This is a genomic window from Flavobacterium sp. LC2016-01, from assembly GCF_009711135.1.
Lineage (GTDB): Bacteria > Bacteroidota > Bacteroidia > Flavobacteriales > Flavobacteriaceae > Flavobacterium.
This window is the reverse complement of record NZ_WMIC01000010.1, coordinates 1-57,671: the sequence shown is the minus strand read 5'-3', so window position 1 is coordinate 57,671 and position 57,671 is coordinate 1. Positions and strand designations below refer to the sequence as shown.

Annotated in this window: 45 protein-coding genes (1 of these 45 running past the window's edge); 19 read left to right on the top strand and 26 right to left on the bottom strand. The window is 33.1% G+C overall.

What is annotated here, in order from left to right:
- The 4 genes from GKZ88_RS18820 to GKZ88_RS18805 all read right to left on the bottom strand — a co-directional run.
- Positions 1-343: the 5' portion of an aldo/keto reductase gene (locus tag GKZ88_RS18820; RefSeq protein WP_155103860.1), read on the bottom strand. The gene continues 605 nt to the left of window position 1, outside the view; the window shows 343 of its 948 coding nt (coding positions 1-343); it begins with the start codon at positions 341-343; its stop codon lies off the left edge, out of view.
- Positions 344-510: 167 nt separating this feature from the next.
- On the bottom strand, positions 511-1,416 hold the full coding sequence (locus GKZ88_RS18815; RefSeq protein ID WP_155103859.1) for a DMT family transporter: 906 nt from the start codon (positions 1,414-1,416) through the stop codon (positions 511-513).
- Positions 1,413-2,054: an NAD(P)H-dependent oxidoreductase gene (locus GKZ88_RS18810; protein WP_155103858.1), complete on the bottom strand. Its 642-nt coding sequence runs from the start codon at positions 2,052-2,054 to the stop codon at positions 1,413-1,415. The genes GKZ88_RS18815 and GKZ88_RS18810 overlap by 4 nt, the downstream gene beginning before the upstream one ends.
- Before the next feature lie 124 nt (positions 2,055-2,178).
- Positions 2,179-2,721, bottom strand: a complete 543-nt coding sequence (locus GKZ88_RS18805; RefSeq protein ID WP_155103857.1) for a TIGR00730 family Rossman fold protein — start codon at positions 2,719-2,721, stop codon at positions 2,179-2,181.
- 215 nt (positions 2,722-2,936) lie between these two features.
- Between GKZ88_RS18805 and GKZ88_RS18800 the strand changes: the two genes are divergently transcribed.
- The 4 genes from GKZ88_RS18800 to GKZ88_RS18785 all read left to right on the top strand — a co-directional run bounded on the left by GKZ88_RS18800 (position 2,937) and on the right by GKZ88_RS18785 (position 6,000).
- Complete coding sequence (locus GKZ88_RS18800) at positions 2,937-3,377, top strand: DoxX family protein (RefSeq protein ID WP_155103856.1); 441 nt, start codon at positions 2,937-2,939, stop codon at positions 3,375-3,377.
- A 102-nt stretch (positions 3,378-3,479) separates the two neighbouring features.
- Positions 3,480-3,941: a MarR family transcriptional regulator gene (locus tag GKZ88_RS18795; protein ID WP_155103855.1), complete on the top strand. Its 462-nt coding sequence runs from the start codon at positions 3,480-3,482 to the stop codon at positions 3,939-3,941.
- Between the two features lie 9 nt (positions 3,942-3,950).
- The gene (locus GKZ88_RS18790) at positions 3,951-4,385 is read left to right on the top strand and encodes a carboxymuconolactone decarboxylase family protein (protein WP_155103854.1); all 435 of its coding nucleotides are present in this window, start codon (positions 3,951-3,953) and stop codon (positions 4,383-4,385) included.
- Between the two features lie 151 nt (positions 4,386-4,536).
- Entirely contained in the window at positions 4,537-6,000 is a 1,464-nt protein-coding gene (locus GKZ88_RS18785) for a PLP-dependent aminotransferase family protein (protein ID WP_196216498.1), read from the top strand.
- Positions 6,001-6,008: 8 nt separating this feature from the next.
- On the opposite strand, the gene GKZ88_RS18780 is transcribed toward GKZ88_RS18785, so the two are convergent.
- Positions 6,009-6,644: a hypothetical protein gene (locus GKZ88_RS18780; RefSeq protein WP_155103852.1), complete on the bottom strand. Its 636-nt coding sequence runs from the start codon at positions 6,642-6,644 to the stop codon at positions 6,009-6,011.
- A 329-nt stretch (positions 6,645-6,973) separates the two neighbouring features.
- On the opposite strand from GKZ88_RS18780, the gene GKZ88_RS18775 reads away from it, so the two are divergent.
- The gene (locus GKZ88_RS18775; protein ID WP_155103851.1) at positions 6,974-7,564 is read left to right on the top strand and encodes a hypothetical protein; all 591 of its coding nucleotides are present in this window, start codon (positions 6,974-6,976) and stop codon (positions 7,562-7,564) included.
- A 60-nt stretch (positions 7,565-7,624) separates the two neighbouring features.
- Here GKZ88_RS18775 and ppk1 read toward each other — a convergent pair whose 3' ends face one another.
- Positions 7,625-9,643, bottom strand: coding sequence for a polyphosphate kinase 1 (gene ppk1 / locus GKZ88_RS18770; RefSeq protein ID WP_155103850.1), 2,019 nt, complete (start codon positions 9,641-9,643; stop codon positions 7,625-7,627).
- Between the two features lie 1,098 nt (positions 9,644-10,741).
- Here ppk1 and GKZ88_RS18765 point away from each other — a divergent pair.
- From GKZ88_RS18765 to GKZ88_RS18755, 3 genes are all read left to right on the top strand, one after another.
- Entirely contained in the window at positions 10,742-11,533 is a 792-nt protein-coding gene (locus tag GKZ88_RS18765) for a polysaccharide lyase (protein ID WP_155103849.1), read from the top strand.
- Positions 11,534-12,320: 787 nt separating this feature from the next.
- A complete protein-coding gene (locus GKZ88_RS18760; RefSeq protein ID WP_155103848.1) occupies positions 12,321-12,698 on the top strand; it encodes a hypothetical protein in 378 nt (125 codons plus the stop codon).
- A gap of 75 nt (positions 12,699-12,773) precedes the next feature.
- A complete protein-coding gene (locus GKZ88_RS18755; protein ID WP_155103847.1) occupies positions 12,774-14,054 on the top strand; it encodes a hypothetical protein in 1,281 nt (426 codons plus the stop codon).
- Positions 14,055-14,229: 175 nt separating this feature from the next.
- Here GKZ88_RS18755 and GKZ88_RS18750 read toward each other — a convergent pair whose 3' ends face one another.
- From GKZ88_RS18750 to GKZ88_RS18740, 3 genes are all read right to left on the bottom strand, one after another.
- Positions 14,230-15,306: an exopolyphosphatase gene (locus GKZ88_RS18750; protein WP_155103846.1), complete on the bottom strand. Its 1,077-nt coding sequence runs from the start codon at positions 15,304-15,306 to the stop codon at positions 14,230-14,232.
- Between the two features lie 90 nt (positions 15,307-15,396).
- A complete protein-coding gene (locus GKZ88_RS18745) occupies positions 15,397-16,665 on the bottom strand; it encodes an MFS transporter (protein WP_155103845.1) in 1,269 nt (422 codons plus the stop codon).
- Between the two features lie 315 nt (positions 16,666-16,980).
- Positions 16,981-17,967 (bottom strand): BstXI family restriction endonuclease, encoded by a 987-nt coding sequence (locus tag GKZ88_RS18740; protein ID WP_155103844.1) that lies wholly within the window; start codon positions 17,965-17,967, stop codon positions 16,981-16,983.
- Between the two features lie 691 nt (positions 17,968-18,658).
- Here GKZ88_RS18740 and GKZ88_RS18735 point away from each other — a divergent pair.
- A complete protein-coding gene (locus GKZ88_RS18735; protein ID WP_155103843.1) occupies positions 18,659-19,561 on the top strand; it encodes an AraC family transcriptional regulator in 903 nt (300 codons plus the stop codon).
- Between the two features lie 68 nt (positions 19,562-19,629).
- On the opposite strand, the gene GKZ88_RS18730 is transcribed toward GKZ88_RS18735, so the two are convergent.
- From GKZ88_RS18730 to GKZ88_RS18690, 9 genes are all read right to left on the bottom strand, one after another.
- Entirely contained in the window at positions 19,630-20,118 is a 489-nt protein-coding gene (locus GKZ88_RS18730) for a CHRD domain-containing protein (protein ID WP_155103842.1), read from the bottom strand.
- Between the two features lie 57 nt (positions 20,119-20,175).
- Positions 20,176-20,721, bottom strand: coding sequence for a YceI family protein (locus tag GKZ88_RS18725; RefSeq protein ID WP_347343899.1), 546 nt, complete (start codon positions 20,719-20,721; stop codon positions 20,176-20,178).
- 6 nt (positions 20,722-20,727) lie between these two features.
- Positions 20,728-21,072 (bottom strand): hypothetical protein, encoded by a 345-nt coding sequence (locus GKZ88_RS18720; RefSeq protein ID WP_155103841.1) that lies wholly within the window; start codon positions 21,070-21,072, stop codon positions 20,728-20,730.
- 17 nt (positions 21,073-21,089) lie between these two features.
- The gene (locus GKZ88_RS18715; RefSeq protein WP_155103840.1) at positions 21,090-21,953 is read right to left on the bottom strand and encodes a DUF5777 family beta-barrel protein; all 864 of its coding nucleotides are present in this window, start codon (positions 21,951-21,953) and stop codon (positions 21,090-21,092) included.
- A gap of 4 nt (positions 21,954-21,957) precedes the next feature.
- Positions 21,958-22,353 carry a hypothetical protein gene (locus GKZ88_RS18710; protein ID WP_155103839.1) on the bottom strand — a complete coding sequence of 132 codons (396 nt, stop codon included), beginning with the start codon at positions 22,351-22,353 and terminating at the stop codon, positions 21,958-21,960.
- Positions 22,354-22,407: 54 nt separating this feature from the next.
- A complete protein-coding gene (locus tag GKZ88_RS18705; protein WP_155103838.1) occupies positions 22,408-23,316 on the bottom strand; it encodes a hypothetical protein in 909 nt (302 codons plus the stop codon).
- Between the two features lie 311 nt (positions 23,317-23,627).
- Positions 23,628-26,135, bottom strand: a complete 2,508-nt coding sequence (locus tag GKZ88_RS18700) for a TonB-dependent receptor (protein ID WP_230392552.1) — start codon at positions 26,133-26,135, stop codon at positions 23,628-23,630.
- A gap of 27 nt (positions 26,136-26,162) precedes the next feature.
- Positions 26,163-27,062, bottom strand: coding sequence for a FecR domain-containing protein (locus GKZ88_RS18695; protein ID WP_155103836.1), 900 nt, complete (start codon positions 27,060-27,062; stop codon positions 26,163-26,165).
- A gap of 50 nt (positions 27,063-27,112) precedes the next feature.
- Positions 27,113-27,628, bottom strand: a complete 516-nt coding sequence (locus GKZ88_RS18690) for a sigma-70 family RNA polymerase sigma factor (protein WP_155103835.1) — start codon at positions 27,626-27,628, stop codon at positions 27,113-27,115.
- A gap of 263 nt (positions 27,629-27,891) precedes the next feature.
- Between GKZ88_RS18690 and GKZ88_RS18685 the strand changes: the two genes are divergently transcribed.
- On the top strand, positions 27,892-28,845 hold the full coding sequence (locus tag GKZ88_RS18685; RefSeq protein WP_230392551.1) for a hypothetical protein: 954 nt from the start codon (positions 27,892-27,894) through the stop codon (positions 28,843-28,845).
- Positions 28,846-29,658: 813 nt separating this feature from the next.
- Complete coding sequence (locus GKZ88_RS18680; RefSeq protein ID WP_155103833.1) at positions 29,659-30,870, top strand: porin; 1,212 nt, start codon at positions 29,659-29,661, stop codon at positions 30,868-30,870.
- Between the two features lie 133 nt (positions 30,871-31,003).
- On the opposite strand, the gene GKZ88_RS18675 is transcribed toward GKZ88_RS18680, so the two are convergent.
- The 7 genes from GKZ88_RS18675 to GKZ88_RS18645 form a co-directional block, all read right to left on the bottom strand.
- Positions 31,004-31,252 (bottom strand): hypothetical protein, encoded by a 249-nt coding sequence (locus GKZ88_RS18675; protein ID WP_155103832.1) that lies wholly within the window; start codon positions 31,250-31,252, stop codon positions 31,004-31,006.
- A 460-nt stretch (positions 31,253-31,712) separates the two neighbouring features.
- Positions 31,713-32,735, bottom strand: coding sequence for an LLM class flavin-dependent oxidoreductase (locus GKZ88_RS18670; RefSeq protein ID WP_155103831.1), 1,023 nt, complete (start codon positions 32,733-32,735; stop codon positions 31,713-31,715).
- A 379-nt stretch (positions 32,736-33,114) separates the two neighbouring features.
- A complete protein-coding gene (locus tag GKZ88_RS18665) occupies positions 33,115-35,127 on the bottom strand; it encodes a RagB/SusD family nutrient uptake outer membrane protein (protein ID WP_155103830.1) in 2,013 nt (670 codons plus the stop codon).
- Between the two features lie 13 nt (positions 35,128-35,140).
- Positions 35,141-38,527: a SusC/RagA family TonB-linked outer membrane protein gene (locus GKZ88_RS18660; protein WP_155103829.1), complete on the bottom strand. Its 3,387-nt coding sequence runs from the start codon at positions 38,525-38,527 to the stop codon at positions 35,141-35,143.
- Positions 38,528-39,000: 473 nt separating this feature from the next.
- Positions 39,001-40,431 (bottom strand): SusD/RagB family nutrient-binding outer membrane lipoprotein, encoded by a 1,431-nt coding sequence (locus tag GKZ88_RS18655; RefSeq protein WP_155103828.1) that lies wholly within the window; start codon positions 40,429-40,431, stop codon positions 39,001-39,003.
- Between the two features lie 12 nt (positions 40,432-40,443).
- Positions 40,444-43,623 carry a SusC/RagA family TonB-linked outer membrane protein gene (locus tag GKZ88_RS18650; RefSeq protein ID WP_155103827.1) on the bottom strand — a complete coding sequence of 1,060 codons (3,180 nt, stop codon included), beginning with the start codon at positions 43,621-43,623 and terminating at the stop codon, positions 40,444-40,446.
- A 754-nt stretch (positions 43,624-44,377) separates the two neighbouring features.
- Positions 44,378-47,068 (bottom strand): glycoside hydrolase family 2 TIM barrel-domain containing protein, encoded by a 2,691-nt coding sequence (locus tag GKZ88_RS18645; RefSeq protein WP_155103826.1) that lies wholly within the window; start codon positions 47,066-47,068, stop codon positions 44,378-44,380.
- Positions 47,069-47,623: 555 nt separating this feature from the next.
- On the opposite strand from GKZ88_RS18645, the gene GKZ88_RS18640 reads away from it, so the two are divergent.
- Positions 47,624-48,382, top strand: coding sequence for an alpha/beta hydrolase (locus GKZ88_RS18640; RefSeq protein ID WP_155103825.1), 759 nt, complete (start codon positions 47,624-47,626; stop codon positions 48,380-48,382).
- Here GKZ88_RS18640 and GKZ88_RS18635 read toward each other — a convergent pair.
- Entirely contained in the window at positions 48,379-50,352 is a 1,974-nt protein-coding gene (locus tag GKZ88_RS18635; RefSeq protein ID WP_155103824.1) for a sigma 54-interacting response regulator, read from the bottom strand. The two genes, GKZ88_RS18640 and GKZ88_RS18635, sit on opposite strands and share 4 nt — an antisense overlap.
- Before the next feature lie 205 nt (positions 50,353-50,557).
- On the opposite strand from GKZ88_RS18635, the gene GKZ88_RS18630 reads away from it, so the two are divergent.
- From GKZ88_RS18630 to GKZ88_RS18600, 7 genes are all read left to right on the top strand, one after another.
- Positions 50,558-52,993 (top strand): sensor histidine kinase, encoded by a 2,436-nt coding sequence (locus GKZ88_RS18630; protein WP_155103823.1) that lies wholly within the window; start codon positions 50,558-50,560, stop codon positions 52,991-52,993.
- A 184-nt stretch (positions 52,994-53,177) separates the two neighbouring features.
- On the top strand, positions 53,178-53,921 hold the full coding sequence (locus GKZ88_RS18625) for a hypothetical protein (RefSeq protein ID WP_155103822.1): 744 nt from the start codon (positions 53,178-53,180) through the stop codon (positions 53,919-53,921).
- Positions 53,922-53,944: 23 nt separating this feature from the next.
- A complete protein-coding gene (locus GKZ88_RS18620) occupies positions 53,945-54,982 on the top strand; it encodes an alpha/beta hydrolase (RefSeq protein ID WP_230392550.1) in 1,038 nt (345 codons plus the stop codon).
- Positions 54,983-55,004: 22 nt separating this feature from the next.
- Positions 55,005-55,619 carry an isochorismatase family cysteine hydrolase gene (locus tag GKZ88_RS18615; RefSeq protein ID WP_155103821.1) on the top strand — a complete coding sequence of 205 codons (615 nt, stop codon included), beginning with the start codon at positions 55,005-55,007 and terminating at the stop codon, positions 55,617-55,619.
- Positions 55,616-56,146, top strand: a complete 531-nt coding sequence (locus GKZ88_RS18610) for a hypothetical protein (RefSeq protein WP_155103820.1) — start codon at positions 55,616-55,618, stop codon at positions 56,144-56,146. The genes GKZ88_RS18615 and GKZ88_RS18610 overlap by 4 nt, the downstream gene beginning before the upstream one ends.
- An 85-nt stretch (positions 56,147-56,231) precedes the next feature.
- Positions 56,232-56,771, top strand: a complete 540-nt coding sequence (locus GKZ88_RS18605) for a hydrolase (RefSeq protein WP_155103819.1) — start codon at positions 56,232-56,234, stop codon at positions 56,769-56,771.
- Between the two features lie 2 nt (positions 56,772-56,773).
- On the top strand, positions 56,774-57,544 hold the full coding sequence (locus GKZ88_RS18600; protein WP_155103818.1) for an alpha/beta hydrolase: 771 nt from the start codon (positions 56,774-56,776) through the stop codon (positions 57,542-57,544).
- Positions 57,545-57,671: the final 127 nt, after the last annotated feature.

Below are 57,671 nucleotides of genomic sequence, written 5' to 3'. Positions count from 1 at the left end.
CCTTTCTATTGATTCCACTCTGTTTTATTCCTTTGCCTACCGCTTCTTCATTTCCATACACTTTGGCGGTATCAATAAGGCGGTAGCCGACTGATAGGGCACTGGCTACAGATTGCTGGCATACTTCCCCTTTAAGCCCGTAGGTTCCAAATCCAAGCATGGGCATTTTTATGCCGTTATTCAGCTTAACATTTGTAATCTGAGTACCCTCTTTATCTATATCCATTATTGTATTGCCAAATAATTTAGGCATGCCAAAAAGGCCCAAGTAAATTCCCGCAGCGGCTGTGCTTTGTAAAAATCTGCGTCGGTTTATTTCATTTTTTTGGTTTTGAGAATCCATTTTGTTTGTGTATTAGTCAATTCGTATCAGCTAATAAAAGTATATATTATATTTTAAACAGAATGCTAAATTTTCTAATACAAATAATTATTATAAGAGATTAAGAAAGAATTAGCCTATTTTGAAGAGGAAAATTCTATTTTATAAGTCCTAAAAGTAAGCCGATTTTATGTATTCCTATTTTTCAACATTGCAGCGACCAGCACGAGACACACGCCAATCCATTGGCTAAAAGAAACATATTCATCAAGCAGAAAATGTGCAAATAAAATGGATACAGGAATTTCTAATGATGTAAAAATTGCTCCTAAGCCTATCCCTATTAAAGGCATTCCTTTACTGAAAAATATGGGCGGAAGAATGGTTCCGAATAATGCTATTAAAATTCCCCAGTTAAAAAATATCTCAAAAGAAAATCCATTTACAAGTGAAACACAAAAGGTCAAAAGTACCGTTATAAGTCCGCCGCTAACCATTAAAAAACTTCTTTTCAGTGTTGGAAAACCTACTTCAATATGGTTTGATGAATACATGGTAGCGGTGTATGATATTGCGGCCAGAATTCCCCAGCCAACTCCTTTCCAATTAATTTGATTATATTGATGCAAGACATCTGTTGCCAATATGGTTCCGAAAATTATGATACAAACTGCGGTTATTTTATATATTTCAGGTCTTTTTCTTTTTTGCAGCATCTCTAAAACAAGACTCATCCAAACTGCTTGTATGAGAAGAACTATACCCAAACTGACAGGTATATACCTGACCGCCATGTAATAAAAGATGCTTGTAAAACCAAGTGAAGTTCCAGAAATAATCAGTTTTATATAGCTCTTTCTGCTTTTATTCACTGCTTTTTCATTTACAAAAAGTGTTGCTTTTTTTGAAAAAACAGTAAGAATCAGCAAGACAATAAACCCTATTGAAAATTGTGAAATGGTAACCTCAGCTGTTCCATAGCCATCTTGGTATGCCAATTTTACAAAAGTTCCAAGCATTCCATAACAGCAAGCTGCCATGATTATGAACAAGCTTCCTTTCCAAATATCGCTGTTATGTTTTTGTGCGCTCATAAAACCTCTTTTTCTATTAAGCTTTTTATCGTTTTATGTGCAGTTTCCAGACTTTTTGCAAAAGCTTCCTGATCGCGTGATTCTCCATTAACTGCAATAGTATGAATATTGTCAATGCCAATCAGTTTAAACACTTCCTGTAAATAGGCGCTTTGAAAATTCATGTGTGCATTGGGTTCGCCTTTCTCGTAACCTATTCCGCCTCTTGTCAATAACAGAAAAATGGTTTTATTTTCAAGCAGGCCTAAATAAGGATTCTCAGTATTATCAGAATCAAACTTCCATGTTTCATTTATTCTAATAATTTGATCAATGTAGCCCTTTAATACTGCTGGAATGGACCAATTATACATTGGTGTGCCGAGTACAATACAATCTGCTTCTTTTAATTCCTGAATATAAAAATCACTTAGTTTTAAAGCTTGATTATCAATCTCATCTCTCACTTCTTTTTTCTTTGAAGCTGCTTGAATCCAGCTTTCATTAACAAATGGAATGTCGGAGTTGCTCAAATCTCTAAATTTAAAAACTGCTTCTCCTTGTATTTCATTCCATAGATTTACAAATGTTTCTGTCAGGGCTCTGCTTTTTGACTGAGCCGTTCTGGCACTTGCAGTGATAATCAATATCTTTTTCATAATTAGTATTATTTTGAAACAAAATTAGAGCGCAAATTCATCTGCATCAGATACCAATTTCAATAATCAATAGGATCCAGAAGTAATAAATATTGAAGAAGATATCATTCAGATTTACAAAATCTTATCCTTCTAAAAATATATCCATGCAGGCTTCTACCGAATCACAAACAAAAAACATAGACTCTTTTTTTGACTTTAAAAAATCGAAATTTTCGAGATTTTCAATCATTATTAACAAGGGGGCGTAAAAGTTTTTAATGTTCAATAAAACAATCTTTTTTTGATGGAGCCCTAACTGAAACCAGGTAAGCATTTCAAACAATTCTTCTAATGTCCCTAATCCACCCGGCAACACAATAAATCCATCTGCAAGCAAGTTCATTTTTGCTTTACGCTGATGCATATCATCTACCAAAATAAGTTCTGTTAGATTTTGATGAGCCACTTCTTTCTTCTGAAGAAACTGCGGTAAAACGCCAATAACTTCTCCATTATTTTCAAGCACTCCATCAGCCACTGCTCCCATTAATCCAGTACTTGATCCACCATATACCAGTCCAAAATCTTTTTGGCTTAATAATTTCCCTAAGCTGCATGCTGTCTCCTTAAAAATGAATTCGTTTCCAAAACCAGACCCACAAAAAACGGCTATTCTCTTTTTCATAATCTCTTTTTTATGTATCAAAATAACAGCAAACAATTTTCTGTATAAAGTCCCAAGTTTACAATAATAGAAGACCCAACAAGAAAACAAACATACCACGAACCAGAACAATCAATTTAAATTCATTGCCCAACTGGGTCCTATGTTTTAGTAAATCTGGGGCAATATTAAAGTACAGATGCGATCTACCTTTGCCTAAACAAATAATAGAAATTATGGAAGATCAATTTAAAACACCTCAGCTGCTTTTAAGATTAGCACTGGGTATTACATTCTTAACTCCTGTTTCAGACAGACTAGGAATTTTAGGTGCGCCAGGTACTGGCAATATCGAATGGGGAAACTGGCAAAACTTCATCGATTATACGGCTACGATTATGCCAATTTTTGAAAGACCAATGGTTAATTTTATGGGAGGCGCCGCTACTGTAGCCGAATTATTTATTGGTATTTTTCTAATAATTGGTTTTAAGACAAAATGGGCTGCCAGAGGTGCATCTCTAATAACCCTGACATTTATCATTTTTATGACATTATCGGTGGGAATTCAAAAACCTATTAATTATGGTGTTTTTACCGCAAGTGCCGCAGGTTTATTATTATCCTTTATTCCAAGCTATAAATGGAGCTTAGATAATGTATTAAAACTTAAATAATTGTTCTTTAATCCGAAGAAAATAAAAAGCTGTCAATTGATTGAATAAAAACTAAAAAAATCAATCACTTTTTACAAATTAAAGTACATAAATATTGCTGTCATGAAAACACAAGAGCCTATAAAATCTCAAAGCAAATCATCAGTAAATCAAAAGGTTTTGCTAAATATTACACATACAAAAAATCTTTTAAAGGATGGCTTGAGCGAAATATTAAAGCATTATAATCTCTCTCATGAGCAGTTCAATATTTTACAATTATTAAGGGATTTAAATGGTAAACCGGCAAATATGTTCACTATTCAAGAGAGAATGCGAGAAAAAAACAGCAATGCTACAAGACTGGTAGACAAGTTGCTTCTCAAAAATCTAGTTCTTAGAAAAGTATGCGATGAAAACCGCAGAAAAATAGAAATCTTTATTACTAAAAAAGGACTTACTGCTCTTAAAAATACTGAATATAAAGTACTTCATTACGAAATGAAATTTGCAGAGAATATGACCTTAACTGAGATTACACAACTTAATCGTTTACTCGAAAAATATAGAAATATTAATAATTAAATATAAAAAATGAAAACACGTATTAAAATCGATAAAATAGAACCTGCAGGATATAATGCAATTCTTGGACTTGAAAAATTTATTGAAAGCACTTCATTAACCAAAACTCACAAAGATTTGATTAAAATTCGTGCTTCACAAATCAACGGCTGTGCATTTTGTATCGACATGCACGCAAAAGAAGCACGCAAAAGTGGAGAAACGGAACAGCGTATTTATGCACTTAATGCATGGCGAGATACTCCTTTTTTTACCAATGAAGAACGCGCAATCCTTGCACTGACTGAAGAAGTTACACTTATCAGCGGACATGTAAAAGACGAAACATATCAAGCTGCAACTGAAGTATTAGAAGAACAATATCTTGCTCAGGTGATTTTGGCAATAATAACCATAAACGCCTGGAACAGAATAGGTATTACAACGAAGCTTATCCCAGCGTAAATAGTAAAACAAACTCCATTTAAGTAGCTGCCTCAAATTTATTGTTGGCAGCTTTTCTTTTAAAATACACTGGGTTATTTATTTATAATAATGAAGAATGCTTTAAATTTACTCTAATTCGAAAAACATGTCTCACGCAAAACAGTATAGAATGTTACCATACAAATCTCTGATACAGCTAAATAGAGACTCAAATATTGCATTATATGTTCAGTTGTGCAATAATTTTATTCAGTTGATTACTAACGGAACGCTCAAACCTTCAGATATTCTGCCAAGTACAAGAGTGCTTTCTGAATTGATAGGAATTAGTCGGAATACCGTGAAAATTGCATACGAAGAACTTATGAGCCAGGGCTGGGCAGAATCTGTGGAACGCAAAGGAATTTTTGTTCTCTCTAAACTTCCTGAACTTTCGCATAAAAAAATATATCAGCAAGTTCCAAATTCTGTAGAGAAAACATCTTCTTTTATCTGGAACAATCCTTTTAATACCAAAAACATTATCGAAGATTACCAAAAATCAATTTTAAGAATCGATGATGGTTTTCCTGATGTGCGTTTGACGCCTGTAGATCTTTTGATGCGCGAATACAGAAGTATTTCGAGAAAATTTTATGGAAAAAACTTTCTAAAATATGGACATCCAAAAGGTTCTGGAAGCCTTCGTTCCGCTTTATGCCGATATCTTTCTGAAACTAGAGGACTTGCCGTTGATCCTGAAAATATACTGATCACTAAAGGAAGTCAGATGGGAATCTATCTTTCAACCCAATTGCTGCTTACTTCCTCTGATAAAATTGCTGTAGGGCTATCAAACTATCGTTCAGCCGATGAGATTTTTAAATATAGCGGCGCTGAACTTTTACGAATACCAGTAGATGAAAATGGCATGGACATTGATTTTTTGGCTGAAGTCGTAACCCGTCAGAAAATTAAAGCAGTCTACATCATACCGCATCACCATTTTCCAACGACCGTTACGATGAGTATGGAAAGAAGATTAAAACTTCTTAAACTTGCCGAAGAACATCATTTTGCCATTATAGAAGATGACTACGATTTTGATTTTCATTACAATAACAAACCTTATATTCCGCTTGCAAGTATTGACCATCATAACAATGTTATTTACATTGGCTCGATAACCAAAACTTTTGCTCCCGCACTCCGAATCGGGTTTTTAATTGCTAATCCGGAATTTGTGAATGCATGTGCTTCTCTTAGACAGCTAATCGATAAACAAGGTGATTCCTTGCTGGAAGAAGCATTTTCTTCTTTGTATGATAATGGTGAAATGGAAAGGCATTTTCGTAAATCAATAAAAATATACAAACAGAGAAGAGATCTTTTTTGTGAGATACTGGCAACCAATTTTAATGATGTCATTACTTTTAAAGTTCCTGAAGGCGGACTTGCAGTATGGTCATTATTTGATAAAGAAATTCAACTTTGTGAATTGGCAACAAAAGGAGAAAAAAAAGGACTGAAAATTTCTGATGGCACATTTTATAATGACGACATTTATTTCCCTAACGGTTTAAGATTAGGTTTTGCCTCCATTAACGAATCAGAAATTGAGCAATCGCTTTCCATTCTCCGACAAATCATTTAAAGGCTTTTCTACATTGGCACAGCAACACCCAGCATGCATCTGCTTACTTTTTCTTCATGATCGTAAGCAGGCATAACCCATAATGTCAACTTTAGTTTTGAAATAGTGTACCTAAAATTGGGGCCCAATCCGTGATAACGCCAATCCATAAGCCCTAAACTAATTTTCTCTGAAAACTGGTGAAAAACGTTTACTTTATACAAATAATTATCAGGCCCATTCCCTATTTCAATTAATGCAAGAAACGAAGTATCTCCTTCTTTTAGCCAGATACTGGAAGAATATCTCGGAACTCGCTGTCCTTGCTCAATTCCTGCACTTACATAAAAAATTGCATTTTTATTTAACGAATAAGATAAACCAATTAAAGCCTGAGCCCATTTTTCTCTTGTAAGTCCAAAAAAGGTCAATGCAAAATGATCGTTTATTTTTTTACTTCCGAAATAATCGATTATCGGTTCAACTGATCCGTCTTTATTGAATTTTGAATAGTATTCAAGCTGTGCATTTGCATTTTTTGGAAGCATAATAAAAAACACGATCCAAACCCATTTTTTAACATCTTTAACGATATGCGTTTTCTCCTTAGATGGGATTTTTTTATCTAAATTTTGGCACAACAATCCTTTCACTAAATCCTTCATTTTCTTTAATACTATTTATTTTGAAAACAAAAGTAATGTGCCTTTTTACTAGATTACGGCTCCAGATTTAAGAAAGAATACAATCCAGGTTAATGAGGATAAATAGTCTGAGTTCATAGTTAAAAGTAGATACAGAAGCACAAGATGCTTGATTTTAAAATACAAAAACCACGTTGATATAATGAGCCTCAACAATATTTGTCTCATTTTTTTTTAACAAATAAAGTTTTAAACATCTCTATATCAATTTTTTATTTAACTTTAGATCCCCCCTAATCTTCAGCTTTGATTTCTAATCTGAGCGCTCTAACCATCTAAAATACTAAGATATGAAGTGGTTTGTTAATTTAGGAATGCAATTTAAAAGTAGATTTTCAAAGTCAAATCCTGCTCAAGATTTAATAGATCTAGAAAAAGGAAAGCAGCTGTATTTGGCAAGTAAATTTCATGATGCTGTATTACATCTTGATGTTGCTGCAAACTCTGGATTTAATATTGCGGTATATGAACTGCGGGCAAAATGTTTTCAAAAATTAGATTATCACTATAAAGCAATTGAAGATTTTGACAAAGTAATTGAAGATAATCCACTGAAATTTTTAAACTATTACAGTCGTGCTATTTCAAAAAATGCAATATTCGATTTGCAGGGCCAAATTGAAGATCTTCATAATTGTATTTACTACTACAAGAAAAATAAAAATATAGAAAGCGCTATTTTAAAAAATCTTGAAAGAGATTTGTTAACAGCAGAAAATTATGTTGAAGGGATAAAAAATAATATTGCCTCTATTCATAATGTTTCTTACGCTGAAATAAAGAATCATATTAATGAATGTCTTCTTCAGATAAGAAGAATTAAACTTCGAGCCAGAAGATTTAAATCACAAAGAAGCACTGAAATCCTTTTAGAAAATTAAAAAAACCTGACTTCTTAGCCAGGCTTTTGTTCCTATAAAATTAAAAGAAATAATAAACCATTATTCATTATTGGCTTCAGCAATCCAATTATAGATTTCGGTCTGTGCACGTCTTGGCACATCTAAACTTTGAATATCCATTTCGTTGTTTCCTTCGCTGTTTATGATTCTCCTTTTTGTATTATCTTCCAGCTGCAATTGAATTATAGTATTTATTTCTGCAATGTGTTTTTCATCATTTATTGGAAAAGCAACCTCTATTCTCCTATTTAAATTCCGATTTAGCATATCGGCAGATGACAAATAAATTTTTTCTTGACCATTATTTGCAAATTTGTAAATTCTCGAATGTTCTAAAAACATATCTACGATGCGATAGATTTCGATGTTTTCTGATACATCTTTAATTCCTGGCAATAATGTGCAGATACCGCGTACTATCATTATTACATCCACACCTGCTTTGCTGGCTTCAATAAATTTATCAATAATGTCATTCTCATCAACGCCATTTACTTTTAAAAAGATATAAGCTTCTTTGCCTTCTTTTTTATTTTCTATTTCGGTATTTATTAATTCTATTAATTTATCCTTCATATTAAATCCTGCGGCCAAAATATGTTTTGGCGGTGCAGTTTTCTTCTTGGACTTTAAAAATGCAAAGACTGTTTTTAAATCATCTGCGTATTTTTTTTCTGCAGAAAAGAATCCAAAATCAGAATAAATATTTGCTGTACTTTCATTAAAATTTCCGGTGGACAAATAACTGTAGTGTTTTTTGTTTCCGTATTTATCTTTCATAGTCACCAAAGCCACTTTTGCATGAACCTTTAGATTCGGCATGCTTTGAATGATTTTTATTCCGGCATTTTTCATTTCCCGCGACCAGAATAAATTATTGTATTCATCAAATCGCGCTTTGACTTCAACAAAAACAGTTACTTTTTTTCCATTTTTTGCAGCACTTATCAATGCATTTGCAATTAAGGAATCTGATGAAATACGATATAAAGTAATTTTTATCTCGAGAACGTTTCGATTAATTGCAGCCTGATTAAAAAACTGAAGCACATAATAATATGATTGATACGGAAAGTGCAGCAATTGATTTTGCTTATTAATAATTTCAAAAATGGATTTGCTGCTTTCAAAAGGCAGATGTTTGAGACCCGGATATTTTACTCCCTGAAGATTAGGTTTCAACGGATTTGGAAACTTGAATAAATCATACAGATTATGATGGCTTCCTCCTTTTATCATTTCCTCTTTTTTAAGTCGGAAAGCTTTTTTGCATATTGAAATTGTTTCAGCATCCATATTTGAATCGTATAAAAATCTTGTAGATGAACCGCGTTTTCGTTCTTCAATTTTGGCTTCAATCTTCGCTATTAAATCTCCTGAGTTCTCATCTTCTATCAAATAATTTTCATCACGATTTAATTTAATCGCATTACAAGAAATCACTTTTTCAGCAGGAAATATCAGAGGCAGACATTTCTTTATTATAGTATCAATTGAAATAATATAATGTGTATCTCCCTGAGTTTGCAATTGTTTATAGCGATCCAGTTTATCCGAAGGAATATTTAAATATGCATAATTATCATTACCTGCGTTATCTTTTAATTTTACCAAGAAATATAAACTGCGGTTATTTAAGAAATAAGTTTTAGGTTGATTTATTGAAATATAAATCACCTGAATATAAGACAAAATAATGCTTTTAAAATAATATTCAATCTCGTGCAGATGCTCTTCTATAAGTTCTTGATTTTCATAATACACTATATTATTAGCTTCTAATTGAGGCAGTATTGAACTGTTCCAAATTATTCCGAATCTATTTTGCTGCTGATTTACTTCTGTTAAAATTTTATCTAGTAAATCTTTATTCTTTTTTGAATTTTTAATCAGCAGTTTTCTGATTTTCACTCTGAAAAACTCATCCAAATTAGAAGAATGAATGGCTAAAAATTTAATTCTTTCATATAGAGAATTATTTGAATCATCAGCCTCATCCAAAATACAGTTATTGAAAGAAAGCCATGAAATTTCTGAAGGTATAAGGTAGTTTTGCACGTTTAATTAAATACGATTAGTAAACAATAAATTGATTTCTGCTTTTATGACATTTGTAAATTACAGCATAATTATCTTTAAATATAGATACAAACAAGCTGTTTACCATAATTTAATCCAATCGTAACATTTTTGTAATCAACATCGTATTCCTGCAAAAGGCATGCATTTATTCCAAAAAAAAAGCAAGGTTCGGCTATTTAACTATGATCCAGATGCTATTATACTCTTATATTTTTCAATCTCATCTTTTTTAAGCGTTCCAACTATAAATCTTTTATATTTACCCAATAAATAATATATCAGCATTTTTATGGCCCTAAATCTGCTCTTTCAAATTTTAACTTCATGGTTAATTGCCTATTGTGCGCTCAGCCTGTTCTATAAGACAGTCTCAGCAACATATAGCGAAATTTATCGTGAACCCACTTTTCTTACATCGATACTGACCGGAGTTGATTTAAATTTTCACCCAACAGCAAAATTCATTGTCAGCGGTATACTTAATCACAGCATCGGAATATGTTTTGCTGGAATTTACTACTTGATATGGTATTATGAATTTGCAGATATTTCATTCACGACAAGTTTAATAATAGGATTCATCAGCGCTTTATTGCGAATTATAAGCTGGACTCTTCTGCTTATCGTTATACCGTCATCATGGCTGATTAATTTTAAGGGATATTATCTGCAGCTTGTATTTTTGCACAGTATATTTACCTTTATAGTTGCAATTCTGTACAAACTATTTTAGATATCTCAATTCGGACTAAACCTCACCAATCCGAAGATAACACACAATCATTTTTAGACACATCAAGTTAATTTATTGATTACCTGATTATTGCAAAATAATTTAGCATTTTTACTCATAAAGACATTTTTAAATCTCTTCAGATAGGTGCAAAACGTGAAGCTGGATTTTTATGTACCTAAAATCGTACTTTTCACCTCCCTTTGTAACTTGTTATTAATCAACTTTGTAAGACAATTACTAAATACATTGAAACCACTTTTGAGAAACAGAAAATCTTTCTATCTCATTATCAATGATGTAATTACTATCTATCATTTATTAACCTTAATGTTTCAAAAATGAAAAAACTATTAAAATTAACAAGTTTGCTGTTCATTACAGCATTAGTGTTTCAATCCTGTGAAAAGGAACAAGATTTAAATGTGCCACAAAGCACTAACAAAGACGTGTCGCAAAGCGTTAACACCGATGCGCAGCAAAACACAAAAAAAGAAGCGGTCGCTGCTGCTGCTTTAGCAGGAAGTGCAGGAGCCAGAACAATCACTTTGTCAACCAATACACTATCTTGTCCTGGCGGTTTGTGTACATCCTATGGCGTTTGGTCAACGGGCGTTTATACGGTTTGGTTTCAAATGAAATTTAATTCCGGGTTCTATTGGAGCAGAGGCGGTAAATGCGGTTACGGTATTCTAATTGGTGATCAAAATACAGGTGGCGATCCTGGATGGGATGGTAATGGCGGCAGTGCCCGATTTATGTGGTACTGTCCAAATGGATCAAACACGGCCAAAGGAAGCGGTGCTTATCTTCAGCCTTATGTTTACTATAGAGATCAGCCTGGACAATTTGGTAACGATTTTGGAAAAAAGTACTATATTCAGGAAGGTGTTACATATAACTGTCAAATATCTGTTAAGTTAAATACTGGATCAAATACAGACGGATATGTCAAATATTATGTAAATGGCACGGAGATATTGAATCAAAAGATTCGCTGGGTGACCAATGACTCTAAACGAAATGTAAATGCCGTAAGTCTGCATACGTTCCGTGGAGGCAGCCAAGAATATTGGAAAGCTCCGGTTACGAGTTCTATCTATTATCCTAGTGCGTCTTGGGATGCGCTTTAGAACAATTTAACCCAGATAAATAAAAATCATAACTCCGATGCTGCTTATTATAAACTAATAACAGGATCGGAGTTTTTCTATTTGTACAAATCTGCTTTCCAAATTTGCCTTAAATATGGCAGAACTCGAAAGTTAATCCATAAAAAATAACCTTATTAATCTTTTAAAATTAGAATCAAACAAAATTAAAACCGAAAGAAATCAATCATTTTTAATGGCAATTTTATGATAGTAAATTTCATTTTTTTTTCTTCTGATTTCAAAAAAAGAACAAAACCAGTAAAAAGCCGCTATTTCCTCTTACGTAAAAATACTTGTTTAGTAAACTTATTTTTAATTCTTCCTACAATTTAAATTGACAAAAAAGTTTTTTTATTAATCCAACACCATTAAAAGGCTAAGAATTTAATTTAAAAACCACAATCCCCACAAAAACAAAACCTTACAAAAAACAAGGCAAATAAAATCAAAATTCAACCACCATCAGATGGTAGAAAAAATAAACACTAAATCATTAATTACCAATTACTTAAGTTGCAAAATCAAAAAATCTGAATATTTCAAAAAACAACCACTAAATGGTTACAAATAAATAAAACATAAATACCTCATTGTCAGTATTTTCTTTTAAAACATTCTAAAAAAAAAGTACTAACTCTAAAAAAAGCAAGAAAAAAGAAGAAATCAATTTAAAGAAAAAAGATCGCCAGATATTTTTAAAAATATATTTGTAAAGTCAACAAGCAGTTGAAAAAACAAATTATAAACTAATTAAATATAACCAATTATGTCAGACTTTTTAAAACAATTCGGAAGTGATCTAGAAAAAAATGTACCAGGTTTCATTGCAGTTTCAATTGCAGAAATTCAAACAGGAATGTCTTACTTTTCACTTTCAACAGTACCAGATTTTGATCCTGAATTAGCATCTGCTTTTAACCTTGAAGTTGTAAAAGCAAAAATGAATGCCGTTAGTGCTTTAGGGCTGAAAAATCAGATTGTTTCAGACATCATGATTACTTTAACCTCCCAAATTCATATTATCGATGTTTCTGAGAATAACTTATATATGATCTATCTCGCAGTTGACTCGACAAAAGCAAACTTAGGAATGACCAAAGCAACTCTTAATAAGTATAAAAAAGAAATTGCTTCTAAATTATAATGATTTGAAATTGTGAAATGGCTGACTTTTTAAAGGTTGGCCTTTTTTTTTAGAATAATTTAAAAAAAGAAAATTATGAAAAAGAAATTAATGTTACTTGTATTTTTTACTTTCACAATATTCATAAAAGCACAAAACACTAAAGGTATTAGTGGCGATACCAATTGGTTGAATATGTGGACCAATTTTAATCCCAAAACTACCAACTATAATGAAGCCTCAATGATTATAAACGGTGTGATTACCGCGAACATGACATTAAAAAAAGAAAATGTCTATATATTAGTTGGTACCGTTTATGTTGCTCCTAATGTAACGCTGACAATCGAACCGGGCACACTCATAAGATGTGATACTAGTACCTTGACCACATTAGTTATTACAAAAGACGGCAAAATTAATGCTGAAGGCACTGAAACTGACCCTATCGTTTTTACCTCCAATAAAGGCTCAGGAGACCGAAATCCTGGAGACTGGGGAGGTATTATTCTTTTAGGAGATGCACCAATCAACAAAACCGGCGGAGTTGGTACTTTAGAATTTGATCTTGATCCTCAGAAAGCGATGTACGGAGGAAATAATAAAGACAGTGATTCTGGAGTTTTAAAATATGTCAGGATTGAATTTTCAGGAAGAAGAACCGCTGCTAATAAACCGATAAATGGACTATCACTGGCCGGGGTCGGAAGCAAAACAAGATTAGAATATATACAGGTTACTTCATGTGATGATGATTCTTTTCAGTTTTATGGAGGATATGTAAACGCCAATAATTTAATATCTATGCGCTCTGCAGATGATGACTTTGATTTTACCCAAGGCGTCCAATGTAATCTCTCCAACAGTATCGCTATTAGAAGCCCGTTCTTGTCTGACAGTTACGGGTCTCGTTGTTTTGAAATGGAAACGGTCGACACCAGAAAAGGAGAAGTTTTAGACAGCAAAAAAGAAATGACCCGAGTAAATGCAACAAATATCACGATGATGCATACCGAGGATATTGGCTCCGAAACTGAAGGTCTTAAACACGAAGCAATATTAATTCGGGAAAACACTTTTTTGACATTAACCAATTCCGTAATATCAGGATTTAGCCATCTCATTATATTTTCAGATACAGTTACAATCTCCGATGAATATTTAGAGAAAATAACTTTAAAAGATTTGCTTATTAATGATACTAAGATTATTGGAACAACTCAAAATACTGCTACCAACAACTTCATCAATAATTGGTATCAAGGAAAACAATTCGGAATCGAGTTTATAAAGCTTAAAAATGATGAATTATTTGCCAGTTCATCCATGCGAAAAAAGCCTGATTTTAGAATTAAAAACCAAAATTTGACTAACTAAAAAGCAATAAAAAAACCAGTAATCATTAGACTACTGGTTTTTTTTATTATTTCACTTCTCAATATAATTGGAAAACTAATATCCGGTGTTTGAATTATCAATTAAAATGTAAAAAATAAAACTTCAAAATCACTCCTTTTTAGCCTATTTAAAGAACATTCTTAAAAAAGTCATCTTATTGAATATTCTTTGCTCTTCTTGCACCATCTGCAATATAAGAAAGCAGCCAAGCCATTTGTCCCTGTTTTGTGAAATAGATGTTTTTCGATTTAACATCAGGAATTTTTTCTAATAAAGTCAGCAATATTGAATTTGCTGCAATCAAGTATTTTTGAGAGTAGGTTTTCAATACTTTTTCAATATCCTTATTTTGGAGCGCTAATGCTTCAAATTTTGCATAGTCGGTTTTAATCATATTATTATAATCTACAACTTCTTTAATTTCAAATGGGCTGAAATTTTCAATTGCTCCTTTTCCCTTATAAAGTGTGTAAAATGCCCAAACAGCGCCCCCAGACATATATACATTTTTTTTGCTGGAAATTTTTGGACTTTGCATATATAAATGATCTGTCTGCTCTCTTAATTCAGGTAATGCATTAATCAGCAATTCATTAAATTCATCAACTGAATTGGTTTTGGTATTTTTGTTTATTTTCTCTGTAAAGGTTACTGTTCCTAAATCTAATGTCATGGGATAAAACCTCAAAATATCCTCTTCGCTGAATTCCTCCACAAAACCGCCCTTAGTATTTCCTCCGCCAATATCAAGAATAACTGAGTCAGAATACTCTTTTGGCGGAATGCATCCTTTTAATAATAATTTTGCTTCTGTATCAGAAGTAATTATAGCTACATTAATATTGGTAAAAACATATAGCCTTTGAAGCAGTATGTCTACATTTTTAGCCATTCCTACGCCAGAAGACACAACTATAAAGATCTTTTTTTCTTCAATTTTGTATTCCTTAAGCAGTTTGGTATAATTTTTTACCGCGACATTAAAGGCCGCATCAATATCACTTTCAGCTAATTTTCCGTCTATGGCGATCCCTTTTGCAATAGCCACATTTTCTGTCCAAAAATCAACTACTTCATATTTTCCCTTTTTAATGTTTTGGACATTAATTATCGACATTTTTACTCCCTTGCTTCCTATTTCGATTCCGGCATAAAGTTCTTGTGAAATTAAATACGAGGGAATTAAAAAAATAAAGATAATTATGATTTTTAATGCAATATTTTTTTTCATCTTAAATGGTATTTTTAATAATAGGAACAGCTCATTTTACTCAAACCTTGAAAAGGAATTATAGGTCCATTTTTGCCTCGAAGCACATCATTATTTCTTGCTTTTATCAACAAAAATGGATTGCACTATTTTTATCTTAGTATCTATTGTTTCTTTTTCAACTGTTTTTACCAGCCAATAACAAAGAGAAATAGCCAATAAACCAATTAAACTCATAAATATGAAATCTGCCCTGTAACTCGCATACGCGACAATTTCCATTCCTGTCTTAGCACTTAGTATATGTGCAAGACTGAAACTCATTGTAAAAACAGACATGTACCTGCCCTCTTGATTGTTGTGTGATCGGGTCATGGCAAATGAATTTGCAAAAGGAAAAGTTAACATTACCCCAAGAGTCATAAAAAACATCATTATATACAATATGCCGTACCATTTGTCATTCAATAACAGCAGAATATAACTAAGCACCATAAACGATAAACCAACCATTATAACACTTAGCTTATTAATTCTGTTTTTTTCAACATAATTGACAATCGGCAATTCAAACAGCAATGTTAAGATACCGCTAAAGCTTAAAATCAGACCGCTGTTTACTTCTGATAAATTAAATTGTTCTCTGTGGTACAATGTCAATGTTGTAAATACTTGAAAATACATAATCCCTGTAATCAGCGAAATGAACATATGCGTTAAAAAAGCCTTATCCTTTAATATCGCATATTTGTCTACACCAATATTGTTTTTTTTAAGTTTAAAAGGCAGTTTTCTTTCTTTAACTAAAATAACAAAAACCAAAACTGCCAATATACAAGTGATAGAATCTACATAAAACAGATATTTATACCCTACTAACGTAATGATAACACCGCCTAAAGGTGGCCCAAATAGAAAGCCCAGACTTGTTGCTGATCTTACTAAAGCCAGAGCCCTCGTTTTGTTTTCTTTTCGAGTATAGGTATTTAAGGATACCAGCATTGCAGGCCTGAACATATCTGCTATAGTTGTTAAAAGCAAAATTGAAAGACAAAATCCTTCAAATGATGTTATATACTGCAGCATAAAAAAGATTATTCCGCTTCCAAAAAGACTTCCAATCATTACTTTGTAAAATCCAATTTTATCAGACAATATACCGCTCAACCAGGTGCCTATAAAAGAACCAACCCCAAAACAAACCATAACCCAGCCAATCTGATGATATTCAAAATGCAGGTTCTCTCGCATGTATTTTGAGAGAAACGGAATTACCATTGTTCCTGTTCTGTTTATAAAGGTTATCAATGTCAAAATCCAAATTTCTTTTGGGAAACCGCTATAATTTTCTATGTATTTTTTTCTTAAGTCGCTAATCATTTTTTTTTCTTTTTTGGGTGAGGTTTTTTCTTTTTTTTTTTGGAGCCACTTTTAAATAAATAAAAAGCACTGCTTTTTAAAATCGTTATTTGAGTTTTTCAATTTATAATCTCAAATAATTGATTTAAAAAGAGTTCCAGTCTAAATGCAAAAAAGCGTAATAATTAAGAATTACTGCTAATGAGTAAAACTTGCTTTTAAACACAAATAGTTTTCTATCTAAATTGTGGATTTAATGTCTTAGGGAATTATTCGGTTTTTAAAAGGTGTATTCTTATTCAGAATAACCATCTAAACCTATCCTTTCTTACAATCTTAATTAGATGAATCCTTGTTAAAAATGATGGTACTTACTACCACTTCTTTCATCCATTTAATTGTTTCGATCACTCCTGTTTCTTTACAAATCATGTTACAGTTTTGATGTCCCCAAGCTAAATTATAGGGCGAATGATTGAATTCACCAGTTTTCAACTGATTAATATAAAAAAGGTTTATCTGACTTATATCCTTATCAATATCTGCTGACTTCTCACTAGATTCAAAAAAGTTAATCAGAAAAGCTCCTGCACTTAATTTTTTTAAACAAAGGGGGCAAATCGTGTTGTTTGCATTATTAATAATTCGGGTCTTATAAAGTCGGTCAGTATTCGCTAATTTTTGATTGTTACAAGCTGTTGTTATAGCTGTAATACGATGTTCGATCTCACTTTCAGTCATGCCTGCGTTGAGTGCTACTTCTTTAGAATCATAGCAAAGCCAGAATAAATATTCTAATTGCAAGTGGCAGGATTTTATCGTAAATAAAGAAGCATATTCTGCTACTCTGATTCCGGCGCCTTTACAGCTGCTGGTATTAAATCCAAGAACAATTTTCTCTTCGTCTTTTGAACCTGACGATAATATTCTTGCAACAAAATGACCATCTATTGGAGTTGCTCTTTTTTCAGCGACGGACAGCTTGTTTTTATACGGATTAAATTTATCCCATTGTGCCCTTGTTTCGTATAGCAAAATAGCATTGACACCAAGTTTTAACTTCTTGGCTTTCATTACAATTAATGCATCAGGATTTGTATAATAATCCTCGGGACTTAGGACAACAATAAACCCGCTTTCAAATTTTTGAGAAGTTAAAACAGAAATATCAAATAAATGAATGGATTCAAAAGGTATCAAAACGGTGCCATTTCTATTGGCCCTATTTTGAAAAATCACATCATCATTTGCACTTCGGGTTTGTCCGGTTTTGTAGATTTTACTTTGCAGTAAAGGAGGTAGTTTAGGTAGTCTTTTTGCCATAGGTTAGTTAAGTTGGTGGTTTGATTTATTGTAGATTTGGCAGCAATATCTTCTTTACATTCTTTAATCTTAAATATTCACAGTAAAATGGTATTCATTTTTTTGATTAACTTTTAAAATTCTTTTCTCATTTCATAGTTCTTTTTTTTAATCCTATCTGATATTTTTGTAACTTTCTAAAAACAAATTAATTAAAAAATTAACATAGTCTTATTCCCATAAAAATAGGTTAATTTTAATGAAATATTCAAGTTTTATAAAATTTTAAAAACTTAAACACTTGTTAAGATATAAACAAATCTATTTGATTCAATTTTCAAAATAAATGGACTATATAACTATTATGATGGACTATATTACTATTATCTCTTTTCGCTCTTTTCAAGAATGCTTTTATACGCCTATTAAATTATAGCAAAAAATTTGCTTCGTTCTTATAATGGACTATCTCATTATTTTGTAAAAGCAAAAAAAGAAACGTGTAAATTTTCTTGCAAAACTTATTGATTACAATTTCAAGAAAAAAAATCTCAATTATCTCTAAATCGACAGTGAAAAGAATATTTTTTTAAACTAAAACCATTAAAATTATAATTTACAGGTAAATCAAAAATCATTTTAAAATTCCAAGAGAAGAAAAATAAAATTGTATTTTAGCAGTAATTGCTTTTTTTGGTCATAATAAATTATCATGGAAAGTTTTAAACAACAAGATGGTTTTCAGAAGGAAAAATTAATATCACTGCCTAATAATATTTGGCAAAAGGCAATTAAAGAAAATCCTGTATTAAGCCATTTGTATATAACTCATATCGGATATTTCCCTAAGGCTACTTATTATTACAGGGAGCGAAAAAAAGGCTGTGCAGATAATATCTTAATTTACTGTGTACGTGGAAAAGGGTGGTATTCTTTAAATAACAAACGTTTTGAGGTTAGGCCGAATCAATTTTTCATAATTCCTGCAACACAGGAACACATAATTTATGGAGCAGATGAAAATGATCCCTGGACAATTTATTGGGTACATTTTGGCGGTCGTGAAATAGACCTTTTTAATAAAAGTTTCAATATAGGCTTATTTGATGGTCCGAGACAAATTGCCTATAATGAAAAAGGAATAGAACTATGGGATAGCATGTACCAAAACCTTGAAATGGGTTATGGCAAAGAAAACATTACCAAGGCAAATTTATGTTTATATCATTTCGTTTCTTCGTTTTTGTATCCTGATGTCAATGTCAATGAAAAAAAGCAGGACGAAAAAGATTTGATAAGCAGTACAATCGTCTATATGAGAAAAAATCTTAACGGAAAAATCACTTTAGAAGATTTAGCCGTAGTAAACAATCTGTCTCCTTCACATTTTTCACTACTTTTCAAAAAAAGTACCGGTATGGCTCCACTGGATTATTTTATCCATTTAAAATTGCAACACGCGTGCTTGTTGTTAATAACCTCTGAGGTTAAAGTAAAAATTATTGCTGCTGATTTAGGATACGATGACCCTTACTATTTTTCTCGACTCTTTAAAAAACATATGAAAGTTTCTCCATTGCAATATCGTTTTTCACCGCAATCAAAGTCATCATAATATAAAAAAAAGAAAGCTTTTCTATTTAGATTAGAAAAGCTTTCTTTTTTAAGGAGTTATAAACGGTTTTAGTAACCTCCGCCTCCTCCACTGCCTCCACCGCTTCCATTCGGATTATCGGTAATGAGCTGTCCTCTAATTTCTCCCGCTGTAAAAGCTTCAGTATGCAGATTTACATAATAATTATTTGCCAGAAGATCTGTCTCTTGTTCTGCTGTTAACGCAGCGCTTGTGTAACTAAAAGGTGATGTAATATTAGTGAAAGGAAACACGATTGGGCCACTAGTACCTACAGCACCTTTGTGTATATGCCCCATAGTTGGTGTTAATCCTGTATAAGTTACATTGAGTGTAAAGATTTTCGTGGTTTTGTTGTAACTCAATGTTGCAGTTCCTGTTGCAGTTGAAGCATTTGCGGGTACTTCACTGGTACCATTCAAAGTTGCATTGAAGGTAACAATAACAGGCGCTGGGGGTGTGGGATCGTCATCATTACTGGAGCAGGAAGCTCCAATAAATAACAACAAAATTGCCGAGAAATTTAATAGCGATTTCATAATTATGTTTTTTAGATTAATAAAAAAGATTAAAAAACTATCGATTATATAGTTTTGCTATTTTTCATCAAGAACTAGATCCAAACTAACTTGAACATCTTCAGACACTTTGCTTTTTACAATGCTTGGTATTTTGATATTAAAATCTTGATTCTTAACTGTAAAATTTCCAGATATATATACTTTACGATCTTTAAGTTCTGCGTTTACTTTTGTTTTAATTTTTTTTGTAACACCGTGTATGGTCAAATCTCCTTCTAAATCGTATTTTTTAGAAGAAGCCAATTTCGAAGCATCAAAATTTAAGATTTTCCCTTTGAAGGTTGCTTTTGGATATACAGAAGACTCCATATAATTTTCATTAAAATGCTCTTCCATTAAAGGAATTTTAAATTTGAATGCTTTTACCAAAGCTAAAACAGCAAACTCACCATTCGATTCATCAAGAATTGCAGAAACCGAATTATTTACGGCGGCAACAGGATCAAAAGAAGGTACAGAGGCTTCAAATTTTATTTGTCCGGTTCGGGTCATCATCTTTTGGGCAAAAATTATATTTCCCAAAAAAAGGAATACTATTATAAGTGCTATTTTTTTCATCATCTTGGCTTATTCTTTAATAAATCCGTTAGTTACCCAAAGTTTTATCATATCAATATCGGTTTGAGGCAGACTTCCTCCCTGAGGCATTCTTTCTCCACAGGAATTAGATTCAATCAGACAAACCAAATTGGCATTAAGACAAGCATTTTTCACACCTTCATAGGTTTCTAAATTAGGATATTGATTTGCCCCATAATGACAGCTAAGACAATTATGTTCAACAATATGTTCAATATTAGCCTCATAAGTAGGATTTCCGGCCGGTCTGCTTATTTCACTATAGGTGTTTGATTCACAAGAAACAATAAACACACTTGGCACTGCCATTAAAAATATTTTTATTTTTTTCATTGCATATTGTATTAATTTTAAAAAACCCTATATAAATTAAATCCAAAATAAATACCTCCGCCATTCCATTTTCCAGTCGCATTAGAAAACACATAGACATCATTCATAGTCTGGCAATTTGAGAATACCATCTGAAAAATATGTCCGCCGGTATCAATATCCAATCCTACCGAAAGTAAATTATGATACACATCATTTTCTGGTGCATCTATTCGGGGCGCATATTCAAGATTCATACTTAATCTTTTTGTGAATTTGTATCTTCCGCCAAGTCCCAGAACAAATTGATCTTTTCTCTCCGTTGTTTCATCATACAAATTTTTATGAATGTAAATGGGCGCCATTTCAAGTGTAATCTTATCCGAAAACTTTCTTGAAATTAACAATTGTGTTGTATACGCTAAACGATTATTAAACTCCAAATATGGGTATTGATCTGTACTCAAATTTGTGTTGATATCCATAGTATTATACCCTACAATAGAAACAGGAAAACCATTTTCTTCCTGATTTTTTAGCCTGTATTTTGCGGTCAGTTCATAAATCTTATTATTCGTTTGTCTTGATGCTCCAACCGACAACCAATTTGTCAATCCGTAAATTGCTCCTAATTTGGTATACGCGTCATCTAATCCAAAAAAATTATCAAATCCTTGAGTTAAATCACCAAAACGATGAGAAATTAATACATACCACTCACCTTTGGCGGTTAATTTTGTCGACTGCATATTGCAAATCTGGAGCCCTTTGAAACCTAACGTTTCGGCCTGTTTTTCTTTGGATTTTATAGTATCCAATTCCTTTAGCAAATCATCTTGTGCTGAAGCATGGCCTATAACCGAAAGAAAAAATGCTAAGGATAAAAATAATTTTATGTTCATTTAATTAATTTTTGATTATAAAACATTGGTCTAATTTTAACTCATCCATCAAATCATCATACCCCACAATTCTACCTTTTACAGTCACTATTTGTTCTTTTTTTATTGATAAATCCTGATCTTTAAAGCTGCAGATAATCGCATTATCGAGAATTACTTCTTTACCATTAATGGCAGTAATTTTCCCTTTTATTGCTACAGCATTCTCCAAATATTTTTTATTTGCAGCTTCAATATCTGCAAGAAATTCAGCTGTTATGGATTCAGAAGTAACTGTGAAATTTGTTTCTTCTGTTGCTAAATTTCTGGCGCCGCCGTGCATTATATAGTTATAAGAAAAGAAACCTATTAGCGCAAATACGGCCAGTGTCAAAATAATTAGTATGACTTTTTTATTCATTTTTCTGTGCTTTTTAATATCAGGATTTATCAATTTTTATACTCAATACTCAGTTTATATTGCGAGCGGTATATCTTTTACTGGTACTGGCCAAACTCCAGGACTAGGGAAACTGATTCCTTTATTAGCACCACGTACGCTTGCGTCTTGCCCGAAATAGTACAAAGGCCAGCCATTATAAACTAACTGTGATTTGCCAAATACGGTAATAACACTAAATTTTGATTTGTCCAGATTAGAAGGAACAACAATTTTATCTGTTTCATAAATTGGCCAAACTCCATTGTTTGAAAAATCAGCAGCCGTAAAATTGTTTTTCTTGAAATTGTCATTTTTAAAGGTGTACAAGGTCAGTCCTTTGGCATCTGTAAAATAAGTAGTTACGCCATCGCCAACTGTATAATCTGATTTGTAGTTTTTACCATCATGACCTTTTAACTGGCTTCTTACAATCATAATTGAATAATCTGGTTTTGCAATAAACCAAGTACCGTCTATCCCATCACCTGTGGTTTTGCCTGCAGCTTCTGGTGTATTCACTCCAGCACCGCCATATCCATCGCCTGCTGAGAGTGGCGCATAATAGTACAACGGCCATCCTTTATATGTTAATTGTTTTTTATTCGATGCAGTGGTTATAGATCCAAAATCTGCTAATGTTAACCCTGCCCCTAATTTATCTGCAGTCAAATTATCTACAAAAAAAACAGGCCACAAAGCTTCACATCCTCCTGTGCAAGATGATTGTCCGTTTGCATCAGTTGCGAAAAAATATAAAGATCGTCCAGATTTATCTGAAAGATAAGAACCTAATGTAGCGCTGTTAGAAAGCGAAATTTCCATTTTTGTTTCTTGAACAGGCGGAGGTGTCGTTGTATCATTACCATTGTCGCTGCTGCAGCCAAAGAAAAATAGTGCTGCTGAAAGAGCAGCCAAACCGAATGTAATTTGTTTTAATTTCATAGTTTTTTAATTAAATTGATGTTAAAAGATGGGATTGTTTACATAAACTGTAAAGCATTTAATAATCAAGAAATCATGCTTTTTTTTAATGAGCAATTCGTTCCATAACTTATCAGCTGTTATTATGAACTGTCATATAAAAAATAGGTAGGATAGTAAACTATCGAGTTGCTTAAAAGTGTCATTTTATTCTTTTAATAAGATTCAATAGTAAAACAGTCTTAACGCAGATTACCCTACCTAAGAAAATTATTTTTTGAAAAAAAAATTAAATGAAGAACAAGAGTTAATGCAACTCTTGTAAAAAAGAATTAAAATGAAACTCTAAAACTCAAGTTTGGAGTTCGCTGTAATGCAAATGTTTCAACCTCTTCTATAGAATTTGTTAAAGAACTTATTCTATAATATTCGCTGATTTCATTTTTCTTGTTTAGGATATTTAAGATCGATATACCTAATTTAAATTGAATGCCTTTTTCAGTTTCCCACTTATAAGTCGAAGAAAGATTCACTTGTGAAAAAATATTTAAGTTGGTATCATTTGGTTTATTGTAAACCAGTACAGGATTTGAAGCATCAATTTGAGAAGTATTAGGCAACGTATTTGGTCTGCCCGAAGATAATTTTGTTCCCAAAGCAATTTTGAAATTATTTTTCTCATACATTCCTGCCCACGATACCGTATGCATCAGCTCAAAGTTGTTAGGGAAAATTGGGTATTCATAATTAGAAAAATGATAATTATTATGGTTATACGTATAACTCAGCCATGTCAAAAAATGATTCATCTTTTTTTGAACCAAAATTTCGGTTCCCCAAACTTCATAGTCGCCAGTTGTTTTAACAAACTCTAATTGGTTTTGAAAACCTTGGCTCGAGGTTGTAATTCCCGTTACTTTTTTATAAAAATTTTCTATATCCAACAGCCAGTCATTCTTTTTGTAGAATAAATTTAAAGATAATTGCCTGCTTTTCTGAATAGGGATTGTGGTATTATTTGAGACAATCCAGCGTCTTTTTTCGATACCAAAATAATCTTTCTGCAAATCAATAATTTGCTGCGAATTTTGGCTTTTTAGCTCGCCCAGCAATTCAAGATTCAGACTTTTATTAAAACCATAACTGAATTGAATTCGGGGTTCTACAATATATTTTTTAAATTTTTCGATGTAATTAATTCGCGTTCCTGCCTTAAAATATATTCGAGAAATGGTGTCATTATATTTTCCTTCCAAGATTAAAGCGTGTGTTCGCAGAACATCTTTAACTTTACGATAAAAATCAGGATTAGTAACATCTTCTAAATTAGTAACGCCAATTTCGTTAAATTGATAGCCGTCATTAAAACTAAATTTAGAATTAATTATATGGTTGTTCTCCAAATTAATTCCGTTATTATTAACTGTATTTTCCTGAATGGCGATTTGATTTGCATTCGTTGTTTTTTGATTGGCCAAAAGCTCATAGGCTGAGTTGTAAACATTAATTTTTGTGGTATTGAAGCTGTTCCAATTTCTCTTCCACGACAAATTTCCACCATAATTTTGTTGGCGTAAAATGTTATTTTCTGATCTGTAGATGTTATTTCCTTCAGCGCTTTGAAAAACTTCTAAATTGTCTTTTATCGTAATTAAATCCAGTACGATCAAGTCTTTACTTCCTATTTTTTGACCAAATTTTAAGGTGGCATCATAGAATCCAAATTTTTTATCACTGCGATAATCTACATTTTGATTTTGCGAAAAATCAGTGATAGTGGTATTTTGAAATATTTTGTCGAAATACTCTTTGTAAGTAGGTGTTTCTACAAAATCAGTAATGGATTTACGTGCTGAAATTTCGATATAACTTTTTTTCGAAAGATTGTATTTCGCATAAACATCAGCATTAATCATGTTTATTCCTGCGCTGAAAGTATTTTTTTCTGCCGTCTCAGGAGTAGAAGAAATAGAAACGACACTGGAAACACTTTCTCCATAAAATGCTGAACTTCCATTTTTATAAATAGAAATTGTATGTGCCAAATTGGGATTGAAAACCGATATTAAACCAAAAAAATGTCCCGTTTGGTACATTCGTATTCCGTTCCATAAAAATAAATTCTGATCATGCGTACCACCACGAACATTGATGCTTGACACACTTTCATCAATACTGTTTACACCCGGAATTTGCTGCATCGCCTGCAACGCATCTGGTTCTATAAGCCCGGGCAGAATACCGAATTTCTTGGGTTTAATTTCAAATGATCCGTCTTTATTTTTTGAAATTCCGGAAGCTAAAATAGCATTCGTTTTGATCTCCGCAAGTTCTGTAACTTCTGGCTCCAGTAAAATTTTAAGACAATTTTTCGCGTCTGAATTAACGGCCGTAATTCTTTTAGTTATGAATCCGATGTGGCTGATTACGAATACTGTTGCATCCTCTTTTTTAAATTCGAAGTAACCATTTGAATTGGTTACAGCCTGAGTTTTGCTGCTTGTATTAACATTTGCGTTGGCAATTGGTTTATTATCTGCGCTGGAAAAAATGTATCCGCAAACTATTTGTGGTTCATTATCTTTTTTATAAATATTAATGAATTTGTTTCCAATATTTTCAAATGATAAATTAGTTTTCTTTGAAAGATATTCCAGTTTTTGTTCTAAAGAAAGTGACTCTTTTGGAGGTATTACTTTAATCCCAACAACATTTTCCTCAATATAATTAAAGCTTGCATGATGTTGCTGCTCAATTTCAATTATGACGTTTTTTAATGGCACAAGTTCTCCCTTGTCCTGAGCATTAATGCCAAGAACAACGAAAAACAAAAAAAACAAAAAATGAAATTGTTTGGGGAGCAACATTTATTTTCCGTCAAAAATTACTTTATTTTTGGACACTTTTTTGGCCTCCAAATGATAGGTTGTGCTAATAATCTGTAAGGCAACATTTAAGTCTTTAGCGGGTAATTTCCCTGTAAATAAGGAAGTTGTATCTTTTGTATTTAATTCGATTGTGATATTATATTGCCTTTCAACTTCATCTAAGATGCTCTTTATATTTTCTTTATAAAAGCAAATTTGATTGTCAATCCATTCTGGTTTTGACGAAGTTACGATTAAATTGGCTTGTTTTCCATTTTCAAAACTCACACTCTGCCCGTGCGTTAATAAAATTTGAGTGTCAGCATAATTTACTTTTACACGACCTTCATAACATACTACATCAAATCTATTTTTTCTCGCTTTTACATTAAATTGAGTTCCTAAAACGGTTACTTTCCCTAAATTGGTCTCTACTTCAAATTTACGGCCTTTAGCAACTCTAAAATAAGCTTCTCCTTTTAGTTCAAGATGTCTGTTATTATCCCAATTCCATTTTTTATAGTTTATTTCAGAACCAGAGTTTAAAACTACTTCAGAGTTGTCCGGTAATGAAAAAGAGGTTTTTTCTCCAAAATTTGCTGTCTGTGTCTGTGGCATTAAAAACTTCATGGCAAAAGTAATTCCTAAAGCCAACACAAATATTGCTGCCGCTCGAAACATCCATTTTTTGTGTAAGGAAACTACTTTTGGAGTTTCTTTTTCCTGTTTAAGAATGTTCGCCAGCATGTTATTTTCATCAAAATCATCTACTTCTAAATGAGCAGTATAATTTTTTATTTTTTGGTATTTTTCAAAATCAGGGCTTGCTTCAAATTCAGCTAATTCATCCTCTGATAAATCATTGCTGAGCCATTTGGCTAATAAGTGATTCTTTTTCATTGTACTGCTATTATTTCATTAAAACAATTGGAACTGCATTTACCCTACTTTTACAAATCAATTTCTTTGCGTAAGCTTAACAAAGCCAAATGAATACGCTTTTCTACTGCTTTTACGCTAATATTTAAATCTAAAGCAATTTCGCTATACTTCTTTCCGTCAATTCGATGCATCAAAAATGCAATGCGCTGTTTTTCATTCAAATTTTCAATGGCTTTCAAAAGTTTGGCTTGAAATTGTTTTTCTTCCAGAATATATTCAGGACTTTCATTTGTTTTATCCATACCTGTGAAGTTTTTCTCATATCTCAAAACAACTTTCTGATGCGCAATTTCATTGAGGCTGCTGTTATTTGCAACGGTATAAATAAATGATTTTGCTTTTTCCAATGGCACCGAGGCACAGTTTTTCCAAAGTTTAACAAATGCTTCCTGAGCCAGATCTTCGGCCTGCTCCATATTGCCATATTTGTAGAAAAGAAAATTCCGAAGTGCTTTTATCTGACTTTTGAAGAAAGACGAAAAAATTATTTCGTCGCAAGTATTTGATTGGTTTTTAGTTGGCATTTCGATTTTCAATTTTCAGTGTAAAAGTATTTGTTTTTATTTTAAGTAGGGTAAAATAAAAGCTGATTGTTTTATACATAGATGAAATGTAAATTTCCTGTAATAATTAGAGATTAAAAAAATGAAACTGAAACCTTTGTTGGCAATTTATTAAAAAACAGCTTCTTAAATTTTATTACCTTTGTAAAAATATAAATATGTTCCCTTTTAAAAAATATTTATCAATAGCAGTTTTCTTATTCTTGCTGTCTTGTCAAAGTGAAATGGACGAGCAAGTCAATAATGCACAAGGAACAGTAACAACTGCTTCTCCTATAACCTCTTATCTGCAAAGGGTTGCAATGGTTCAAACGGTCAAGGATAATGTGATCGACGGATCTACTTATTGTACTATAAAACCTCCCTATACTGTTACTGTTAATAATACACAAATTGCGGTTAATTCGGCTGCCGATTATCAAAAAGTAATAGATAATATCAATGCCAGCAATAGTGACAATGATATTGTGAAAATAAATTTTCCGGTAACAATGGTTTATTATAATTACGTTGAAAAATTGATCCCAAATGAAGCTGATTTTGATGCTTTAATTGATTATTGGAATCAGTATCCTGACCTTTTATCTAAAATCAATGGACTAAACATCAATTATCCGATAACCATAAATATTTATAACAGTGCAAATCAAATTGCAAGTTCTGTATCGATTATCAGTGACCAGGCATTTTTTAATTTTATAAAAAATTTGAACAGCAGTCAGTACATTTCTTTACAATATCCAATTTCTGTAGTAGATTATAATAATCAGACAAAGTCAATTACCAATAATTTAGAGTTTGAAAATGCAATAAAATATGCTATTGATTATTGTCCCGAAAATAACATTGTAACCCTTGATTTTACAGCAACAATAACAAATGGTTCTTGGCAAATACCTTACTTTTATGATGAATCAGAAAAAACAGCTTCGTACAGCGGTTATTCTTTTACCTTTAAAAGTGACAAAACAGTAGTTGCTTCAAAAGGTGCTGTTTCAGAAACTGGTCAATGGGAAACTAAATTACAAAATGGTGTTAGGGAACTGCAGCTCAATTTCAATTCAGAATTACTTGGTAAATTAAATTATAATTGGAAACTGTTTGAATTTAATAACTCGCAAATAAGATTGCGTAATATAAACAACAGCACCGATTATCTTTATTTTGAAAAAAAATAAGTTTTACCTCTAATATATTAAATCAAGTACACTTTCTTTTTTAATGGTTTTAGACTTACAATTCCTTTAGTACTTAAATGAATAATTTAGGTACTTTTTTTTGCAGTTAACAAACTTCTGCAAATAAACACAAAAAACCTAACTATCTATTACACCGTAAATTATATTTCATTTTATAAGTAATTTATTAAAAAAAGTAGTACTTTTATCAGTAATAATTTTTAATGCCTCAAATTCAAATTTTTCTTTTTCTTAGTTAATAGCATCTCGGTAATTATTCTGTTTCTTTAAACTTAATATTATGGTTGTAACTATACTTCGCAGGCATTCCAGTCAATCTGTCTTTCTTTCTTATGCTTTAAGATATTCATCAGTATGCTTTGAAATTATTAGAATTATAATTTACACTTTCAGAGACATTTTCTTTGGTTATAGCTTCTCAAATCAATTCGGCATCGTTCAGCTTAGACTTAGTTACTTAAAAAACTCATTTACAACAAATTGCATTTATACATTTCTGAGTAATCAATGCAGCATTACCTCTATATCCTCAATATGTGGACTAATTTCCTATACCCTAAAATTCAATTTTATAAGCTATCCTTTTAGGACAATTTCAGTTGGTTTGTCAGATCTAAAAATCCATACGTAATAGTGTGTTATAAGAAAAAGAAAACTCAATATTCCCGAGAATTGGGATGAAATCTATTCAACAAAAAATCTAATAAACCCAATATATACAAACCTTTAAATAAATTTTCAGCATGAACCCTCAAGATAAAATCACACTAGTTTTAATCAAAAAATGTAACCATGAAAAAAATTATGAAAAAATTGCATTTGTACCTGATGATATTGATTTTTCCAGTTATAGCATCTGGACAAACCGATACCATGGAAAAACAGACCAATGAAGGAAACCATCTTTCTGATTCCATTGCACCAATCATTCCTATCTCAAAACAATCACTTTTACGAGATATTGATGTGATTTTTAATTCCAGAATGGCATACAACAGTTACTTTACTGATGGAAATCACGATATATCGCATTTTAACGTTGATCAGCTTCGATTTGAGATCAAAGGAAAGATTCATGATAAAGTGTATTTCAGATTTCGTAACCGTTACACCCGCGAGCCTGTTCCAGGAAATCTTGATAATATCAGCCGCGCAGTTGATCTTGCATTTTTACGAATTGATTTATCAAAAAGAACCAATATTTCTTTTGGAAAACTCTGCGCAGACTGGGGCGGATACGAATTTGATTTTAACCCTATCGACATCTTAACTTATAACGATGTTATCGAATATGCCGACAACTTCTTAGTCGGTGCCGGAGTATCGCATACTTTAGAAAACGGAAATCATTCCTTTTCGTTTCAGGTCCTGAATTCACGAACCAAAACTTATGAGGAACAATATGGAGCAAGTGCTCCTCCAGATATTAACCCTTCAGAATTTCCTTTGGCTGCAGTAGCAAACTGGCGAGGGAAATTTTTTGGAGGAAAATTTGAAACGACTTACAGCTACAGTTTTTTTAATGAAGCTCAAGGCGCACATATGAACTACATTGCGCTGGGAAATAAATTTACGGCAAACAAATTAGTGGTTTATTATGATTTTCAATATCGTGACGAAGGCCTAGACCGTTTAGGGATTGTATCCAGCATCATAAGCAGTCAATATCCTTATGCCGCACAGAAAGTTGTTTATCTTGAAAACTGGGTAAGAGCAGAATACTTAGTAACACCTAAAATTAATTTGTTATTAACAGTAATGAACAGCAACCATTCCTGGAAAGACAATCCTGACCCAAATGCAAATAATAAATTATCTACCAGCTGGGGATTAATACCAACTGTACAATATATGCCTTTTAAAGACTTAAATCTAAAATTCTATCTGGCTTATACTGCAAGGAAATACAATTATACCAGTTATGCCGAATCGGCTTTTGGTGTAAAAGACTATACAACAGGTCTTTTGGCTGTCGGGTTCATTGCTCCATTACTAGTATTATAACATAATAGACGTAAAAACAAATAAACCACCCTGATTTTAAATCAGGGTGGTTTATTTGTTTTAGTGACATAAGAAAGTCAAAGGAAAAGAAGTATCTAACTGATAATGGTGATTCTGGAAATAATACAATTCATTACTTTACAAAGCTTACTGTATCTGCCAAATTCTCTTTACTGATAAATGATGATATATAATCCTGAACTTCATTTTTTATTTCATCTCGAGTTGCAAAAGAGTTTATATGAAACTCATCGTCCTGATCAAGAATATGAATTATTTCAGTATAACCTTTAGATATTAAACTTCCTTTTAATTTAATTATATCGAATTGCTGCCTTCCGCTTACATCTTTGCGGATTTTTAGTTTAATAGCTTTTTCCATTGTAATATTTTTAATTCATTATTACTACAGTTTGGGTTCTCTAAAAGTAATACTATTTTTAAATACAATGCAGGCTTAAAAACACAAAATAACAGTCATTGACTCAGTATTAGCAATAAAGCAATTTTTAAACTTTTAGGCGAAGGTTTTAATTATAATTACTAAAAATTTAATATAATTATCATATATATTCTTTTGCGAAATTGAGAAAATTGAGAAAGTCTATAAGGCTCGATTCATTATTTATACTAATTACCTCATCAAAAAGACTGAAGTTTTTCATCAATTCTTCAATTTTACAAAATGTCCAAGCTCTTTAGTGTTGTCAGATGTAATCATTTTTACTAATCTCACTTCTAAAACAAATTGCTTTGAACCAGATTTTTTTGCAGCCATTCTTGTCAGTAATAAAAAACTACCTAAAAAGGTAGTTTCATTGTATTTAATTAAAAAAAAAAAATTAGCGCCATCCTAACTCAGGGGCAATGTATTTTAATATAGAAGAAAGTATATGCACATTATAATCAACACCTAATGTGTTAGGTATTGTAAGCAACAATGTATCAGCTTCTTGAATTGCTTCATCCTCTGCTAACTGTTTAATAAGCTTTTCGGGTTCAGCGGCATAACTTTTTCCGAAGATTGCTCGTTTATCACTTTCAATATTACCAAAACTATCAGAACCTTTACCTTGATCACCAAAGTAAAATTTGTCCTGATCTGTCATCAGTGCAAAAATGGAACGGCTAACCGAAACTCTAGGTTCGCGCTCATGTCCAGCTTTTTTCCAAGCTTCCTTATATAGTCTAATTTGTTCTGCTTGTTGAATATGGAAAGGTTTTCCGTTTTCATCATACTTTAAGGTAGAACTTTGCAGATGCATACCGTTTTCCGCAGCCCAAATTGCAGTAGCATTAGATGCAGCGCCCCACCAAATCCTCTCTCGTAACCCTTCTGAATAAGGTTCAAGTGGCAATAAACCAGGCGGATTTGGAAACATCGGAAATGGGTTTGGTTCAGCAAATCCTTCTCCATTAAGCCTCTCCAAAAATTCTAAAGCTTTTTTACGCCCCATATCAGCATCTGTTTCTCCTTCTAAAGGCTCATATCCGAAAGCGCGCCAGCCGTCAATAACCTGTTCTGGAGATCCTCTGCTAATGCCTAATTGTAATCGGCCTTCTGAAATTAAGTCAGCTGCACCGGCATCTTCTACCATATACAGAGGGTTTTCATATCGCATATCAATCACACCAGTCCCAATTTCAATTTTACTCGTTTTAGCACCAATGGCCGAAAGTAAAGGAAAAGGTGACGCCAGCTGTTTTGCAAAATGATGTACTCTGAAATAAGCCCCATCTATACCTATTTCCTCTGCAGCAACAGCTAAATCAATAGACTGAAGAAGTGTATCGCTTGCTGTACGAGCTTTATAAGAAGGATGATTTGCCCAATGCCCAAATGATAAAAATCCTATTTTTTTCATAGATTGCATTATTTTTATTTACAATCTCAAATATACGCATCATTATTCAGTGCGTCTGCAAACTTTTATAGAAAGTATTTATCCTTTTATTCCAATTCTTTTTGTAGGTTCTAAATTAGAAAACTGTTCATCATAAGGTTTATCAGAATTGTAAATAATCTTATTAGATATATCCAATCTAATTTTTTCTTTTTTACATAATCATTTCATGGTGCTTAAAACTAATTATTTCGATCTAATACTAAGAAACAAAACATTGTATAATGCAAAAAAAAAACGAGTTAATTATATAAATTAACTCGTTTCTTGTTTTAGCTTTCTTTGGGGGCATCAAGCTATTTTTTTATTTTATCTCGCAAAATTAAATTTGAGAAAAAAATTAGATTTTACTTTCATCATCAACAGCATCCTGCCATTTATCCCAAACTTTAACAGCTTCATTGTAACCATCATAACCATAGTTCTGACTTAATTGACCTTTGATGTTAGGCTCAATAGCAAGTTTAAAAGGAATTGGCCAGTAATTATTACGTTTGTCCATCGTATAAAACTTTACGCCTGGTTTAAGAGCAATACCATTTGGATATTTGTTGTAAAGCGTGTAGTGAACAATACGCTGCCACCAATAACTTCCTCCAGTTGCATCTTTCCCAGATTGTTTATCCCAATTGGTTTTGCTGTAAGTATTACCCCATTCATCTGGTTTTCCACTCATAGCCAAACAGTGCGAAATACGTTTTAACTCCACATTTCTCCATTCTTCCATGTAAAGTTCTCTTCCTCTTTCTGCACAAATATCACCAATCGTTACTGTAGTGTACATTTGCGATGCTTTTGCTCTTGCTCTCACAACATTCACATCTTGTGCTGCACCAGTAGCATTACCTTGGTAAAAACGAGCTTCTGCACGCAATAAATACGTTTCAGCTAAACGATAGATATACAAATGTGCACTTGCGCCTGCAGTAGCTCCTTGAAAATCATTTGCTGCTGGATTAGCTTCGGCTACAACATCATGATAAAAGATTTTGTAATTTGGAAAATCATACCAGTCACGAATAGAATCTTGTGCTAACAGTTTTCCAGCTGCATCTTTCATTCTGAAATTTTGTCCAGCCCAAACAGCACTTCCACCTGCTCCAGGAGCGTATTTAAGATCTTCCATATTCACCCAGTTACCAACTGTGCTGTTATGTCTAAGATCCACTTTATCCTCAACGCCATTCACAACCCACATAGGATGCTGTGAATAATAAGAAGCACTGATCGTACCAATACCACGTCCTATTGCTCTTTGATAATCATATTTTGCATTATAATTCGTTTTGTCAGTCAATGGGAAACGCGGTGCTGCTGTTTTACCATCAGGAGTAATTAAGTTAGCATCATTCCAGTTAGGCCCAAAAATTCTCATTGAAGCAAATGCTAAAAATGATTGTGCTCCTCCATTTGGTGCAACTAATATAGCTTCAGTATTAGCAGATATCACTTTGTTTTCTGGTCTGTGTAAATCCCAAATCACATTTCTAGTAATAGGCCATGCTGTAGGATTTCCTCCTGGATCAAAAATTCCTAAAGTGCCTTGTACCAAAGAATAACCTGATCCATTAATCAAAAGATTAGCTTGTGCTTCAGCATCAGCAAATCTTCCAGATGCTAAGTAACATTTAATTAGCAATTGACGACAAGCACCTTTGCTCACCATACCTACATATCCTATTTTTGATTGTTCTGGTACATATTGTACAGCTTTCTCCATATCAGCCGTGATCATTTCTATGATCGCTTCCTTTTTAGTAGAATAATAACTCTGTTTTGGTACCGCCAGGATTTTAGTGATCAATGGAATATCTCCAAATTCATAAACTAAATTAAGGTAACGGTATGCTCTGTGAAAATAAGCCTGACCAATATATTTATTTTTAACTTCCTCGGATAAACTTTTTACATTACCAATATAAGATAATACAGTATTAGCATTTTTAATACCCGTATAAGCTTCAGTCCAAAGGAATCCAAGATAAATCGATTCACCAGCAGCATCTCTTCTATATACATCTAAACCAGCAGAAGGAACTATAGTTGCAGCATAATCAGCAATATTACTCCCTGTATCCGTTTTTCCATATTGTGCCATATCAGAGAAAAGATACTCCGTACCAATAGGCACGCTAACACCCGAAAAGCCGAAATGAATATAATTATTACGCAACTGTTTGTCGCACAATGCTAAGGTTGCCTGCAAACCAGCTTCTGTAGTAAAAGTAGTTTCTGGGTCATAAAACGAAAGCGGATCTGAGTCGAGATAATCCTTTGAACAAGAACTGGACAATACAGCCAATAGTACAAAAGGCACCAGTCTTGAAATTTTATTATTTATATATTTTTTCATTGTTGAATAATTTTTAAAGTTGGAAATTAAAACCTAAATTAAACTGTCTTGTAGCCAATCCTCCTGTTTCTGGATCTCCAAAATATTTCCATTCTTTAGAAGCAGACCATGTTGCGGCATTTTGAACAGAAGCATAAATTTTAATATTTTTAATATGCGCGCGATCTAAAAGATCTCTAGGAAGTGTATACGCTATAGAAATGTTATCTAAACGAACAAAACTGCGATCATACAATCTTCCTGGGGCAGCTGGAGTTCCAGCAGGTCCTTTAGCATCAAGACGAGCCCATTCATTTGTTGGATTGTCAAGTGTCCAATACGGATTTACATATGGATTGAAGTTGAATTTGTACAAACTACTGTCGTTGAAAGTGTTCATATAAATTGAACTAAGTGATTTTCCTCCAACATATGAATACATACTGATACCTAAGTCCCAATTTTTATAAATCTTAAAGTCATTACGCAACGTCCACTGTACTGGAGGATTTGAATTCCCAATAAACTGCTTATCTTTTTCATTGTAAACTGCTTTTTTGTAAGCAACACCATCTGCATCTACTGCATCAACGTCATCTGCTGTATAGCTGTTTTGAACTTTTGGATCTCCAGGACGCTGTCCATATCTTTGAGCTTCTTTCCATTCATCTTTTTGCCAAATTCCAGTTACTTTATAATCCCAAATTTGAGTAATTGGTCTACCTATAAACCATCCATTAGTCGAATCATCACCTTCTTTTTTTCCAATAACATTACCAGCAGCATCTTTAATATCTACCATATTGCCATATAATGACACAATTTTATTTTCGTTATAAGATATACCAACTGTAGTACGCCATTCAAAATTTGGTGTTTTCATATTAAGTGTGTTAAGACTTAATTCAAAACCTTTGTTTTGAACTTCTCCAAGGTTGGTTGCAATTGCTGAGAATCCAGTGAAACCAGGCAACGATTGACTCATAATCATATCATGAGTAGCCGTTTTGTAAAGGTCTAAAGTAGCCGTGATACGATCATGTAAGAAACCTAAGTCAAGACCAATATTTGTTGATGTAGTTTTTTCCCATTGTAAATTTGGATTTGCCATACGATCAAGTGATAAATACTTCAACTCAAGCGGTTTTCCTGAAGCATCTAAATACCCCATTGTACCAGTGTTTACTAAGTTTGCCAAAGAAATGTATGGATCTGCAAGAGATCTGTTTCCATTTTTACCCCATGATAAACGTAATTTTCCTGTGGTCATCGCATCCCAATTGAACCAACTTTCATTTTTAAAGTTCCATGCAACTCCAAAAGAAGGGAAAACTGCATAAGGATCTGAAGCTCCAAAAGCTGAATATCCATCACGACGAACAGTCGCTGTCAACATATAACGGTTGTCAAATGAATAGAAAAGTCTTGCCATCAAAGCATCTGCCGTTTCATGTGTATCATTTGATCTAAGCACGCTATTAGCAAGAGTTGCAGTATTAACATTGTGGAACCCTAAAGCATCTGAAGGCTGAATATTATTCGCGTCCATTCCATCTGACCAATAACGACGTTCTTCAGCTTCCTGAACAAAAGTGGCAATAATGTGATGTTTTTCAGCAATCGTATAATCCCATGCTAATGTATTGTTCAAATTATAATCAAATCTCATATTATTATTCCTAACTGCTCCATTAGTAGCGGCAGGGAAATTCGGATTTTGTGTTGACTTGAAATCACGTTGGTGATAAAACTGATAACGAGGAGCAATATTAAATGAATATGTAATACCTAAAGGTAATGTAACTTTTGTATTGAAAACTGAATTCAATGTTACATATCCTCTCTCCTGCTCAATAAATTGACGCTCGTAGTAATAGTTATAATTCTGTCCTGAAACGTTTTTCCCCATTGGTTGTCTCTCATAGTTGCCATTTGCATCAATAAAAGTTCCATACGGGCTTGTTCTCATCATATTATTTTGTCCAGACTCTGTACCTAACGAAGGTGTAATATCTCCATCTGTACGATCTTGGAAATTAACGTTTGCACTAAAATCAAGCCAATCTGTAATTTTAGCGTCAACTTTCATATTAGAACGAGCTGATTTATAATCATTTCCAACAATAGCTCCCTCTGAAGTTAAATAACCAAAAGACATATAATAGTTTACCTTGTCACTTGCTCCAGAAACACTTAAGTTGTTATCATGATTAATTCCTGTTCTAAAAGAACTATTACTCCAATCATGCGTTTTATCTGCTAGGAAATTTGCCATTAACGAAGGATCAAAATTTAATCCTAAACGTGTTCCCCAAACTTCTTTACTGCTTTTTCCTGCTGTTTGAGTAGCGGGCTGATACGCTAACCATTGCGCTTCAGTAATACCCCATTTTCCTAAATCATTTGGATTCGAAAAGTATCCCGGTTTGCCATTTGCAACTGTTCCTGCGATAAATGCTTCGTATTGTTTAGTTGTTGTGTTTACACCATAAGTTTGGGCAGTTTCCCAATCTTCACGATATTTTAAGTATCCTTCTGGAGAATACACACCACGATAAGCACTTTTATTGCTAATTGTTGTGTTTGTAGTAAAACTAACGATAGGCTTACCGCTTTTTCCTTTTTTAGTTGAAATAAGAATAACCCCTGCCGCAGCTCTTGATCCATATACAGATGCTGCCGAAGCATCTTTTAAGATATCAAGTTGTTGAATATCATCAGGATTGATTTCTGATAACTCACCATAAAACTGCATTCCGTCTAAAATAATAAGCGGTGAATTATGAGGGCCTCCCGTTTTTGAATCTGCACCTGTATACACAGAAGTCTGACCACGAATCTGGATGTTTCCTCCTCCTTTTGCTGAAGGATCATATCCTACTCTAATACCAGGCGTACCTCTTAAGATGTCCTGAACTGTCTGCGGATTTTGATTCGCAAGTTTATCAGGCGTTACCTGAACAATTGCTCCTGTTAAATCCTTTTTCTTCATTTTACCGTAACCAACAACAACAACTTCGTCTAATGAAGTAGTCGCTTTTTTCATTTTTACAGTAATTGAAGCTTCTCCTTTTACGCTAACTTCGGTAGTTACATAGCCCAAATAAGATACAACTATCACTGCATTCTCGTTATCTACTTTTAAAGTAAATTTTCCGTCAAAATCTGTTGAAGTACCATTTTTACTTCCTTTTTCTAAAACTGAAACTCCTGGCATCGGCATGCCGCTTTCATCAACTACTATTCCCTTAACGTTTTTTTGAAAGTCTACATTTTCATGTTCTTTTGCACTTTTTGCACTAATTGCGTATCCATCAATCTGAGTTAAAGAAAGCAATGCACAGAGCATTATCATTTTCTTTTTCAAACTAAATACCGATACACAATCAGGACCATTTTTAATCCTAATAAAATTTGTCATTTTTGGTTCTACTTATTGGTTAATTAATTAGTTAGTGTCAATCACTCGACTAAGGTGGAATCGATTTGTGATCTACTGTGCAAAATTGGATAATAATGGTTCTGAGGAGGGGTAATAAAATACATTTTTGGGGATACTATAGTCTTGCGAAGGCAATTCAGCACCATTTTTACCTTAAAAAAATGGCATTAATAAAAAAAAGCAGGAAAAATTACATAATATTCAAACGAAATAAAATCAATGCAAAAAAGGGTGTAAAATCAGATTTGTTTTAAAAAGAGAAATGATTATTTGATCGCTCGATTATAAATAAAATAGAAATCATTAAAAAAGGCAGAAATAACTCTTTTCAAACAATAACACTGTGTAACTATCACACTTATAAAAAAGATATTTGGTCACAAATAGTCTAAAAACAAAGAAGCTAAATCTTTCGATTTAGCTTCTTCAAATATTTATTAGGTGAAATTTAATTATTTCACATCAAACCAAAGTTTGGTTGTAAGAAGGTCTTTACCTTGAACAGCTACTGCTGCTTGATAACTAACTCCATTTAAAGATTGTTCTGTACCCGGATAGAAGAAACGTGCAGGAATCTGTCCGTCTAAAACTGTCGCTGGTCCGGCTTTCAATACTGGATAATCAAGTCTTCTCCACTCTGTAAAAGCGTCAAGACCTTGTCCGTAGAAAGCGATCCATTTTTGAGTACCAATTGATTTTGCATAGTTTGAAGCATCATATTTTACAGTTGCCTGATTTAAATAATTAGCGATAACAGTTGCATCTGTAATTCCAAATTGGTTGAACGATGCAGTAATGGCACTTTTATAAAGCTGTTCAGCATCTCCAGAAATATAACCTCTTGCAACTGCTTCAGAAAGATTAAATAATGTTTCTGAATAAGAAGCAATTACAGCTGGTGATGTTGACGTCAAGAAATAAGTTCCCGGTTTTGATGTTTTAGCAAAACCTTGACTATTTGCATCACTGTTTGATAATCCATTTGCACCTCCAACATATTTACCAACGCTTGCATCTGATGGCAATTGTGCATATACTGGTAAACGTGGATCAACTAACTCATATAATTTATCAACCAATGTTTTCGAAATACGATAATCATCACGAGTTTCAAACCATGCCGAAGCTGGATTTTGCTGTGGCGAACTGATGTAAGTAAACTTAAAAGTATCATTATTACTGCTAAGTAACCCAGCGGCATCGCTAGTTGCATCAATTGCAGCTTGTTTCGCTAATGCTGGTTCTCTATCAGAAATTCTTAATGCAATACGCAAACGAAGTGAATTTACCAGTTTTTTCCATTTTGTAATGTCTCCTTTGTATACTAAATCTCCTGTAACAGCTCCATTTGATGCATTTAGTAAAGACTGAGCTTGTTTTAAATCTTCAAGCAATCCTGTATACACCTCTTTTTGAGTATTGTATGCCGGCGTTACTTTTTGACCTGCTTCTTTATAAGGAATACTTCCGTAAGCATCGGTCAGCAATAAAAATGTCCATGAACGCAATGTTAATGCAATTCCTTTGTAATTTGAATTTGCCTGTTCTGCAGGAAAATTAATAATGGTATTCAAATCTGTAACCAAAGTTGCATATCCTGTATTCCATAAAGATGTGAAAGAAGTATTTGATACATCATATCTATCAGGCTCAGTATATTGGATTTTAGCCCAATGCTGCACAAACAGTAAAGACGAGTCAAAATTATTTGTTGACCCCCAATATAAGTCGGCGCCCTGTTTTAATGTTCCTGTTAACAGGTAAGGTGCCAATGGGGTTTCCGTTGCATTTGGATTTGCATTAATGTCATCCAAAGTATCGCTGCAAGAAACGGAGACTAGCGATAATGCAAACAATGTTATATAGGATAGTTTTTTTAACATGATTTCGTGTTTTTAAAATTTAAGATTAACATTAAGACTGAAATTTCTTGTAGTTGGCAAAGCTAAACTCTCCAAACCTTGAGCATTTCCAGTAGTGAAAGCTGTTTCAGGATCAATATTTGGTGCATCTTTATAAATAAAGAACAGGTTACGTCCTACAGCAGTAATACTTGCTCCAACCAATCCCAGCTTTTTAGCAAATGATCTATTTAAATTGTACGCCAGTTTTATCTCTCTCATTTTTACAAAAGTAGAGCTGTAAATGTATGCCTCACTGATATTGTATGACGCTTTGTAATACTCCTGTGCACTAAGCACTGAGGTATTTTTTGTTCCATCAGCATAAACTCCATTAAAGATCATACCATCATCATATACCACTGCACCGCCCGGAGCTGTTGCACCTGCAGGCAATAACGTTTTTGTAGTACCTGTTACATAGTAATTTAATCCACCATTTGCAGCATCACGGCCTGGAAGCGTCTGAGCTAAGACCCCTGTATAATCACCTGTTCTGTTTGTTCCTGAAAAAAGTTCTCCTCCTACACTCGCATCAACAAGGAATGACAATTCAATATTTTTATACGTGAATGTGTTTGTTATACCTGCTAAATAATCAGGAGTATAATGTCCTAAAACTTTCTTTGCAGGATCCGCTTTTGGCAATCCATTTGCTCCAACTACAATATTTCCGTTTGCATCACGCTGATAAGCTGTCCCGTAAAGCGCTCCATAAGCTTGTCCTACAGAAGCTAATACATCAACACCTCCAGAAGAACCAATTGTGTAGTTCTGAATCTGTTTATCATAATCAAGAATTTTTACTTCGCTTATATTCTTTGAATAATTCACGCCAACATTCCATTTGAAGTTTTCAGTTTGAACAGGGTTTCCGTCCAATTGAATTTCAATACCGTGATTGTTTATTTTACCGGCATTGATCAACTGTGAATTATAACCACTTGAAGCTGTAGTTTTTATCTCTAAAATTTGATCAAAACTATTCGTATTATAATAAGCCGCATCAAAATGCAGTCTGTTTTTCCAGAATGAAGCTTCTAAACCAACTTCAGAAGAACGAGTTGTTTCTGGTTTCAGATTCTCATTAAGTTTCCTTTGTGAAGAAGTTTGAATAGGATTTCCGTCGAATGCTGTCTGAAAATTATAAACTGTTGATAATTGGTACGGATCTGCATCATTACCTACTTCAGACCATCCTCCGCGAACTTTTAAGAAGTCAAGAGTATTGCTTTTAATATTCAAAGCATCAGTTAACACTAAACTTCCATTAATAGAAGGATAAAAGTAAGAACGGTTGCTGCTTGGCAATGTTGACGACCAATCGTTACGAGCTGTTAAGTTTAAAAACGCATAATTTCTAAAACCCAATTGTGCCGAAGCGTATGCACTGTAAACTCTCAATCTTGACAACGTGTTTGATGAAGTCAACGGATCTCTTGAATTTGTCAATGTGTATAAATCTGGCACAGCCAAACGTGGTGCTTTTTGATAATTATTTGCATCACTGTGGTTACGAATATTAGTTCCAGCAAGAGCATCTAAACTAAAATCATCATTCAGTTTTTTAGTGTATTGCAGGATTCCTTCTGTATTTTGTTCGTTTACAGTATAAGCATCTTCTGCATAAGACCCAAATGGAGTTCCATTTGTTCCGTATTTGATTGTGTATTTTCTGCGGTCATTATAATAATCAACTCCAGTACGGAATCTAAAATTAAGTCCATCGATAATTTTTACATCCAAATGAATATCTCCAATTAAACGATTACGCTGCTGACTTGTAGTATTGTAATACGCATTCCAGTAGGGATTGCTGTAATAGCTGTTGTTCCAGTTCTGATTCCAATTGTTCTTAAGTTCATCAGTATCAACTTGTCGTCCAAACCAAAGAAACTGAAGCATTACACCAGCCGCACGACCTCCTGATGGTCCTCCAGGTAATTGTGGCGCATTAGTAACAGTATAATTAGCCGTTACTCCTACCTTAATATTTGGAGATATTTGGTAATTGGTATTAACAGTGAAATTTGTTTTATTTACTTCACTATTAGGTACTGTTCCTAATTGTTTTTGATTGTTTACTCCTAAGCGAAAATCTGATTTTTCATCTGATTTAGCTACAGAAACACTATTATCATAAGTAACTCCCGTATTAAAAAAGTCTTTTACATTATTAGGATGAGCTACAAAAGGTACTGCAACGCCATTTGAATAAAATTGCGGAATCAAGCGTCCGTCCATTTTTGGCCCCCAGCTTTCGTCAACTCCATCATTAACTCCTCCTCCTTTACCATCAACATAGCTGAACTTTCCGTTTGATCCTTGTCCAAAAGTATTTTGATAACTAGGCAAAGTACTCACTTGAGAAACTGTTATACCAGAGTTAACGCTAATTCCAAGTCCTTTTTGACCTTTTCCAGATTTTGTAGTAATTAAAACAACTCCATGCGCCGCACGCGATCCGTAAAGAGCTGCCGCATTAGGACCTTTCAATACTGTTAGTGTTTCAATATCCTGTGGATTCAAATCAGAAATTGCGTTTTTGAAATCTCTAGTTGCTCCTCCTGAGTTCAGCTGTGAGTTATCTACCGGAATTCCGTCAACAACAAACAATGGCTGATTGTTTCCTGCAATAGAAGTTTCTCCACGAATAACAATACGTGAAGATCCCATATCTCCCTGTGAATTAGTGATACGCACACCTGCTAATTTACCAGTAAGACTATTTAAAAAGTTAGTCTCTTTTGTATCTGATAATTCTTTTCCTTTAAGTGCCTGAGTAGTATAACCTAACGATTTCTTTTCTTTTGTAATACCTAAGGCTGTAACTACAACTTCAGATAAAACATTCTGTTCTGCAGTAAGATCAATAACCACTGCATTTTGATTCACTACAACTTCGGCTTTTTTATACCCTAGATAACTTACTATCAATGTATATGGAAATTTTTGTCCTGTCTGGAAAAAAAACTTCCCATCTAAATCGGTTACTACTCCGTGTGTAGTCCCTTTAATGTTTACCGAAGCACCAATAACAGGCTCCTTTGTAACAGCGTCGATTACGGTTCCTTCGAGTTTTGACTGAATTAAAGGCTTAGTCTCTTGAGCTCTAAGTCCTATGGAAATCAATAAAATGCATAACCATGCATATGTATTTAATTTTTTTTTCATTACTTTGTTTTAGTTTAATAAAAGGTGAGCCGAAAACAGATTTACTCCATTCTCGCTTTCCTTATAGAGATGAACAATTTCTTTTAAGCTTCACCATTTCTGCTGCAACAGAAATGGTTTTTTTATTCACTGCACATTCGTTTTTTCATTTTCTTTTTTTTTTTGATTATTACTATTTGTTTTGGTCTTTTTCATGATTCTGATGCAATAATTCAGAATTCATCTTTTGATATTTTTTATGATTTTGAGATTCAAGAGCTTTTAAAAATGCCTTCTTGAAAGATGAAATTTTCAAAAAATTTTCTCGTCTTCTCAAGAATAAATATATTTTGATATGCCGATTTTGTTGAGTTAATTTTAAACTCTACTAATTTGATAGAACAAAAGTATATTAAAATTTCTAATTCAAAAATTTTAAAGGTTTTTTTTGAAAAAAAATTGTTAACGAAATTGATTTCGAAATTTTAAACAGCTAAAAACAAGATGATTAGTAATTAACCGTGTTTTTAACATTTTATAGGAATTTTACTAATTTAACAAAGCAAACATATCATTTGAAGCCAATTTCTAAAATCTTCTAATAACCGAAAACATTATAAATAAACTATTCTAAAAACAAAAAGAGCCAAGAATTTAGCTAAATTCTTGGCTCTTTTTTGATCTCTTTTGTCTATTCAACTTTGTCAAAGTTTAAAACTTTGACAAAGTTCTCAGCTTCATCTATATGTAAGAAGCTAGTCTTTTTTAATCTCTTTTAATAAATTCTTTTCAATTCAATTCCATTCAAAATTGTCTTTCCTGTTTTAGCTTTAAAATCAACATGAATTCCTTTTCCGTCTTTCACAAAAATGGTTGTTTTCATATCGACTGCTTTTTCAGGCTCTAGATAATTTTGGTTTCCGAAATTTTCTAAAAACAATTCACCATTTACCAAAACATCAAAAACTCTAAAAGCTTTTTCTTCCTTTGCACTTTTCTCGGCCAAATTATAAGCCAAAGCTTCTCTCGTGTTTCCAGAAACCAACTCAGCGAAATAAAGTGTTACTTCATACTTTCCATCGGGAACATCAAAATTAAAAGCTTCAATTCCTTCTCTTTGAGTTTGATAAATTGGTTCGTTTTCAGTTCCTTTTATCAACTTATTTGTTCCGTATGGAATCTGAGGATTTCCAGGCATCTTATAAACTTGACCTCCTACATAGCCCCAACTGCCGGTTTTATATTCCTGTTCTGGAAGCCAGTTTTGATTCGTCAATTCGTCCGTATATTGTCTTTTATCGCCTAAACTGATTCGGATATTTTCAAAAGGATATTTTTTGCTGTTTAAATTCGGTGCGTAAATCGTATAATGAATTGAAGCAAAATCTTTTACATTTTCGTTTGAAGTCGAAAACGCTTCTACCAAATTCACTCCGTTTTTAAAAGGAACTTTAAAAATAACCGAACCTTCCTTTGTCTTCTGACTTCCTAAATTTTGCCCGTTCACTTTTAAAGTGATTTCATTTTGATTCGAAAAAACTTCCAGATTCTCATAATAAAATTCGTCATTTTCAGAAGCTAAAACTCCCGAACGATTCGTCCAAGCTTTAGAACCAATACTTACAACAGGCTTTTTAGACAATCGTGCTTGATAAAGATAATAAGCATCTTTCGGAATTCTGTCCCACGACATAATCCCTTTATTATTCATGTGAGGCCAGCTTTCGGCTCTTCCTTCCGAATTAAATTCAACTAAATTCCAAATTGTTCCTCCGGCAACATAATCAAGATTTTCAATCGCATTCAAATAATGTTTGTGATACAACATAGCATACTCCATTGATTTATCAAAACGTTGCGGATTCTGAGATCGCATTCTTCTGTCAGCATCAGCGCCAAATTCTGTGATTACCATAGGTTTGTCGGGTAAAACTTGATGGTGTTTTTCCAAGTATTTTTCTAAACCGCCAAACTCGCCATTGTACCAGCCTTGATATAAATTCCACCCAACAACCATTGGAATTTTAGTTAATCCAACCGAATTGTACAAATCAAAAGCGCCGTGATTAGGAATCATCGTATATCTTGAAGGATCTTCTTCTCTAGTTAGATTTTCAAGTTTTTGTGCCAATGCTGCAACGTTTTTATAATACGTTTGTCTTTCTATTGATTTATCATCGTATCTCGGACGAAGCAGAATTTCATTCATATACGCCCAAACAATCACGCTAGGATGATTAAAACTCTGGCGAATCATTTCTCTTTGCATTTCAAGACTGTTGTCTTCAAATTCCTTCGTTTCTGTGATTCGATTCACTTCTGGAGTTTCAACCATTGCTAAAAGTCCAATTCTGTCACAGGCTTCTAAAACAACTGGATCTTGTGGATAATGTGCCACACGAACAAAATTTCCGCCCATGTCTTTTATCAACTGCATGTCTTTCTCAGCCAAAGCGTCTGGCAAGGCATTCGCCAAATCTTTATAATCCTGATGACGATTAGCACCAATTAATTTCGTTGGTTTTCCATTCAGAAAAAATCCTTTATCTGCAGTAAATTCAAACCACCTGAAACCTACCGGAGCAGAAAACAAATCTAATTGCTGTTTTGTTTTTTTATCTAAAATAACTGAAACTGCTTTATATAAAGTTGGTTGCTCTGGCGACCATAATTTCGGATTCTGAATTGCTTTTGAAAGCTGTTTGAATTCGGTTTTCGAATTTGGTTTTAGTTTTAAATCTGAAGTTATATTGGCAACTTCAACATTATTTTCATCGAATAATTTTGTAGCAATTTTTATTTCTTTTGAAGAATTAGAAGTATTTTCAACAATTCCTTTTAATTGAAAATTCGCCGAAGCAGCAGAAACCGAAGGTGTTGTTACAAAAACTCCGTCAGAAGCTTTGTTGCTCATATCAAAATGAATTTCGTTTGCTGCAACCAAATAAACATCGCGGTAAATTCCGCCGTAAAAAGTAAAATCGGCATCAAGAGGTGGAATATTTTCGTTGTAACTATTATCCACTTTTACCACAATCTGATTTCCTTTTTCAAGATTATCAAACCGAAGAAAATCATTGATCGGAAAACTGAAAAAGTTATAACCGCCAATATGTGAGCCCACTTTTTTTCCGTTAATATAAACTTCAGTCGTCTGACTTGCGCCTTCAAAATAAAGATAAACCGATTTATTTTTCCAACTCGGATTTACAAAAACCGTTTTCTTGTACCAGCCTTCACCACGGTAGTACCCCCATTGATCGTCCATGACATCAAACTTATTCCAGCTGTGTGGTAGGTTGACATCTTCCCAATCTACATTTTTTCCATTCTCTATATCGGTGGTTTGGGCTTTTCCTTTATAAAATTGCCAATTCGAATTGATGGATTGTTTTATTTTTTCCTGACTGAATCCTGTCACAAAAGCAAACAGTATACACAGGAGTATAACTTTTCTTTGAGTCATCTTAATTTAATTTTCTGGGTTGACCACTCTCCAGAAAAACAAACCACCTTTTTGTGTTTTCTGAATTGGCTAAAAATTGATTGTAATTTAGGTTTGCTCGTTAATAAATTAACTGTAATCGTATAATTTTCATTATAAAATGAATTTGGCCATTTAGATTTTAAAGCCTCTTTTCCGATTACCAAACCGGCCACCAAGATACTATAAAGATCTTATTCCGCAATCACTAAAAAATAAATTAGCATCCAGATTAATTACTGGATTCCATAAAAAAGTTAAAATTTCCGTACCTAAAAAATGGTCAAAATCTCTAATATTCTTATTGCTAATCTGTTGATTATTGAAAATTATGATATTTCAATAATTGAAACTCCGTTTTAACGATATATAAATAAGTTTAAATCAATGCAATATAAAAATGCTTTTATAATCAATGCTTTACAAAAAAGGCATTCCTTTTGTCTTGCTCTTTGAAAATATATAACAAAAAACAGTGCGTTTCTGAAAATAATCACATAAAAAAGCAACATGCATTTATCTGACAAAAAAACAATTATGTTTATCCAAGGAGCCTTCATTAGCCATTCTTGCTGGGATGAATGGATTGTTTTTTTTGAAAAAAGAGGTTATAAAACAGTCGCGCCTCCATGGCTTCACAAAAATGAATCGGCTGAGATTTTACGGAGAGAACATCCGAACTCAAAAATTGCCTCAATATCGCTGAATGATTTACTGGATTATTATGTTGAAATTATCGAAAAACTTCCCGAAAAACCTATTTTAATTGGGCATTCATACGGCGGACTTTTGACGCAATTATTGATGGAAAAAGAATTAGGATATGCGGGAGTTTGTATAAATTCATTTCCCCCAAGAAACGCAATTACGGTAAATTTCTCATTTTATAAAGCCATTTTAAAACCATTAGGCTTTTTTACTTCGGCAAAAAAAACATACTTAATGTCTTTTAAAAAATGGCAGCACTATTTTACAAATAAAATGTCATTTGAGGAACAAAAAGATAGTTATGAAAAACTCATCATTCCCGAATCTAAAATTCTTATAAGAGGTATTTTTTCTAAGATCTCAAAAATCAATTTCAAAAAAAAACACAGTCCGCTTTTATTTTTATCTGGTTCTGCGGATCATTTTACTTCTTCAATAATTAATTATTCGAATTTTAAAAAATATAAAAATCTGCATTCCATAACCTGTTTTAAAGAATTTGAAAATCAGAATCATTATGCTCTAGGTCAGAAAAATTGGGAAAATATCGCTCTATATATTGCAGACTGGTTAGAAAAAATCTCTTAACTGATTTCTCGTTTTATTTCCAGTTTTTTTATTTTGGAATTTAGAGTCGAAGGATGGATATCTAAAATTTCGGCAGCACCGCCTGCACCAGAGATTTTTCCGTTGCATTTTTTTAGAATATAGAGAATATAATCTCTTTCATTTTCTAAAATAGTTTTAATAGAAAATGGTTCAGATGCCACTTCTGGATGCATTTTTGAAGACGTTGAAAGTTCAATTTCCTTAATTGTATTTCCATCTGTCAATAAAATGGCACGTTGTATGGCATGTTCAAGTTCTCTGATATTTCCTGGCCAATTGTAATTCATAATTTGCTGAAGCGCAAAATCAGAAAGATTCAATGTTTTACGTCCCATTTTTTCACTATAAATCTTTATAAAATGATTGGCTAAATCAGGAATATCTTCTTTTCTCTTTTTTAGTGGAGGAACTGTAATAGGAAAAACATACAGACGATAATACAAGTCCATTCTAAATCTTCCGGCCGCAACTTCTTCTTCAAGATTTTTATTTGTCGCTGCAATAATTCTAACATCAATTTTTATTGACGAAGTACCGCCAACACGCTCAATTTCTTTTTCCTGTAAAACACGAAGCAGTTTAAGCTGCAGTTCTAAAGACATCTCTCCTATTTCATCTAAAAAAACAGTGCCGCCATCAGCAAGTTCAAATTTGCCGATACGTTTTTCTAAAGCGCCTGTAAAAGCGCCTTTTTCATGACCAAAAAGAATTGATTCGGCTAAATTTTCCGGAATTGCTCCACAATTAATTATTACCAAAGGATTATCTTTTCTAGGCGAAAGCGCATGAATGCTTTTTGCAATTTTTTCTTTCCCTGTCCCGCTTTCACCCAAAACCAAAACCGAAGTATCGGACGGAGCCACTTTTCGGATATAATTAAAAACCGAAATCATTTGCGAACTGTTGCCAATAATTCCTTCAAAGCTTTCTGGATTAACTGCAGAATCTGCTTTTTTTGCTTCTATTTTTTTAACCGGTAAATTAAATTCTTCTTCCGAGTAAATCTTTGCAATAAACTGAGAAAATGTGTTTTCGAGAGAATTTAAAAGTTTTAAATTTTCTTGCGAATAAATATTTAAATTTCTGCTGTAAAAAGTAAATTGATAGTTTTGCACTGAAGTTGTCGAAACAGGAAAAACCAAATACGATTTTATTCCAAAATTATGTGCGATTAATGCTTTTATCGGCGCTGCCTGGAAGTTATTTATCAATGCTTCTTCGCTGTAAATGATCGATTCCAAATCTATTTTTGATTTTTTGTACGTATCATTTATTTCTTTGTCTGATAATGCGGTGATCTGGGAAAGCTTTTGCGGATTAATGATTTGGTAATCGTCTAAATTTTTACGAATAATTCCGAGATGATCATATTCTGGCGCCGTTGCAAATCCGGCTTCTAAATAATCAAATGGAATAAAAGTCTGAATTATTTTTCCAAAAGCCAATAATGCATCTTCTCTTTTCAAATTTGCATTTATAATTTCCGTAATCTCTTTCTGAAGCTGAAATTGCTGGTGTAACTGTGTTTCTAAACTATATTCCTGACGGTAAAATGCGATTTCGAGAGTTGTTAAAACATCTTGATCTCTAAAAGGCTTTACAATAAAACCATAAGGCTGGGTCATTTTTGCCTGATCTAAAATACTTTTGCTTGAATTGGCCGAAATAAATATAAATCCGATAAATTTTTCTTTAAGAAGATGTGCCAATTCAATACCATTTCGAGTTCCCTTCAGCATAATATCCAAGAAAACTAAATCTGGTTTTTCATTTTCAATTTGCTCCAAAGCCTGCTCTACAGAACGTGCAATTCCCGTAACGACATAACCCGCTTTTTCCAGTATCAACTGCAAATCATGTGCTTCAATAAATTGATCTTCCACGATTAAAATTCGCTTCTGTATTGTTGAAGAAACAACTCCATATTCAATATCTGCAGTCTTTTTCATAAAAAGAAAATTTTGTCTTAAATTGCACTTAATTTATTGATACAAAAATAGTTAATTATCACAATTAAAACAGACGTTTTCCTAAAATCAATGAATAAAAATCACATTTAATATGAATTTTCAGAACATTTCCGCAATATGACGCCCTAATTATTTCATAGTTATTGATCAAAAAAAGTAATAAAAATTTAATTCAAAAATCAGTATGAAGCCACTCTATTTTTTTTGTCTATTATTTCTAATTGTATTCAATTCCGCCGCACAAAACTCATCCCCTACGGCTAATTATGATCTTAAAAAGAAGCGTCTGCTTATACAAACTTGTTCTGCTTATATATACAATTCAAATCAAGGTGCAATTGATGCTGACAGTTCTGTTGTGTTGGCATGCAAAGCTTATAAATTGCCCATTTCATTAGCCTACGATGAAGGGTTTAATGATGGCTCGTATTTAATTGGAAACGATTTAATTGAAAGAGAAGATATTACTTCTGCAAAACTGCTTTTGGCCAAATCAAAAAATACAGACAAAATCAAATTAGCGCTGCAACTAGGAAATTACTACCTATTTAAGCCTTTTACGAAACCTGATGATATTGCAAATGCAAATCAATATATAACTGAAGCTGTAAAAATCAGCAATCAGCTGAAAATACAAAAATGGCAGCATCAAAGTTTAATGCTTTTGGGTAAATATTATTTTCAAATTGGTAATTTTCCAGAAAGTAAAAAATGCTTCCAACAAGTTGTAAATGAATGCCGAAAACAAAAAGATAAAGCCGCACTCGCAGATGCTCTGAACAATCAGGCAACGTATCTTTTTGAATTAGATCCCGAAAAAGAAAAAATTCTAAAAGAAACACAATCACTATATGAGAAATTAGGTTTTCAAGAAAAAATAATTGAGGCAAAAATGAAATTATGCACCATTTATTTTTGGAGCGGAAAACTCAATGTGGCTAAAAAAATCTTGTATCAAAATATTGCAGCAATGCGCAAAATTGGTTTTAGACAGCAGCAATTTGGAGAAACTACAATTGCATATATTGAAAGTGTTCAGTTTAATATAAAAAATGCCTTGTATTATGCTTTAAAAAGTGTAAAAACAATGGAAAACACCAACGATTATACTTTTGCTGATATTTTTTATATGAGGCTTGGAATTATGTATTTAATGCTTGGTCATTATGATGATGCAAGAAAAACAGCTGAAAAAAGTATGCAGTACGGACAGCATGTTTTTAATAGCGGCAGCTGGTATAAAAGCTTTATTACAGCAACTGCTTCGATATCAATGAGAGGAAAAAATAAGGAGGCAATTGATTACATGAATTCGGTAACCAAAAACTATCCTCCCACAAATAATTTTGACAAAATGCTTGTGGCATATGCCTACGCAAATTGCTACTGGAGGCTTTATAATTATACTTTGGCAGAAAAATATTTTAAAGAAACAGCTGATTATTGTACACTTCTAGACTCACCACAAACCGTTAGAGACGTATCTAACAGCTACTCTACTATTGCTTTGTTCTACGCTAATCGCAGTGATTTGAAAAAAACACAATTTTATACGGACAAAATTTTTGCACTCTCAAAAAAATATAACAAACCATATAATTCAGAAGCCCTCCAGGTATCCTTATACAAAATTGATTCGCTTAAAGGTGACTTTAAATCAGCTTTAGTGCATCATAAAATGTATAAAAAATTAAGCGATTCGGTTTTAGATTACGCAAAAAACAGACAAATTGAAGAACTTAAAATTCAATACGAAACAGTAAATAAAGAACAAAAAATAAAACTGCTCAGCAAAGAATCTAATTTGAAGGAAACAGCGCTGAAAAAATCAAAATTATTAAATACTGTATCCATTTGGAGTTTAGTGCTTCTTTTGCTGACTATTGGCCTTTTATACAGCCGCTATCGTCTTAAACAGCAAACAAATACGGCATTAGAAATTAAAGAAAAAGAAATCAACCAGAAAAACATTAATCTGAGGCATTTGCTTGATGAAAAAGAATGGCTTTTAAAAGAAATTCATCATCGAGTAAAAAACAATCTTCAAACCGTAATTAGTCTGCTCAATTCACAATCAGCTTATCTTGAAAATGATATGGCATTATCTGCTATTAAAAACAGCCAGCATCGTATTCATTCTATGTCTTTAATTCATCAAAAATTATATAATTCAGAAAATATTTCGACGATTAATATGCCCAATTACATTAAAGAATTGGTAGAATATTTAAGAGAATCTTTTTCTCTTGGACAACGAATCCGATTTGATTTAAAAATTGATCCGCTGGAATTAGATGTTGCTCAAGCTGTTCCTCTAGGACTTATTTTAAATGAATCTATAACAAATTCAATCAAATACGCTTTCCCAACTGATAGAACAGGAATGATTCATATTACTCTTGAAGCTACATCTGAAAACAGATATCTGCTTACGATTTCTGATAACGGAATTGGTTTTGATGCCAATATGAATGCTAAAAAAATCAATTCATTTGGGTTGAGTCTGATAAAAGGTTTAAGCGATGATTTAGATGCTGCATTTTCTTTAGAAAATCAAAATGGAACAATTCTTAAAATCGAATTCTCAAAAGATTTCCCTATAAACCAAAAAGTGAAGTGATTAGAAAACAGCGTTTTAGATTATTTTATTTATCGATAGCGAAATCTCACGAATCAAAATTTGTTTAGCGAAATATAGCGCTTTTTAAACCTGAAAAAAGCGCTATAATCGCCATTAACAGGCATTTTATGGCATGGCATATAAATTGGTTTCCTAAGAAAATTAACTCTTAAAACCACTTACCATGAAAAAGTCAATATTGCTATTATTAATTCTATTTTTAAATTATGGTACAGCAAAAGCTTGTGACAAATGCAGTACTTATAACAACAGTGATTTTAAAATAAAGTCGGCAGCAATTACACATAAAGCAGATTTAGGTCTTACTATTTGGGACATTAAAGTGGAAGGAACTGCTGGAAAAACGATGCCAAAACCAGTTGGGCAATTAAATGGAGCTCCAGTTTTAGCATATGTTTTCCCGACTACTTTAAAATCATCTGACATAGGTTTCGGTCAAGCCGAAGGAATTGTGGCACTCGCCCTAACGTCACACCCCGATTTTGAAGATACACCGCTTTGGGATGAAAATCTCGACGGAAATTATTTAAATGATGGTTTAATCTGGCATGCACATTGGGTTTTATTAGTTGAAGATAAACGCGTTGGCGGAGGCCTTTCAGTAAAAGAATTTACCAAAGGAGATCCAAATGTCATTTTGCCACCAACAAATCCAGGAATGGCAATGTATATGGATAGTCCAGGATTTAATATCGTTGCAAAAGGAACCTCCATAAAAGTCATTGTACCTGATTTTAGAATTAACAACAAAACTAATTTCAAATTTGATGCAGTAAGCTGCTATATGGAAGTAAGCACAGGAGCCGGAGGTTCACATGATAGCGAAGGAGCAAAACCAATGCTTGGTGTGTATAAGGTTTATACGGTTGCCAGCGGAAATCTTTCATTACCCTATTCTGTCAAATAAAATCATTCTTAAAATCAACGATCATGAAAAATCTAAATATAGTGCACAAAGTATTAATCCCGTTTCTAATTTTAATAACGATGACAACTAATAGCTACGCCCAAATAGATTATGCCTCAGACCCTCATTTGACACCAGCTGTCAAAGAATTTTTGAAACCTCTAAATTCTGGAGGAGCACCATTGGAATCGCTTCCAGTTCCAGACGCTCGAAACGTGCTTGTTGGCGCTCAAAACGCTTTTAAAGTCGACTTATCAGGAATTGAAGAATCAGAAAAAGAAATTACTTCTGATGGGTATAAAATCAAACTAAACATTGTACGACCAGCTGGAGCAAAGGGAAAACTGCCTGTTTTTATGTTCATTCATGGCGGAGGCTGGGTTCTTGGCGATTATCCAACTCATAAACGAATGGTTCGTGATCTAAGTGTTCTCACAGGATATGTAGGCGTCTTTGTGAATTATTCTTTGGCACCCGAAACTAAATATCCACAGCCAGTAAATGAAGTTTATGCGGCGGCTAAATGGATCGCTACACACGGAAATGAGATAAATGTTGATGGAAACAAACTCGGAATCGTTGGCAACAGTGCAGGCGGAAATCTAGCCACGGCAAGTGCTTTACTGGCTAAAGAAAAAGGAACTCCATTATACAAAGTACAAATCTTATTCTGGCCTGTTACAAATGCCAATTTTGAAACCGAATCTTATAAAAAATACGGAAAACAACGCTTTTTGACAGACACATTAATGCAATGGATGTGGGATCAATATGTAGATCCTTCTAAAAGAAAAGAGATTTACGCTTCACCGCTTCAAGCAACTTTGGCACAATTAAAAGGACTTCCGCCAACATTAATTCAAGTTGCAGAAAATGATATTTTAAGAGACGAAGGAGAAGCTTACGGACGCAAATTAAGCGATGCCGGAGTTGTAGTGACAACAGTTCGTTATAATGATGTGATTCATGATTTTGGATTATTAAACGGACTTGCTGAAATTCCTCAAACCAAAGCTTTATTCCTTCAGGCTGCTGCTGAATTAAAAAAGTATTTAAAGTAATTAATTCTTAAATCTAAATCTGATGAAAACAAATCAATTTGGCAAAACGGCTTTAATATTAATAGATCCTTATAATGATTTCCTTTCAGAAGGAGGCAAATTATGGGACGCAGTAAAACAGACCGTTATAGAAAATAATGTAATCCCAAATTTAATAAAGCTGGTAGACGAATGCAGGAAAAATAAAATTCAGATTATTTATGCTCCACACCGAAAAACTCAGAAAGGTGATTATTTAAATTGGAATTTTTTATCTCCCTCGCATATGGGAAGCCTAAAACTAACACTATTTGAAAAGGGAAGCTGGGGCGGTGAGTTTCATCCTGATCTGCAGCCGCATCCTGAAGATCTTATTACCCAAAATCACTGGACAGCCAGCGGATTTGCCAACACTGATCTTGACTTTCTTTTAAAACAGCATAGCATAACGCAAATTGTTTTAGCCGGAATGAGAGCAAATACTTGTATTGATTCTACTGCAAGATATGGAGTCGAGCTAGGCTATCATGTAACTTTAATAAAAGATGGAATCGGCGCTTTTAATTGGGACGAAATTAAAGCAACTGTCGAAACCAATTTTCCAAATTATGGACATAGTCTCTTAACCACTGATGAATTTATAGCCAATTTAAAATGAAATTATTAGCCGAAAGTACGTGCAAAGCAATTATAAATGCTCCTTTAGAAAGCATTGATATCACAGAATGGCTCTTTACCTTAAACGATTCTGAATATAAAGCCTGCTCAGCAGATCATTTAGCAGCAGGAAACTCAATAACTAATGAAGGAAAGAGAATGTCGATAAATGTAGAACAAATAGCAGGAAATCTGCTCATTCAGCATTATATTGAAAATATAAGCTTTAGGGATCATTGCCGTGTGCAATCCATTTCTGATTCTATTTCTCCAACAGGAAAAACAAAGCTTCATATTATCTGGGAATTAAGAATTAAAAAATACGATTCTTCGAGCTGTGAACTTTTTAATCATGTTGCTGTAAACTCAACTCCAGATTTTATAACTTTACTAGATTCATTAAAAATAACTGATTATAAATTAGTTACAAATGAAATGCAGCAAAATTTAGTAAACCACAACAACGAGGAAACACCGCTTTTTGCCAAAGATATTGAAGCAAAAGCAACCAAAGGAATATGGAATTAAAGAACTGCAGAGGCAAAAAAAACAATTAATTAAATCCTTAAGAAAAGGAAATTTGAAGATTTAATTTAACAAATAATCTAAACTCATGCTGGCAAACGAAAACACAGGATTAATTCTAATAGACGTTCAAGGGAAGCTTGCCCGCATTGTGAACGAAAGTGAAAAATTGGTATCAAATCTTGAAAAACTTATCCGTGGTTGCCAGATACTCTCTATTCCGATAATTTGGGCGGAACAAAATCCGAAAGGACTTGGTCCAACTATACCAGAACTGCAAAAATTATTACCGAATCAAAAACCAATAGAAAAATATACTTTCAATGCTTTTGATAATGATGATTTTAAAAAGGCTATTATAAATTCTAATAAAAAACAATGGCTAATCTGTGGCATTGAAACGCACATCTGTGTCTATCAAACCGCTATAGGATTATTATCAAATGATTTCGAAGTAGAAATCGTAACAGACTGTGTTTCTTCCCGATCAAAAGAAAGTATTGATTTGGCTTTGAAAAAACTACAAAATAAAGGAGCAGGATTAACAAATATTGAAATGTGTCTTTATGAACTTGTTAAAGACTCTAAAAAAGAAATCTTCAAAGAAATTCTAACATTAATAAAATAATCATGTCAAAATCAAAAACTATTGTACTCATTCACGGGAATTTTGTAAACGACAATACCTGGACCGAATGGAAACAGTACTACGAACAAAAAGGATACAAAGTTTATACACCAGCAAACCCAGGACACGATGGAGATCCAACAGAATTACGCGCAAAAGTACATCCTGATTTAGTACAAACCGGTTTTATAGACGTTGTAAACAATATTATAAAGTTAATAAATACTTTACCCGAAAAACCTTTAGTCATAGGGCATTCAATGGCTGGTATGGCCGCATTGAAATTAGTCGAACTCGGAAAAGCCACAGCGGGAGTAAGTATCGATGGAGCTCCGCCTAAAAATGTTTTCCCGCCATTTCAAACACTAAAGACAGTATTGCCTGCCTTCGGATTCTTTTCTTCTGGAAAATATTTCATGGGCAGCAGAGAATGGTATGATTATGCTTTTTTTAATACAATTCCGCAAGCAGAAAAACAAAAAGCATTTGAAAAATTTGCAGTACCAGAAAGCTATAAAGTCAGTCGCGAATTGGTTCTAAATTCTTATTCGAATATCGATTTCAAAAAGCATCATGAACCAATTTTATTTATTGGTGGTGGCAGTGACCATATCTTCCCACCAGGTCTGACAGAAACAATCGCACGAAAATACAAAAGCAACACCAGTCGTGTAGATATCAAAATATTTGATGGTAAAAGCCACTTCATTTGTGGAGAACCAGGCTGGGAAAATGTAGCCGATTATATTATAAATTGGTACGAAGCGCTTTAACAGTATTTATGAGCTAAAACTATTTATGGCGTTTCCCTTCGGGCCGGGCGCTGCGCTGTATCTTTTGCGGAAGGATTTTCAGTTTAAAAGAGATGTTCACGTTCCCGCAAAAAGATGCCGCTTCGAT

Bases quoted from the DNA above. Each gene is read 5' to 3' on its own strand.
- GKZ88_RS18685 (WP_230392551.1), top strand. From the start codon at position 27,892: ATGGACGAGCAAGTCAATAATGCACAAGGAACAGTAACAACTGCTTCT.
- GKZ88_RS18755 (WP_155103847.1), top strand. From the start codon at position 12,774: ATGAAAAAGAAATTAATGTTACTTGTATTTTTTACTTTCACAATATTC.
- GKZ88_RS18680 (WP_155103833.1), top strand. From the start codon at position 29,659: ATGAAAAAAATTATGAAAAAATTGCATTTGTACCTGATGATATTGATT.
- GKZ88_RS18660 (WP_155103829.1), bottom strand. From the start codon at position 38,527: ATGACAAATTTTATTAGGATTAAAAATGGTCCTGATTGTGTATCGGTA.
- GKZ88_RS18805 (WP_155103857.1), bottom strand. From the start codon at position 2,721: ATGAAAAAGAGAATAGCCGTTTTTTGTGGGTCTGGTTTTGGAAACGAA.
- GKZ88_RS18640 (WP_155103825.1), top strand. From the start codon at position 47,624: ATGTTTATCCAAGGAGCCTTCATTAGCCATTCTTGCTGGGATGAATGG.
- GKZ88_RS18790 (WP_155103854.1), top strand. From the start codon at position 3,951: ATGAAAACACGTATTAAAATCGATAAAATAGAACCTGCAGGATATAAT.
- GKZ88_RS18795 (WP_155103855.1), top strand. From the start codon at position 3,480: ATGAAAACACAAGAGCCTATAAAATCTCAAAGCAAATCATCAGTAAAT.
- GKZ88_RS18625 (WP_155103822.1), top strand. From the start codon at position 53,178: ATGAAAAAGTCAATATTGCTATTATTAATTCTATTTTTAAATTATGGT.
- GKZ88_RS18750 (WP_155103846.1), bottom strand. From the start codon at position 15,306: ATGAAAAAAAATATTGCATTAAAAATCATAATTATCTTTATTTTTTTA.
- GKZ88_RS18670 (WP_155103831.1), bottom strand. From the start codon at position 32,735: ATGAAAAAAATAGGATTTTTATCATTTGGGCATTGGGCAAATCATCCT.
- GKZ88_RS18635 (WP_155103824.1), bottom strand. From the start codon at position 50,352: ATGAAAAAGACTGCAGATATTGAATATGGAGTTGTTTCTTCAACAATA.
- GKZ88_RS18735 (WP_155103843.1), top strand. From the start codon at position 18,659: ATGGAAAGTTTTAAACAACAAGATGGTTTTCAGAAGGAAAAATTAATA.
- GKZ88_RS18775 (WP_155103851.1), top strand. From the start codon at position 6,974: ATGAAGTGGTTTGTTAATTTAGGAATGCAATTTAAAAGTAGATTTTCA.
- GKZ88_RS18730 (WP_155103842.1), bottom strand. From the start codon at position 20,118: ATGAAATCGCTATTAAATTTCTCGGCAATTTTGTTGTTATTTATTGGA.
- GKZ88_RS18740 (WP_155103844.1), bottom strand. From the start codon at position 17,967: ATGGCAAAAAGACTACCTAAACTACCTCCTTTACTGCAAAGTAAAATC.
- GKZ88_RS18645 (WP_155103826.1), bottom strand. From the start codon at position 47,068: ATGACTCAAAGAAAAGTTATACTCCTGTGTATACTGTTTGCTTTTGTG.
- GKZ88_RS18710 (WP_155103839.1), bottom strand. From the start codon at position 22,353: ATGAATAAAAAAGTCATACTAATTATTTTGACACTGGCCGTATTTGCG.
- GKZ88_RS18720 (WP_155103841.1), bottom strand. From the start codon at position 21,072: ATGAAAAAAATAAAAATATTTTTAATGGCAGTGCCAAGTGTGTTTATT.
- GKZ88_RS18655 (WP_155103828.1), bottom strand. From the start codon at position 40,431: ATGTTAAAAAAACTATCCTATATAACATTGTTTGCATTATCGCTAGTC.
- GKZ88_RS18620 (WP_230392550.1), top strand. From the start codon at position 53,945: ATGAAAAATCTAAATATAGTGCACAAAGTATTAATCCCGTTTCTAATT.
- GKZ88_RS18815 (WP_155103859.1), bottom strand. From the start codon at position 1,416: ATGAGCGCACAAAAACATAACAGCGATATTTGGAAAGGAAGCTTGTTC.
- GKZ88_RS18600 (WP_155103818.1), top strand. From the start codon at position 56,774: ATGTCAAAATCAAAAACTATTGTACTCATTCACGGGAATTTTGTAAAC.
- GKZ88_RS18810 (WP_155103858.1), bottom strand. From the start codon at position 2,054: ATGAAAAAGATATTGATTATCACTGCAAGTGCCAGAACGGCTCAGTCA.
- GKZ88_RS18705 (WP_155103838.1), bottom strand. From the start codon at position 23,316: ATGAAATTAAAACAAATTACATTCGGTTTGGCTGCTCTTTCAGCAGCA.
- GKZ88_RS18780 (WP_155103852.1), bottom strand. From the start codon at position 6,644: ATGAAGGATTTAGTGAAAGGATTGTTGTGCCAAAATTTAGATAAAAAA.
- GKZ88_RS18665 (WP_155103830.1), bottom strand. From the start codon at position 35,127: ATGAAAAAATATATAAATAATAAAATTTCAAGACTGGTGCCTTTTGTA.
- GKZ88_RS18610 (WP_155103820.1), top strand. From the start codon at position 55,616: ATGAAATTATTAGCCGAAAGTACGTGCAAAGCAATTATAAATGCTCCT.
- GKZ88_RS18760 (WP_155103848.1), top strand. From the start codon at position 12,321: ATGTCAGACTTTTTAAAACAATTCGGAAGTGATCTAGAAAAAAATGTA.
- GKZ88_RS18725 (WP_347343899.1), bottom strand. From the start codon at position 20,721: ATGATGAAAAAAATAGCACTTATAATAGTATTCCTTTTTTTGGGAAAT.
- GKZ88_RS18615 (WP_155103821.1), top strand. From the start codon at position 55,005: ATGAAAACAAATCAATTTGGCAAAACGGCTTTAATATTAATAGATCCT.
- GKZ88_RS18650 (WP_155103827.1), bottom strand. From the start codon at position 43,623: ATGAAAAAAAAATTAAATACATATGCATGGTTATGCATTTTATTGATT.
- GKZ88_RS18675 (WP_155103832.1), bottom strand. From the start codon at position 31,252: ATGGAAAAAGCTATTAAACTAAAAATCCGCAAAGATGTAAGCGGAAGG.
- GKZ88_RS18745 (WP_155103845.1), bottom strand. From the start codon at position 16,665: ATGATTAGCGACTTAAGAAAAAAATACATAGAAAATTATAGCGGTTTC.
- GKZ88_RS18800 (WP_155103856.1), top strand. From the start codon at position 2,937: ATGGAAGATCAATTTAAAACACCTCAGCTGCTTTTAAGATTAGCACTG.
- GKZ88_RS18785 (WP_196216498.1), top strand. From the start codon at position 4,537: ATGTTACCATACAAATCTCTGATACAGCTAAATAGAGACTCAAATATT.
- GKZ88_RS18765 (WP_155103849.1), top strand. From the start codon at position 10,742: ATGAAAAAACTATTAAAATTAACAAGTTTGCTGTTCATTACAGCATTA.
- GKZ88_RS18715 (WP_155103840.1), bottom strand. From the start codon at position 21,953: ATGAACATAAAATTATTTTTATCCTTAGCATTTTTTCTTTCGGTTATA.
- GKZ88_RS18605 (WP_155103819.1), top strand. From the start codon at position 56,232: ATGCTGGCAAACGAAAACACAGGATTAATTCTAATAGACGTTCAAGGG.
- GKZ88_RS18695 (WP_155103836.1), bottom strand. From the start codon at position 27,062: ATGAAAAAGAATCACTTATTAGCCAAATGGCTCAGCAATGATTTATCA.
- GKZ88_RS18690 (WP_155103835.1), bottom strand. From the start codon at position 27,628: ATGCCAACTAAAAACCAATCAAATACTTGCGACGAAATAATTTTTTCG.
- GKZ88_RS18630 (WP_155103823.1), top strand. From the start codon at position 50,558: ATGAAGCCACTCTATTTTTTTTGTCTATTATTTCTAATTGTATTCAAT.